Source organism: Mesorhizobium sp. B3-1-8, assembly GCF_006439495.1.
Lineage (GTDB): Bacteria > Pseudomonadota > Alphaproteobacteria > Rhizobiales > Rhizobiaceae > Mesorhizobium.
On record NZ_VFTK01000012.1, the window covers coordinates 110,950 to 168,102 of the forward strand.

Genomic DNA, 57,153 nt, shown 5'->3' on the forward strand with positions numbered 1-57,153 from the left:
AGGCGCACTCGGCCATGCGTCCCGCTTGCCTCCGCCGGGCCGCTCCTGTAAGAGAGCCGCCATGACCATGCGCGCCCGCTCCGTCGCTTCCTCTCGCACCGGCTTCGCCGGCGAGACCGCGCGCGCGCTCGCTTCGACCCTGCTTCTTCTCGGCCTTATCGGCGATCGCCGGGTTCGCTGAAGGAGCGCCCGGCGGTCGGTACCCGCCGCCTCAGGCGCATGCTCCTTGGCAAAATCATGATCAAGCGAATGAAATTCTGGTAGAGGCGACGCTCGCCACCAATCCGCCCAAGGCGAACGCGAGGCGCCCGGAGAAGAGACGATGAACGCACGAGAAGAAATCCGCGCCGGCGAGGCTGAAGCCGGGAAGCGCGCGGCCGGCCACATGCCGGATGCAGCACGCAAATACCAATCTTACCCCACGGTCGGCCTGACCGACCGCACCTGGCCGAACAAGGTGATCGACAAGGCGCCGATCTGGTGCTCGGTCGACCTGCGCGACGGCAACCAGGCGCTGATCGATCCGATGGGCCACGAACGCAAGGCGCGCATGTTCGCCATGCTGCTCGACATGGGCTTCAAGGAAATCGAGATCGGTTTCCCCTCGGCCTCGCAGACCGACTTCGACTTCGCCCGCTGGTGCATCGAGGAAGGCGGCGTGCCGCGCGATGTATCGCTCCAGGTGCTGGTGCAGTGCCGGCCCGAGCTCATCACGCGGACCTTCGAGGCGCTCAAAGGCGCGCACCGCCCGATCGTGCATTTCTACAATTCGACCAGCGAGCTGCAGCGCCGCGTCGTCTTCGAGAAGGACGTCGCCGGCATCAAGCGCATCGCCACCGACGCCGCCAAGATGATCACCGACATGGCGGCCAAGGCCGGCGGCGGCTACCGCTTCGAATATTCGCCCGAAAGCTTCACCGGCACCGAGCTCGAGGTCGCGCTGGAAATCTGCAACGCCGTCACCGAGATCGTGAAGCCGACGGCCGACAACAAGCTCATCATCAACCTGCCCTCGACGGTCGAGATGTCGACGCCCAACGTCTATGCCGACCGCATCGAGTGGATGTGCCGCAATCTCGACAACCGCGAGAACCTGATCGTCTCGCTGCACCCGCATAATGACCGCGGCACCGGCATCGCCACCACCGAGCTCGGCCTGATGGCTGGCGCCGACCGCGTCGAAGGCACGCTGTTCGGCAATGGCGAGCGCACCGGCAATGTCGACATCGTCACGCTGGCGCTCAACATGTTCACCCAGGGCGTCGACCCGGAGCTCGACTGCTCCGACATCAACCGGATGAAGGATGTCTACGAGTATTCGAACCAGCTGAAGATCCCGGAGCGCCACCCTTATGTCGGCGAACTGGTCTACACGGCTTTCTCCGGCTCGCACCAGGATGCCATCAACAAGGGCATGAAGGCGCTGAAGAAGGCCAACACGCCGATCTGGGAAGTGCCCTATCTGCCGATCGATCCGGCCGATGTCGGCCGTACCTACGAGGCGATCATCCGCATCAACTCGCAGTCGGGCAAGGGCGGCATCGCCTATGTGCTGCAGGCCGATTACGGCCTCAATTTGCCGCGCAATCTGCAAATCGAGTTCAGCCAGGCGATCCAGGCGATCACCGATGCGGAAGGCAAGGAAGTTCCGGCCAAGCGCATCCACGAACGCTTCCTCGAAACCTATGTCGACCAGCCCGGCGCGCGCCTGAAGTTCCTCGACCATCGCACCTTCCCTGACACCGAGGTGAAGGGCCGGCGTATCGTTGAGGCGGAGATCCTCGACAACGGCAAGGAAGTCACCATCACCGGCTCGGGCACCGGCCCAATCGACGGCTTTGTCGATGCGCTTTCGCGCCATGTCGGCATCGACATGTCGGTGCTCGACTATTCCGAGCATTCCTTGCAGCGCGGCTCCAACGCCTCGGCCATCTCCTATGTCGAGATGGAATATCCGGGCGGCAAGCTGTTCGGCGCCGGCATCAACACCAACATCGTCGCCGCCTCGCTGGAGGCCGTTGTTTCGGCCGCCAACCGGATCATCGGCGGCTCGAGCAGATGATGCGAAACGATCAGGCTCGGCGGCAGGCTTGACCGGGTAGATCTGTCCAAGCGTGGCGCATTCCAATTGCGCCACGCTTCAGACACAGACGCGAAAGCTGCCATTCGTTAACCTGCGGGGGAATTTCCGGTGGCTTACGCGAAAGCATAATAGAAGCATCCTTGTGCGCCGGCGCGAGCGCTATATTATCGCGCCCTAACCTGTGCCGACTTCGAAAGGTTCGACACTTGGAGCATGCCCCGCCTGCCGCCCCCGCAGTGCGCGAGACATTGGAGCGACTGCTAGCCAGCGAAACGTTCGGCCGATCCGAGCGTGCCCGCAGGCTATTACGTTATCTGGTCGAACGCGAGCAGGCCGGCGAGGCGGACAGGCTGAAAGGCGTTTCAATCGCCATGGACGTCTTCGGCAAGGACGGCGATTTCGATGCCTCCACCGATGCCGTGGTCAGGGTCCAGGCCGGCCGCCTGCGCGAGCTCCTCGAGCAGTACTTCGCCAATGAAGGTGTCGCCGAGCCCGTGCGCATCGCGATTCCGCGTGGCGGCTATGTCCCTTCCTATGAGCTGAATGCAATCCGTTTGCCTGGCGACGCCAGGTCCGCCTCCGGCGCCATCGCACGATCAGGCGCATCTGCCAACGCTGCTCCGGCCGCGGCCGAATATCTCAATGGCCCGACGCTCGGCGAGCCTGTAGCGCCCATGGCGCCCGCAGCACCTGCCCAGTCGCTCACGCGGCAGTTGCGGTTCTTCTGGGCTGCCATGGTCCTGGTCATTGTCATGCTCGGCGTGCTCATCGCGCGTCAAAGCAGTGCCTTCCTCAACGGCGGCGACACGACCGCGACAGTCGAAACGGCGCGCCTGGCTGGCACCGCCGCCCAGCCGGCATTCGACTCGCTGCCGCTGATCTACATTGCGATGAAGGCGGATGGAGCGGAAGCAGCTCGCGTCGCGTCATCGCTGCGCGCCGGGCTTGCCGGTTTCGACACCATCGATTTCATCGGGCGTGACCCGGATTCGACGCGCGATCGGTCCGCCGATCCAATCAGTTTCGTTTTCGAAATTGTCCCCGGGCCTGCTGCCGGCGACGTCACGGTGGAATTGCAGAGCGTCGCGACCGGCCGGGTTCTCCTGTCGCGCAACCTGACATCGGCCGAGAGCGCCTCCGGTGCGGTTGAAAGCAACATCGCCAGCCTTCTCACCTCGACCGTTCCCGCGTCGGGCGCGATCTACAGCTACATTGACCAGAGCGACATCCGGACCAGCCAGATCGGATGCCTGGTGCTCGACGACCGCTATTATCTCGACATGAGCGCCGCGACCCACGAGGCTGCGTATCGCTGCCTGGAGAAGCTGGTCAGCGAAGGCACCAAATCGTCGCTTGTCTACGCGGAACTGGCCTCGCTTCATACGGAAGCTGTCACCAACCACTACGCGTATCCCGCCGGCGCTTCGCTGGAAAAGGCCATGTCGCTTGCCCACCGCGCCGTTCAGATGGGGCCGATGAGCCCGCATGCGCATCTCGCCTTCGGCTACCTCAACTCGCGTCTCGGCAACACCGACGAAGCGATCCGGTGGATGCGAAAGGCCTACGAACTCAACCCGTACGATCTCGGCATGGCCGCCGGCTATGGTTACGGTCTGATCTTCGCCGGCAAATATGATGAGGGAACGCCAATCCTGGGCCACGCGGTCGAGGCCTTCAGCGGCCATCCGACCTGGTGGGACTATGGCCTGTTCATCGGAGCCTTCATGCAGGGCGATATGAGAAAGGCGGCGGTCACCAGCGAGTCTTTACGCACGACCGCATCCAAGCCGCACTACCTGGCCGCGCGCCTGATCGGCGCCAGGATTTCAGGCCGCGACAAGCTGGCGGGCGAGCTTGCCAACAAGCTCACCGCCGAATTCCCGAAATTCGCCGCCGACCCGCGCGCGACATTCGTCGACCGCAAATACCCCGCCGATCTCACCGACCGGCTGGTGCAGTCCCTGCGGGCCGCCGGGATCGGCAACCCGAGCTAATCCACTCCGCGCCTGTGTTTGGGCCACACGATCACCGGAGCGCGAAAGTATGATGCTGTGATCCAGCAAGTATTAGGACATGCTTGCGCGTCGAACGCCTGACGGCGCCGCGGTCGCGAAAATTTTACTGGCCATGGGTCTGGATCGGGAGCAATTCAGCCACAATTTGAAATTGCTGCCTGTCTTCTTCACCGCTCCATTTTCATGCTTCCATTCCCTTATGCCGCCGTGGGCGGCGCTGGTCCGAAGACGATCGTCCTTCTGCACGGCTTCGGAGCCTGTAGTGAGATCTGGCGTGACGTCGCGACCTCGCTGGCGGCGGAGGCGAGAGTGCTGGCCTATGATCTGCCGGGCCATGGACAATCACTCGAATGCGAAGGCACGGGCGGCGCCAAGCCGGCCGCGCGGGCCATCCTGGCCGATCTTGCCGCGCGCCAGTTGGGCAAGGTCAACCTCGTCGGTCACTCCATGGGCGGCGCGATCGCGACACTGATGGCGCTTGCCGACCCCGGCAGGGTTGCTTCGCTCACTCTGTTGGCGCCCGGCGGCTTCGGCCCGGAGGTCAACGCAGCCTTGCTGCGCCGCTATGCCGCCGCGGCCGGCAGGAAGCAGGTCCGCGCCAGCCTTGCGGCCATGTCGGGTCCGCGCAGCGCGCCGCCCGACCACGTGGTGGATGCGTTGTGCCGGATGCGCACCCGGCCGGGCCAGTTGCAGACCCTGATCGATATGGCGGCCGCGATGACAAGGGATGACCGGCAAGGAGTGATCCCCCGCGCACAGCTGGATACGCTTGACATGCCGGTGATGGTTGTCTGGGGAGCGGAGGATCCGCTGTTGCCGGTCGAGCAGGCGGAGGCGCTGCCGTCGCATTTCCGCCTGCACCATGTCCTTGACGCGGGTCATATGCTGGTCGAGGAAGCTCCGGACCTGATTGCCGAAATCGTGCGTCGCAACACGCGCCGGCACGGCAGACGGTTGCGTCCGCCTCTGGGCGCGGCGGCGAGCTGATCGCTGATTGTCCTGCGGGATTGGCTCTTCCGGACCGACCTCGAAAAATATCCGTAACCCGCTTCCGCCGGACCGCAGCAGTCGCACGGCTCGTCGTCGGCAGTGCATTTTGCCCGCGATTGTGTTAACTCGCTGTTAACCAACAACGAGGCAGCCGCCATGAAGGATGCAGGCGACAAAATCACCCCGATCGAGCCGTCGCGGAAGCTCGCCGATGCGGTACGCGACATCAAGAACGCCTTTGCCGACCGCGACGATGTGATTGTGGAGATGCGCGACGCGCACCGCATGCGCCTCGATCTTCTGGCAACCGAGCTCGCCCCGGTCTTTGCCGATGTTCCGGCCGACATGGACAGCTTCGACTTCGCCGTCTCGTCCGGCCTGCAGCCGCGGCTATGGATCGACGCGGTGAGCCACGTCGCCATGGGACGCGACCGCCGCACCTATCGATTCCTCAAGGATACGCGCGTCGGCCGCGTGGTGCTGGCCGAATCGACCGAGCTGAAAGCCGTTGCCGATGCGGTGACGCGCTACGTGGCGGAACGTGTCGTCGAGCGGCAGCGCATGATGGAAGGGAGCATGGAGAGCGCCGTTCCGGGCCTGCATCGCCCCATGGTCAAGGAAGCGGAGCCGCCGATCCGATCCGAAACCCGCCGCGGCAATGGTTGGACGACGTTCTTCGCCGGCCTCGGCCTGATCGCCGCCGGCGCCCTTGTCGGCCTGGCGGTTTCGCTGGCGTTGTTCTGGGATCGCATCGTGCACATGAAGATCAGCTTCTGACGAGTTCACGGTCCTTCACGACCGGCACGTCGAGATCCATCGTTTGCAGATCCGAAGGCGGCAGCGCCGGCCCCGTCAGGCCGCGCCGGATCAGGCGGAGACGCCAGTCGCCTTTTTCGCCGTCGATTTCGAACAGATTGTACTGAGCGGCCGGATGCTTGCCGCCCGGTGCCTGGCCTGCGGCGGCAACCCCAACCACGGGCACTTTGGCGCCACGTGCGCCGATGGTGAACAGCGACGGCAGATGCGAATGGCCGTGCAGGACGAGTTCCGCGCCATGCCGGCGAATGACCTTGTGAAAGCGAGCGATGCCGAACAGCCGCTTATGCTGCGGTACGGCGCCGCGCACCGGCGGGTGGTGGATCATGATGGCGCGGAAAAGCCCTTGTTTCGCCGCATCGTCGAGGATGTTGCCGAGCCGCTCGGCCTGCCCCTCCATGAAGAAGCCGTTGGCCATGAAGGGCGCGGTGGCGCGCGCCGTGGTGACGCCGATCAGCGCGACATTGGCGCGCACGCGCAGATACGGAAAGGAATTGCGGTCGACCGGACTGTTGACGCCGTCGCCTGTCATCCAGGGAGCCCACGCCCGGCAAACCTTGTCGAAGGCGCCCGGCACATAGGCGTCGTGATTGCCGGGGACCACGGAGACGTCATGCGGCGATCCGAGCGTCTCCAGCCAGTGCTTGGCCATCTCGATCTCGCCGTCGAGCGCCAGGTTGACGAGATCGCCGGTGACGGCGAGGTGATCGGGCGCGCCGGCCTTGATGTCGGCGACGATGGTGTCGATCACCGCGTCATGCATATGGCGGCGGCGATTGCGCTGCCAGTTGACATAGCCCAGCACGCGCTTGGACGCGAGGTCGCGATAGGTTACATCGGGCAGCGGTCCCAGATGAGCATCGGAAATATGCGCGAGCCTGAACATGGCCCCTTCTTAAGCGACGCCGGCAAGGCTTTCCACTCACCGTTTGCTGTTCGCCCAAGGAGGTTCCGCAAAAGTGTCCCACGGTTTTGCGGTCAGAACCTGCGAAAAACAAGGAAAGCCAAGCAGATGTTCGTGGGGCAACCCACGAACATCTGCTTGGGGATCGTTGGATGAATCGCCGAACCGATTCGGAAGAGGCATTCCGCCAGACCGGCTGGCCGGGGTTGCGGGCAAGGCTGTTCCATTTTTACTTCCTGTTGCGCCGCCCGATGACGCTTGGCGTGCGCGGGCTGGTCTATGACCGCGCCTCCAACTCCGTCTTCCTGATCCGCCACACCTATGTTCCCGGTTGGCAATTGCCGGGCGGCGGCGTCGAGGTCGGCGAGACCCTCGAGGAAGCGCTGGCGCGCGAACTGGCCGAGGAAGGCAACATCGCTCTGACCGCTCCGCCGGTGCTGAAGTCGATGCATTTCAACCGCCGCCCCAGCAAGCGCGATCATGTCGGCCTTTATCTGATCGAAGCTTTCCGCCAGACAGCGCCGAAACTGCCCGACCATGAGATCGCCGAGGCGGCTTTCTTTCCGCTCGATCGTTTGCCGGAAAATACGACGCCGGCGACACTTCGACGGATCGCTGAAATTCTTGGAGCCGAATTACCCTCCCTCTACTGGTGACTTGATCGCGGCGATTTTTCTTGCGTTTGAAATTCAAAACTCTATCATTTCTGAAACGCGGGGAAATATGATGCTGATAGACAACATGGAAACGGTGAATATTTGGCGCTACGTTGGAATTTACATTACTATTACAATCGTATTGTATCTCGCATGGATCGCCTTTGTGTATATGGTTCCATCCATGGAGTCAGCTACGGCAACACCCGTTAATCTAGCCATAGTATTCGCATCCACATCTTTCTCTTACTGGGCATTTATAAAACGACACGGAAGGCTTTTTGAGCGAAACGAGTACTGGAAAATAGTCATATTTTCGACAGTCGCATCGCTGCTGTTTTCAATGGTTTGCCTGCTGTTTTCAATGGCGGTAGGCATCGCGCCGGCGAGCTTGGAACACGTCTCCGCCTGAGCCTGGGTAATGGTTCTGGCAATACTTGCGCTGTTTGGTTTTTGCATCAACGCCATCGGCTTCAACAAACGGTTCGGCAAAAGGTTTTTGAAGGCCAACCGCGGCAGACGGGCTCAACTCGATGCGGAGCCCTTTCAATAACCTGCTCGCGGTCGATGGATTTCAAGCCGCCTTCCTGAACCTGTTACGGTCATGCGGCGCGGCATAATCAAGCTCAGGCCCTGCCGGAACGATTCCCGTCGGATTGATCGACCCGTGGCTGCCGTAATAATGCGCCTTGATGTGATGCAGGTTGACCGTGCCCGCGACGCCGGGCACCTGATGGAGATCGCGCAGATAGTTCGACAGGTTCGGATAGTCGGCGATGCGGCGCAGGTTGCATTTGAAGTGGCCGACATAGACCGGATCGAAACGAACCAGCGTCGTGAACAGCCGCCAATCGGCCTCGGTGATGCGTTCGCCGGCCAGATAGCGCTGGTTCGAAAGCCGCTCCTCGATCGTATCGAGCGCCGAGAACAATTCGCCGAACGCTTCCTCATAGGCTTTCTGCGCGGTGGCGAAACCGGCGCGATAGACGCCGTTGTTGATCGCCGGATAGACCAGCGCGTTGATCTTGTCGATCTCCGCCCGCAGCGCCGCCGGATAGAAGTCGAGACCGGCATCGCCCCATTCGTCGAAGGCGGAATTGAGCATGCGGATGATCTCGGAGGACTCGTTGTTGACGATGGTCTGCTGCCTTTTGTCCCACAGCACCGGCACCGTCACGCGGCCTGAATAGGCCGGATCGGCCTTGGCATAGATCTGGTGCAGGAAATCGAGGCCGTAGAGCGTGTCGCCGGTGGCGCCGTCCTCGGCTTTGAAGGTCCAGCCGTTCTCGCCCATGAAATGATGCACCACGGAGACCGAAATGATGCCCTCGAGCTTCTTCAAGGCACGGAAGATCAGTGTACGATGCGCCCATGGGCAGGCGAGCGAGACATACAGGTGATAGCGGCCGGGTTCCGCCTTGAAGCCGCGTGCGCGCCCTTCGGCCGGTCTGCCATCGCGCGTGATCCAGTCGCGCCATTGCGACTCCGTCCGCACGAACCGCCCACCGCTGTCGGTGTTCGGCGCGCGATCCCGCCATTTGCCTTCGATCAGCAATCCCATGCGAAAAATCTCCCTTGCGGTTGGAGATTATCTAGGTTGATGACCGGGCCGGCGAAGCCCACAGGCGCTGAACAGTTCGTCAAATGACGAACCGGTCGGAGACGGACAAGTTCGTCGCGCGAGGCAAAGAAAGCCGGAAAGCACCGATTGCAGCGGCGCAGAATTGGTGCTAGCGGAGGCGCCCATGTTCGACTTTGCCTCGATCCGGTTCGACCGACGACGAAAGGGCGCCCGCGCTTAAGTAGCGCTGACTGGCGAACGCTGCCGCTTGCAGCAAACCTTCCTCGCATACCGGAACGCAAAGACCATGAGCCTTGCCGACGTGAAATACCTGCCGGAAACCCCGGCGCATGACCCTGAAATCGAAGCCATCAACGACGAGGCCTTCGGCCCGGGTCGTTTCGTGCTTGCCGCCTACAAGATCCGCGAGGCCGGCGGACATGACCGCTCGATGTCCTTCGTCGCCGTCAAGGACGGCACGGTCATCGCTTCCGTGCGCATGACGCGCGTGGCCGCTGGCGCCGGTCGCGCCATGATGCTCGGCCCGCTTGCGGTGCGCCCCGCCTACAAGAATCTCGGCATCGGCCGCAAGCTGGTGGCGATCGCGCTGGAGGCGGCCAGGAAAGCCGGCGCGCCGGCCGTCATCCTGGTCGGCGACGAGCCATATTATGGGCCGCTGGGCTTCAAGCGCTTTCCGCGCGGGCAGATCACCATGCCGCGCCCGGTCGATCTCGACCGCCTGCTGCATCACGAAATCAAGCCCGGGGCCGTCGCTCGCTTTGCCGGCGATGTCTGTCACGCCAATACGGCGAGGGTTGCCGAACTTGCGCCGGCCTTGGCGCGGTCGGCTGCCACGGCGCAGTCGTCGATCGATCCGGCTATGGCGGTTGCGCCTCCCTTGCGCGCCTCGTAGCATAATTCGAAATCCTGGGAGGCTTGCATGAACCCGAACGGCCAGATCGCGATCGTCACCGGCGGCGGATCGGGCCTTGGCGAGGCGACGGCGCGCGCGTTGGCGGCCAAGGGCGCCCGTGTCGCCATCCTCGACGTGGGCATCGAGCGCGCGGCGAAAGTCGCGGCCGACATCGGCGGCATTGCCGTCCAATGCGATGTCGGCAGCGGCGACGGCGCTGCCGCCGCGATCGCCGAAGTGGCTGAAAAGCTTGGGCAGCCGCGCATCCTGGTCAATTGCGCCGGCATCGCCATCGGCGTGAAGACGATCGGCAAGGACGGACCGCATCCGCTCGACCAGTACCGCAAGGTGATCGAGATCAACCTGATCGGCACCTTCAACATGATCCGCCTCGTCGCCGACCGGGCGGCGAAACTCGATCCGCTCGCCGGCGGCGAGCGCGGCGTCATCGTCAACACCGCCTCCGTCGCCGCCTATGACGGCCAGATCGGCCAGGCCGCCTACGCGGCTTCCAAGGGCGGCGTCGTCGGCATGACGCTGCCTGTGGCGCGCGATCTCGCCCGCTCCGGCATTCGCGTCTGCACCATCGCGCCCGGTATCTTCAAGACGCCGATGATGGCAGGCATGCCGCAGGAAGTGCAGGATTCGCTCGGCGCTTCCGTGCCCTTCCCGCCGCGGCTCGGCGAGCCGTCGGAATATGCAGCACTTGCCCTCCACATCGTCGAGAACCAGATGCTGAACGGCGAGACCATCCGCCTCGACGGCGCCATCCGCATGGCGCCGAAATAAGCGAGGATGAATGGCTCGCCGACAGGCGCCGGTGCTGCCGCCGGAAAGACCGGCCCGCTCGCTGGCCTCAAAGTGATCGAGATGGCCGGGCTCGGTCCGGTGCCGCTTGCCGCCCTGATGCTGTCCGAGATGGGCGCCGAGGTGCTGCGCATCGAACGTGCCGACGCTGGCCAGCCGCTCCTGAGCCTACCGCAAGAATACGATCTCGACCGCCACGGCCGTTCCATCCTCAAGCTCGACCTCAAGCGCCCGGCGGGCGCGGAACTGGTGCTGCGCCTTGCGGCACAGGCCGACTTGCTCGTCGAAGGCTTCCGCCCCGGCGTGATGGAGCGGCTCGGGCTGGGACCGGATGCCGTTCTCCAGCGCAATCCGGCGCTGATCTATGGCCGCTTGACCGGCTTCGGCCAGGACGGGCCGCTGTCCGGGCGAGCCGGGCATGACATCACCTATCTCGCCTATGCGGGCCTCCTGCACGCGGTCGGCAGGCAGGACGCGCCGCCGGTGCCGCCGCTCAACCTCGTCGCGGATCAAGGCGGCGGCGCCATGATGCTGATCGCGGGCGTGCTCGCCGCTCTCTTCCAGCGCTCACGCAGCGGAAAGGGCCAGGTGGTCGATGCCTCGATGATCGAGGGAGCCTCGATGCTCGCCGCACCCATTCACGCCTATATGGCGGCGGGTCTGTGGAGCGACAGGCGCGGCGAGAACCTGCTCGATTCCGGGGCGCCTTTCTACGATACCTATGAGACGGCGGATGCAAGGCACGTTGCCGTCGGCTGTCTCGAACCGCGCTTCTTCGACGAATTCGCCAGGCTGCTGCCGCTCGACGGGCATTTTGTCGGCAGCCAGTACGACAAGTCGTCATGGCCCGCGATGCGCACCGCCATTGCCGGCCGGATCAAGGCAAAGACGCGCGACGAATGGGCCGAGCTTTTCGCCGCGACGGACGCCTGCGTGGCGCCCGTCCTGTCCCTGGTCGAAGCCAGGAGCCATCCGCACAATCGCGCCAGGCAGAGCTTCGTGAAGTCCGGCGAACTCGATCGCCCGGCGCCGGCGCCGCGTTTCTCGCAAGGCGCACAAGCGCTTGCCGCAGCTCCGGCTGTCGCCGATCGCGAGCCCTTAGGCATATTGACCCGTTTCGGCTTGAGCGAAGAGGAGATCGGAGCGCTTGCAAAGGCGGGTGTGTTCGTTCGATAACCGGAGAACGAAAATCAGCTTATCTCGGGTGCGCTTGTGACCGAACCGAAGAAGGACGTCATCCGCGAGACCGACGCAGAAGCGATCAGGCTGGCGAAAACCCTGATCCGCGCGGCACGTTTCGGCGCGCTCGCGGCGATCGAGCCTGGCACCGGCGCGCCGCTGGCAAGCAGGGTTGGCGTCGCCACCGACATCGACGGCGCGCCGCTGATCCTGATCTCGATGCTGTCCGCGCATACCGGTGCGTTGCTCGCCGATCCGCGCTGTTCGCTGCTGCTTGGCGAGCCCGGCAAGGGCGACCCGCTGGCGCATCCGCGCATCAGCCTGGCATGCCGGGCCCTGCGGCTGGAGTGGGGATCGGCCGATCAGATCCGCGCCGAACGGCGCTACCTCAACCGCAATCCGAAGGCGAGGCTTTATGCCGGGCTCGGCGACTTCTCGTTCTTCCGGCTCGAGCCCGAACGCGCCAGCCTGAACGGCGGCTTCGGCAAGGCCTTTCTTCTCGACCGCGACGATTTCATCAACGGCGCCGCCCTTGTCGAGGAGTTCGCCGGCAGCGAACAGGCGGCACTCGATCACATGAATGCCGACCATCGCGACGCGCTTGCCCTTTATGCCCGTCATTTTGGCCGCGCCGAAGGCGACGGCTGGATCGCCACCGGTTTCGATCCCGATGGCATGGATCTCGCCGCCGCCGATGCGACCTGCAGGATTTTCTTTCCCCGGTCTCTGCAAAGCGCGCGCGAATTGCGTTCGGCGCTTGTCGAGATGGCAAAGGCGGGACGCGCCGCGGAGCAAGAGCGATAGTTGATCGCGCTGCGGCGAAAGCAACGCTTGAGATTTGGACGAAATGATCTACCCTTGTAGTGACGCTGATTCAGCAGCGCCCATCGACATCTGAACATCGCGGAATCAGGCACCATTGCCCCCTGGCGCCTGGATGAGCCAAGACCCTTGGGGGATCTATGATCTCAAATAAGCTAATCGCCAATGCGGAATCGGCGGCCGCCTTTCTCACCCTCATGGGCAACGAAAAGCGCTTGCTGATCGTGGCCCATCTGATCGACGATGAAATGTCGGTCGGCGCCATCGCCGAGAAGGTGCAACTCAGCCAATCCGCGCTGTCGCAGCATCTCGCCAAGCTGAGGGCGCTCGATCTCGTCGAAACCCGGCGCGACCGCCAGATGATTTACTATTCCTGCAAATCCGAGGCGGTGCGCGAATTGCTGCGCATGCTGGAAGGCATTTTCGGCGACGGCGACCTCTCCCAGATGGCCTATCGGCTGCGCCGCGCCGGGGCTTGACCCGCGCCATCCAAAGCCTCTTACCTCGCTGGCATTTTTTGCCGGCGAGATTTGCATGAACCTCATCCCCATCGACGATCCTCAGGACCCGCGCGTCGCCGCCTACCTCGATATCCGCGAGCGCGATCTCGTCGGCCGGCATGGCCGCTTCGTCGCCGAAGGCAAGGTGGTGCTGGACCTCCTGTTGTCGACCGGGCGCTTCGCCGCCGAATCGGCCCTGATCCTCGAAAACAGGCTGGCGGGCGTGCGGGAGATCTTGCGCAAGGCGCCTCCCGAGTTTCCGGTCTATGTCGCCGCGGGTGAGGTCATGGACCGGATCGCCGGCTTCCACATGCATCGCGGCATCCTGGCGATCGGCATGCGTGGCGATCCGGCGCCCGCCGAAATTCTGGTGGAGACCTTGCCCCGGCGCGCATTGGCCGTCGTCCTGGTCGGCATATCCAATCACGACAATATGGGGGCGATCTTCCGCAATGCGGCCGCCTTCGGGGCGGGCGCGGTGCTGCTCGACCGGACGTGCTGCGATCCGCTCTACCGCAAGGCAATCCGTGTTTCGGTCGGCGCAGCACTGAAGGTTCCCTTCGCCACCTTCGGCGATACCGGAACCTTCACCGCGACGCTCGATCGGCTCGGTTTCAGCCAGTTCGCGCTCTCGCCACGCGGAAACATCGACATCCGCGCCGCGGAACGCTCGGCGCGCCTGGCGCTCTATCTCGGCACCGAAGGCGAAGGCCTGCCCCGGGATCTGCTTGCCCGGCTGCAAACGGTGAGGATCGCAATGGCGGAAGGTTTCGACAGCCTGAACGTCGCCGCCGCGTCGGCAATAGCCCTGCATCGCTTTTCGAAAGCCGGCGACGCATTGGCTGAATAACGGCGGTCGTGTCGTTCAGTTGGCCGAGCCGGCCTTCTGCAAAGCCCTCACCCGGTCGGCCAGGCTGACGCCGCGCCCATTTTGCTGCCCCTCGCCCGCCAGGGCCTTGGCGATAGGCGAGTCCGGCCCGTCCAGCTTCATCGTCAGATTGACCACCTCGGCGGCCAGCTCGTTCATTTGTTCGCGAAGGCCGGCGCCGGAGCGCGCGTCGCCCGCCGCTTCGGGCATTGCCGTCCCGGAGGCTGCAAGATCGGTTTTCAGCCGCTTGTTCTCGCGCGCCAGCGCCGTCAGCCTTGCCTCCAGCCGTTCCCGGTCGCCCTCGAGCCTGGCGATCGCCTTGTCGACATTGTCGCCTTTCGTATCCGTGCCGGCAGCCAGCTGCGCCACGCCGTTCGCGGCGCTCTCCTTCGAACGTTCGCGCATTCGAGCGAGATCCTTCTCGCGCCGGTCGAGCTTTTCCTCGCGGTCGGCAAGCGTGGCAAGCAGCCGCTCGACCTTCTTGTCGAGCTCGGCCGTTTTCTTCTTCTCCGCCTTCAACGCTTCGCGCGCGGCCTTGCTTTCCAACGCGATCTCCTGATTGCGCCGGTCCGCCTCCTTGCGCTGGCCCTTGAGCAACGCAATGTCGCTGGCGAGCTTTTCCAGCTCCGATTCGCGGGCAACCAGTTCGATCTGGCGGTTCGAGGACGAGAAGCTGGCGTCGTCATACATCTGCTCGAGCTTCTGCAACTCCAGCGCGCGTTTTTCCAGCGCCCGCTCCGTCTGTACGTGCTTTTCCGACAGCCGGTGCAGATCCTCCTCGCGCTGCCTGAGCTCCGCATTCTTTGCCTGCAGATCGGAGAGCGCCTGGTTCTTGTCTTTCCTTTCGACCGCCAGTCCCTTCAAGGCCTCGCGCCCGCGACCGATCTCCACCAGTTGTTCGGCCGCCTTCTCCTGAAGGTTCTTGACGGTTATCTCCAGCCGGCGCGTCGTCATGGCATATTCCGCACGGACCCGGTCCTTGTCCGCCTGAATTTCGGCTGGCGTCAGCGGCAGCGAAGCCTCGAGGCGCCTGCGCGTCAGGACGACGGCCCGCCGCCAGACCGCCGGCGCGACCAGCGACACCAGAAAAACGGCGCAAAGGAAACCGAGTACGAAGAACAGAACCGACTGGACCAAGGCGTGCTATCCACTTTACGGAGCGGCAATCGCTGGATTATGCCACCTTGGCATGGCGGAAATTCAACGCCGCGGCAAGAGTTTGCCGCAGCGCGATCAGCACTGTCCGAGCGATTGTAGCGAGCGCAATCCGATCAGAACGGGTTCCAGGTCGGCCTTTCGGTGAGCTTCAGATAACCGAGATTGACCCCAAGACGGGCACCTACGCCGGTACGGATCGGCACAATCAGCACCCGGTTGCTCTGCAATACGTTGAAACCGACGCCCGCAATGACATAGGCGGAGCCGGCAACGCCGCCGAAGCGGTTATAGAGGCTGCTGATGTCGTCGAGGTTGTAGACCAGCATCATCACCCGCGATCCCTCGCCGCCGAAATCCCAGCCGAGCGACGGACCTTGCCAGAACACCTTATGGTCGCCGGCGTTCTTGGTGTAGAGCGTCCCCTCGCCATAGGTCAGGCCGCCGATCAGGGCGCCGGATCCTTCCTCGCCCAGCAGGTAGCCGTTGGGCAGGCCGTAGGAGGCAAAGATCTTCTCGACGACGGTGGCCAGGCCGCCGGACGTCTCGCCGAAGAATTTATGACCGGAATCGACGATCTCCTGAGCGGTGTACTGTTGGGCCTGTGACGCAGCGGTCGAAAGGACAAGAGCCCCCAGGAGCGTGATGGTCATGGCGAGGACACGGACGAACGTCCGGTCGTAGTATCGGGAAAACATGCTTCCAATCTCCGTCAGGGAGCACTTTCGCCGACGCCTCGCACCCCTGCGGCTCTTGCCGGCCGTTCGGGGTGGCTATCACGGGCAAACTATGCCGTAATCCTTTTTCAACCATTAAGCTCCCACACGAAGATGGCGGTTCGAAGGCTGCGCTTGCGCCCCGGCGGCGGGTTTCCCCCGCGAACACACCATTTTCGCTGTCGGCAATTTTGGATTTGTTGATGCGCGCTCAGGCCCTGTGTATTCAGAAAGCCTTGGAAAAGAGCGTGATTCGTGCGGGCAGGCGCGAAAACGGTCGCTCGGCCATGAACAAATGACTTAAGCAGGGATTTCGCCGATGGCCGAGCTTTTCACTCTTTCCGCGCCAGATCTCGCTGCGCTGCTTTGCAGCCGTGTCTGCCACGACATCATTTCGCCGGTGGGCGCAATCAACAACGGCCTTGAGCTGCTCGACGAAGGCGGCGCCGACGACGACGCCATGAAGCTCATTCGCCAGAGCGCCAAGAACGCCTCGGCGCGATTGCAGTTTGCCCGCATCGCCTTCGGCGCCGCGGGTTCCGCCGGCATGATGATCGACACCGGCGATGCCGAGGCCGTGGCCATCGCTTTCCTGAAGAACGAAAAGCCGGAACTGGTGTGGAACGGCCCCCGAGCGCTCTTGCCCAAGAACAAGGTCAAGCTGCTGCTTAACCTCATTCTCGTCGCCAACGCGGCCATACCGCGCGGCGGCAAGCTGGTGGTCACGCTGGAAAGTCTCGAAACCGAGCCGCGTTTTTCGCTGGCGGCCGGTGGCCCGATGCTGCGCGTGCCGCCGAAATTCCTCGAACTGCATTCCGGCCACAAGCCGGAGGAGCCGATCGACGCCCATTCGGTCCAGCCTTACTATACGCTGCTTCTGGCGCGCGAGGCCAATATGACGATCTCGATCCACGCGACCGCCGACGAGATCGTGTTGACGGCTGCATAAGAAAAGCCGAAGTATATTCTATTGCTAATATTTGTGCTGGCAGTGCAGGTCGAGCAATGCCGGTCGCAATGCATGTAACGGTGCTGCGCGTCAAAACGGCGCGAGACGCTCGTTTGGAAAAACTTTACCTAACGGCTTTTCGGCTTCTTTACCGGATTGGCCTATGGTGCTTTCCGGTTGCCGGAAGTTGCCGGTTCGGCAGATGGCAAAGAGGACCCCGGATATGAAGCGCTGCCTGTTCGTCGATGATTCGAGCGTCATCAGGAAGGTCGCAAAACGCATTCTTGGCGGCTCGGACATGATTGTCGTCGAGGCCTCGACCGGGGTCGAGGCTGCCGAGATTTGCGCCGGCGAGATGCCCGATGTCATCGTCATCGACGGTGGTCTTGCCGACATCCAGGCGGTCGACCTCATTCGCCGTATCCGCGCCATCGAAAGCTCTGCCCGGCCGCAGATCCTGATCTCGCTGGTCGAAGTCGATGTGGCTGCGATCATGCGCGCCAAGCGCGCCGGCGCTCAGGGCTATCTGCTGAAGCCCTTCAACCGTGCGCAACTGCTCGAAAGCTTCCGCGTCCTGAAGATAGCTGCCTGATTCGCCGAGACCGTTTTCAAACAAAAACCCGGCCTGAGCCGGGTTTTCGTTCGAATCACTTGGATCGTTTACGCGCTGACGCGGATATCTTCCGGTTCGCGCAGCACATAGCCGCGGCCCCAGACCGTCTCGATGTAGTTCTGGCCGCCGGACGCCGCGTCGAGTTTCTTGCGCAGCTTGCAGATGAAGACGTCGATGATCTTCAGCTCCGGCTCGTCCATGCCGCCATAGAGATGGTTGAGGAACATTTCCTTGGTGAGCGTGGTGCCCTTGCGCAGCGAGAGCAGCTCCAGCATCTGGTATTCCTTGCCGGTCAGGTGCACGCGCTGGCCGCCGACCTCGACCGTCTTGGCGTCGAGATTGACCACCAGGTCGCCGGTGGTGATGACCGACTGGGCATGGCCCTTGGAGCGGCGCACGATCGCATGGATGCGCGCCACCAGCTCGTCCTTGTGGAAGGGCTTGGTCATATAGTCGTCGGCGCCAAAGCCCAGGCCGCGCACCTTGTCCTCGATACCGGCCATGCCGGAGAGGATCAGGATCGGTGTCTTGACCTTGGAGAGGCGCAGCGTCCGCAGGACTTCATAGCCCGACATGTCGGGGAGATTGAGATCCAGAAGGATGATGTCGTAATCGTACAGCTTGCCGAGATCGACACCTTCTTCGCCGAGATCGGTCGTATAGACGTTGAAGCTTTCCGATTTCAGCATCAGTTCGATGCTCTGTGCGGTTGCACTGTCATCTTCAATCAGCAGAACACGCATTTCATTCCCCTTTTCTGCTGCCGGACCGTGTCACGACCCGTCCGGGACCGGAGCAGTGATTGCCTGAACAGAAGGTGCCACCGACTGGTTAACAAATCCTAATTTCGTGCCATCCACGATACCAGATTTTTTAACCCCTTTCTACACCCACTTGAATCTAATAACGAATCACAGACCAAAACCGCTAACGCACCACATTAATAAGTCAGCCTAAGTGACTCCAGAGACTCGCTGGCCCGGGCTTCCCGCCGCAACCGGAATTTTTACCCGGCCTTAAGTCCTCGCCCGTATGATTAACAATGCCCGTAAACGAATGGTTACCGTCGGCAAAAATCTTTAGGGCTTTGTTTCCCATAGCCCAGGGAAAGCCGGGGGAAACGGGCGGCGCTTGGGTCGTTCCGGGCGGACTGGGCGGTATTGCAGGTGTGCGTTTGCGGAGTATCGAATCATGAAGTCACGTGAAAACCTCGTTCGACTGAAGCAGTTTCAGGTGAATGAGAAGCGGCGCCAGCTCTTGCAGCTGGACATGATGATCGCCGAGTTCGAGCGCATGGCCGTCGAGCTGGAAGCGCAGATCATCGCCGAAGAGAAAAAAGCCGGCATCACCGACATCAACCATTTCGCCTATCCGACCTTCGCCAAGGCGGCTCGCCTGCGCCGCGACAACCTCAGGAACTCACAAAGCGACCTCGCCCAGCAGCGAAGCACCGCCGAATCATTACTCGGCGAAGCTGAAGCGGAGCTGTCCAAGGCCGAGATGCTGGAATCGCGAGACACCAAGATCCGCGAAACCGAAATTGGCGGCCGCAGCGCCATGATCGGTTGATCGCCTGGCATATTTGCAATCATGCCGGAGAGACCTCCGGCATCTTCAGAACCGGCAATCGGCAGAAATCGGACTCGCCGTCTTCACGGCACAGCCCCCATCTCGCCATGATCGGCCGATGCCCGGGCCCGGGCATCCTTGATTTCCGGCGCATGCTCTTCCGCCCAGGAGCGTATCTGGCTAAGCAGCCCCGCCAGATTCTGGCCAAGTTCCGTCAGTTCATATTCCACGCGCGGCGGGATGACCGCAAACACCTCGCGCCGCACGAGGCCGTCGCGCTCCAGCACGCGCAGCGTCTGCGTCAGCATCTTGGGCGTGATGCCTTCCAGCTTGCGCGCCAACTCGCCATTGCGCAGCCGACCGCGCCGCAACGCGCAGACCGTGAGATAAACCCATTTGCTGGCCAGCATTTCCAGCACCGTATGTGACGGGCAGGTGCGCCGGAACGCGTCGTAGCCGAATGGCGATCTGTCTTCACTATCCATGAGGTACCTATATATAGAAAAGGTACATACTCGACAATCGAATATTACTATCCAAATGATAGCGGCACATTCATCGAACAGGAGGCGTTCATGCGTGCCGTTATCCAGACTTCCGTCGGCGGATCCGAGGTGCTTTTCGTGGCCGAGCAGCCCGACCCGGCGCCCCGATCCGGTGAAGTGCTCGTCCGCGTCAAGGCGGCGGGCATCAACCCGGTCGACGGCGCCGTGCGCGGCGGTTTCTATCCGTTGCTTGGCGAACCGCCTTTCATCCTGGGCTGGGACATTTCGGGGGCCGTCGCGGCGCTCGGCCCCGGCGTGACCGCCTTCAAGGTCGGCGACGACGTGTTCGGCATGCCGCATTTCCCCAAACAGGCTGGAGCCTACGCCGAGCTCGCCGCGGCGCCGGCGGACGAGATCGCCGCGAAGCCCGCCGCCATCGACCATGCGCAGGCTGCGGCCTTGCCGCTGGCCGGACTGACGGCCTGGCAAGGCCTCGTGCGCCATGGCGGCCTGCAGGCGCGGCAACGCGTGCTGGTTCACGCCGGCGCCGGCGGTGTCGGCCATCTGGCGGTCCAGATCGCCAAGGCGCACGGCGCTTATGTCATCGCTACAGCCAGCCCGAACAAGCTCGACTTCGTCCGTTCGCTCGGCGCCGATGACGTCGTCGACTACACCAAAGGCAACTTCGTCGAACAGGTCGGCAATGTCGATCTTGTGCTCGACCCCATCGGCGGCGACCATGTCGGCGAGTCGCTGAAGGTGGTGCGTGATGGTGGCGTGCTGGTGTCGCTGCTCGACGTTCACGACGCCACCAGGGCGAAGGCCAAGGCGCGCGGTGTCCGCGTCGAGCGCATGTCCGTGGTGCCCGATCGCGAGGGCCTTGTCGAACTCGCCAGGCTGGTCGACGCCAAAAAGCTGATGCCGCACGTGGCCAAAGCTTTCCCGCTCGATCAGGCGGCGGCCGCCCATGCCTTCCTTGCGACCCGACCCATCGGCAAGGTCGTGCTGACTATTTGAGTGGAAGGCCGCTTCAAAAAGCGAAAGGGCGCGGTGTTCCGCGCCCTTACGTTTAATAGCTGTCTGGCCTAGTGGCGGTATTGCTGGATCCGCGTGGTGCGCAGCCCGGCAAGGCCGTATTCGTCGATCGATGCCTGCCAGGAGAGAAATTCTTCGGTTGTGAGCTTGTAGCGCTGGCAGGCTTCCTCAAGGCTGAGCAGGCCGCCGCGTACCGCGGCGACCACTTCCGCCTTGCGCCGGATAACCCAGCGCCGAGTGTTCGTCGGCGGCAGATCTGCAATCGTAAGAGGGCTGCCGTCAGGCCCAATAACATACTTGACTCTAGGTCTAACCAGATCGGTCATCGTACTCTCTACTAAAAACTCAAAGACCCAATCCCCGCCACAGTACCGCCACAGCTTTAAAAATTGCCTAAGCGAACCCTAATCACTAGGTAAGGATCATGAACGCCTGGTTAGGATTTCGTTTAGAATTTGAAACACCGGCCCCCAGGCCTTGGTTTTGCCGGTAGGCTCGTCTTGCGCCGCAAGCTGGCGCACACGTGGGGCTTGACCTATATTCCGGCCATTGGCATTGAGCGCCGCACAGTGAAAGCACCATGAACAGCCTCGATCTTCCCCGCCGCCCCGAAGAAACCCGCGTCGTCGTCGCGATGTCGGGCGGCGTCGATTCGTCTGTCGTCGCAGGCATTCTGAAGCGCGAAGGCTATGACGTCGTCGGCGTGACGCTGCAGCTTTACGACCACGGCGCGGCCACGCACCGCGCCGGTTCGTGCTGCGCCGGCCAGGACATCGACGATGCCCGCCGCGTTTCCGAGACGCTCGGCATCCCGCATTACGTGCTCGACTATGAGGAGCGTTTCCGCAAGGCGGTCATCGATCCGTTTGCCGAGAGCTATGTCGCCGGCGAGACGCCGATCCCTTGCGTGTCCTGCAACCAGACGGTGAAGTTCGCCGATCTTCTGGCCACCGCCCAGGATCTCGGCGCCGACGCCTTGGCCACCGGCCACTATATCCGTTCGCGCGCCAACGGCGCGCATCGCGCGCTCTACCGTCCGGTCGACGCCGACCGCGACCAGAGCTATTTCCTGTTCGCCACCACGCAGGCGCAGATCGATTATCTGCGCTTCCCGCTCGGCGGCCTGTCGAAGCCGCAGGTCCGCGCCATTGCCGAGGAGATGGGCCTGACTGTCGCCGCCAAGCAGGACAGCCAGGACATCTGCTTCGTGCCGCAGGGCAAGTATTCCGACATCATCGCCAAGCTGAAGCCGGCCGCCGCCAATCCGGGCGACATCGTGCATATCGACGGCCGCGTGCTCGGCCGCCATGAAGGCATTCTGCGCTACACGATCGGACAGCGCCGCGGCATCGGCATCGCGTCCGGCGAGCCGCTTTATGTCGTCCATCTCGACGCCGACCGGGCGCGCGTCATCGTCGGCCCGCGCGAGGCGCTGGAGACGCACAAGATCTATCTGCGCAACATGAACTGGCTGGGCGATGGACCGCTGTCGGACGTTCCGGCCGGCGGGATCGAGCTTTTCGCCAAGGTCCGCTCGACCAGGCCGCCACGTCCGGCCGTGCTTCATCACCGCGACGGCGTGACCTCCGTCGAACTGGCCGACGGCGAGTCGGGCATCGCGCCGGGCCAGGCCTGCGTGCTCTATTCCGACGACGGCAACGAGGCGCGGGTGCTCGGCGGCGGCTTCATCGAGCGCTCGGAACGGGGCGCGGAAGCCGAGGCTATGTTGTCCAGGCTTGCCGCAAGGCCGGCGCAGATCCCAGCCGAATAAGTTTCTCAGTCTTATCGTCGCCGTTTCCGGACGCCTCAGGCGGACGAACCGGTGTGGATCACCGTGCCGGCGGTCAGGATGCGCAGCACTCTGATCGCTTCCTCGCCATCGGTGCGCGGCTCGGCGCGAGTCTCGATGCACTGCATGAAATGGGCAAGCTCGCGCGTCAGCGGCATGCCCTCGCCAACCGGCACGTAGGCAGGCTCATTGGCGGTGAAGGCCCACTGGCCGCTGTCCTGCCAGACCGCGTGGCGGTAGACGGCAAGTTTGCGCTCCCAGGGCTCGACGTCGTCGAACACCGCCATCGCCTTGGTGCCGACGACCGTCAGCCGCCGCTCGCGATAGGGATTGAGGCGCGAGGCGAAGAGATGGCTGCGCAGGCCGTTCGGGAAGCGCATGTGCAGATGCGCGAAGTCGCTGAGATTGTCGAGCAGCGCCGCCCCCTCGCCCCTCACTTCGATCGGCTCGGTGCCCGTGATGGCGAGGATCATCGACAAATCGTGCGGCGCAAGGTCCCACAACGCATCGTTTTCGGTATGGAACTTGCCGAGGCCGAGCCGGTGCGAGTGGATGTAGCGCACTTCGCCGAGCTCGCCATTGTCGATCAGCGCCTTCAGCGTCTCGAAAGCCGGATGAAAGCGCAGCACATGGCCGACCATGAACACGCGGCCATTGTCTTTGGCCGCCTTCACCGCGCGCTCGGCATCCACGACCGTCAAGGCGATCGGCTTTTCCACCAGCACGTCCTTGCCGCTTTCGACCGCGCGCACCGCGGTGTCGGCATGGAATTGCGGCGGTAGCGCCATGACGATGGCGTCGATATCGGTTCGCTCGAACAGCCTGTCCGGCTCGATCGCCAGGCAGTCCTGCTCGCTGGCGAAACCTTCGGCGCGGGCGCGGTTGACGTCGGAAACGGCATGGAGCGCGCCAAGCGCCTTGAGGGTGCGGATATGGTTGCTGCCCCAGTATCCGCAACCGAGGACGGCGATGCGCGGCTTCATTCGCTCAAACTCTAGAATTTCATGGCCGAGACATAGCGACGTGCCCCGCCGAACTCAACCCCGGGACATGCCTTGAGTGTCTGTCCGGCAAAGCTTTTCTGGGATGAGATTATGCCGGCCGGATTATGCCGGCATGTCGGCCGCTTCGAAGCTTGACACGCTCACCCTCCCAACCTTATATCCGCGCGACCTTGGCGAACGCCTTGAAACACCCATCCATCCAGGACGGTTTTTCGGGCCATTTGCCACCCTGGCGGGGTAGCTCAGTTGGTTAGAGCACGGGAATCATAATCCTGGGGTCGGGGGTTCAAGTCCCTCTCCCGCTACCATTTCCCTATATTTTGGCTTTCGCGCCCGCAGTCTTCCTCTGCGGTCAACCCTTGCGTTCCTGCAGGATGTTGCCGCCGTCCACGACGAGAACGGCGCCGTTGACATAACTGGCTGCGTCGGATGCCAGGAACAGCACGGCGGCCGCGACTTCCGCGGGGTTGCCGGCGCGGCCTAGCGGCGTGTTCCGGGCAGCGACAAGTTCCTCCGGCGTCGAGGCGCCCGTCGCGATCCACCCCGGCGCCACGGCGTTGACGGTGACGCCGCTGCGGCCGACCTCCAGGGCAAGCGCATGCGTCAGGCCGACCATGCCGGCCTTGGCGGCGGAATAGGCGGCCTCGCCTTCATTGGATACGTAAGGCCCCGTCACCGAGGCCATGTTGACGACGCGCCCATGTCCGCGCTGCACCATGCCGGCCAGAAATCCGCGCGTGCTCAAAAAGGCGGTTTTCAGGCTGACATCGATGCCGCGGTCCCATTCGCTTTCGCTGAGATCGAGAAACCGCCGCTGCAACGCCGGCTGGGCGACGGTGCCCATCCCGGCATTGTTGACGAGGATATCGATTTCGCCGGTTTCGGCACGTAACCGCTCGACATCGCCGGAGAGCGTCAGGTCGGCCATGAAAGCGCGGACATCGAGCCCCTCCCCCCGCAGTTCCGCCGCTCGTTGCTCGACGCGTTTGGACGAAGCGGTGATGGTGACCGAAACACCTGCCTCGCCCAACGCACGCGCGATCGCGATACCGATGCCGTCGGCGGCGCCCGCGCCGGTCACCAGCGCCTTGCGGGATTTGCGAAACACGACCATTTGCCCTCCAGGATGCAGGTGCCGACATGCCGGCGCGGCCAATCACGCCCGCGATGAGCCGTACCGGTTCAATAACCGGCGGTGACGCCGAAATCGATCGAAAGCGCTGCCCCGGTGATCGGCGCCGCGCCCGGCTGGCAAAGATAGTGGATGAAGGAAGCAATCTCCTCCACCTGGATGAACCTTGCTCTGTCCCCTTGCGGATAGTGCCCGAGAAGCCGGCGCTTGTAGCCGTCGGGGTCGTCTGCGCCATAGGTTTTGGCCTGATATTCGATCATCGGCGTTGCCGTGTCGCCGGGGCAGACGGCATTGACCCTGATGCCTTGCGGGGCGAGCTCCAGCGCGAGAGCCTTGGTCAAAAGCACCAGCCCGCCCTTCGAGGCGCAATAGACGGCCGCCCCATTGTTGCCGACAATGCCGGCGTCGGAGGCAATGTTGACGATCACGCCTTGCGCGGCCGACAGATGCGGAATGGCGGCCGAGATCAGGAAGAACGCGCCCTTGAGATTGACGTCCAGCACCAGGTCCCACTGCTCCTCCTCGACCTCGCTTGCCGGCCCCTCCAGCCAGACGCCGGCGGCGTTGACGAGGATGTCGATGGCGCCGCCCCATTCCTTGGCCTTGCCCACCACCTCGCGGCAGGCGTCGACGGAGCGGATGTCGAGCGGCAAACCGATCACGTCCGCCCCGGTCGCGGCAATCTTCGCCACGGCGGCGTCGAGCTTGGGGCCGGCAAGATCGGCGAGCGCGATCCGCTCGCCGTCAGCGGCGAAGCGCAGTCCGGTCGCCAGACCCATTCCCCCGGCGCCGCCGGCGATGAGGATCGTCCTGCCAGCCATTCGATAACCTCCACGCAACGCAGCCCGGCAAAGGCAACCACGTCATTGGGCCATGTCGCATGGACCAGCCAGGCAAAACAATGATCTCAGCGCGATCATCCCAGTTCGAGCGTCGTGACGCCGAAAACCGTCGAGGGGGCGTTGCCGGGCTTGCCGCCTTTGTACATGCGTGTCGTCGTAAAGCCCGGAACCAAGCCGGCGGCTTGAAGCATGGTGGTGAATTGAACCTGGCCGGCCGGCACGTCGATATGCAATTCCTCGCCGGCCGTTGCGTCCGAGAGGTCCGCCACCATCGCCAGGGCCACGTCCGTCGCGTCGGCGAACAGCGGCCCGACCTTGAAACCCTCCCGGCATCGGCGCGCCACGCCGTAACCGGCGATAGCGTCGGATCCGGCTGAGAGCAGCGCAATCCGCGGCTGCCGTAGCCACTCGCCAATGAAGGCCTCGCGCGGCGCCGGGAAGCACTGGCGATCATAGGCGAACAGCCCGGCCATGTCGGCAACCGTCACCGGCCGCATGTCGCCACCGCCGGGCAAGCCGGCGGGGCGGCCGCTGTGGCGGACGGTCTCATAGGCTGGCACGAAGCCCATGCGCTGGTAGTTGGCCCGCTGCTCGGCTACCCCGTCGAGACCGATGATGCGGTTGCCGAGGCGCGCCATGCCCGCGTCCCAGACCGCTTTGCCATGGCCTTCTCCACGCCGGTCGGGCCGGCAGATGTAGAGGCCGATGAAGCCGAAGCCCGAGCCGTATGCGACAGCCGAAATGCCGGCCACCATCTCGCCCCCGGCAAAGGCGCCGATGAATCCATCCGGATCGGCCGCCCGAAACGCCGTGGCATCGTCTATGCCCGGATTCCAGCCCTCCCTCGCCGCCCAGTCGACAAGCGTTTCCACTTCGCTGGCGGTCAGGGTCCGGATTGTTCTCGGCATCGTTTCACTCTGTGGCATTGGCTGCGCCATGGCCGGCCATCAACCGTCACGATAGGCCGCCGGCCGCGGGCTGCAAAGGCCGCGCGGATTATCGGCCGACGCCAGCCGCCCCCCGCGGCCCCGATGGCGCGGAACCTGTGCCTGCTTGGCGCGACTCGTCGATTCAACGCAGGGCTGCGGCCCGACTATTGTCGGGGCGGCTTTCCCGAACCGGTGCAAAGAGTTAGCAAGGAATGCACCACTTATTCGATCGTTGTTCCAATAGGCAACTGGACACAATCGGCGAAGACTGGAAATCTTCATTTGTCGTTGCTTGGAATCGCATGGAGTGCCGCAGGAAATGCCGCTGAGTGCCGCAGAGATCGCCCGTCATCCAGCAGCGCTTCGCGGTGTCCAGGAACAGGCCAAGGCGCTCATCCATATTTACGAAACGAGCCCGCGGCTGGCCGCCGTGTTTGCCACCCAGCAGCGCTGGCTGCTCGGCCATGTCGGCCTGGCGCTGCATTTCCGGCGCGATCCCGACGACCGCCGCACCGAAATGACGATGGCACGTTTCATCGAGGTCGTACGCCGCAATTCGGTGGCCAGCCGCAACACCGCCGAGGCGTTCGTCAAGGAGATGCTGCACTACGACATCGCCGAATATATTTCGGCCAGCGGCGACGGCCGCGCCCACCCCATGCGGGTCACGGCGGGCACCATCGAGACCTTCACCGGCTGGATTTACGCGCATCTGACGACGCTCGATCGCATAGACGGCGGAACCCGGCTGGCGGCCTTCCTCGAGCGGCCCGAAATGCTGCCTGTCTTGCAGCCGCTGATCGCCGACGGATTGCTCGCCAGCGACGGCGTGCGGGAGCCCGGACAGACTTTTTCGTTATTTATCTGGCTAAACAACGGCGGTATCGTCATGGACTGGCTGATGTGCGGCATCGATCCGGAGGACGTACATCTCGACAAGATACCGACCGGCGTCATCTCGGTCAGCGAATTCGCGCACTGGCTGAAGCTCTCACGCACGCATCTGGCGCGCAAACTCCATGATGCCGAGGCGCTCGGCAGCATCGGCTGGGTCGGCCAGCGCGGTCATTCCGTGATGTGGGTTTCGAGGGCTTTCTTCGACGAGTACATGGCCGTCCAGGCAGCCAAGCTCGCCGTCGTCGACGAGGCCTTCGAAGCCTGTATCTCAGCTCCGCAACGCCGCTGACAGCCGGAGATCGGTGCAACTCGCGCAAAACCGGCCCGCACGCTGGCAGGCGCCAGCCAAAACTGCTATCCGCAACTTGCGAGCATGACAGCATCTTTGGGTGGAAGCTGGGAGGGTGCGTTGACCTATGAAGACATTGTCGGTCACCCGGCATTGCCCGCTTGCGTGCGCGCGCAAGCCATGGCGATGCAGCAGGCCTATCAAGGAAACCCGCGAGCCTCCTCGGTCTTTGCCACCCAGCAACGCTGGCTGATGGCGCATATCGGTCTTGCCCTGCATTTCCGCAGGGATCCCAGCGACTATCGAAAGGAACTGACCGCGGCGCGTTTTGCCGACGTCACCGTTCAGCATGCGGTGGCAAGCCGAAACACGGCTCATGCCTTCATCAAGGAAATGCAGCACTATAATTTCCTCGAGACCGGGCCGACGGCCGATGACGGCCGCATTCGCCCCCTGCAACTGCCCGCCATGACCCTGGAGCCGTTGATCGGCTGGATTCATATGCATCTGAACACGCTTGATGCCCTTGACGACGGGAACCGGCTGGAAACGTTCCAGGCAAGGCCGCAGATGCTTGCCAAGCTGCAGCCGCTGATCGCGGACGGTCTGATTTCCTCTGTGCCGGTGCGCGAGCCGCAACAGACTTTCTCGCTGTTCACCTGGCTCAACAATGGCGGCGTCGTCATGGACTGGCTGATCTCCGGCGTCGACCCGCGGAATGCCGGCCAGGTGCGCATCCCGACCGGCGTGCTGTCGATCGGCGACTTCGCCAAATGGCTGAAGCTGTCGCGCACCCACCTTGCGCGCAAGTTGCGCGACGCCGAGGCGCTCGGCAGCGTCGGCTGGCTCGGGCAGCGCGGCCATTCCGTCATGTGGATCTCGAACGAATTCTACGGCGAATACCTCACCGCGCAGGCGGTCAAGCTCGCCATCATCGACGCGGCTTTCGCCGCCACCGCGACGCAAAGGATGGGCTGACCGCTTCTATCCGGCCTTCAGGATGGCGGAAAAACGCGGATCGAAGGCCCGGCTGATCGGCTCTGCCGCTGCGCCCACCGCGATCGCCCAGGGATCGGTGGTGCCGAGTTGCAGTCGAGGCAGGCGGCGGACGGAACGATCCGCGATCGACGGCAGCAGCGGATGCATGGCCTGAAGCAGGAGCCGGGCCAGCGCCTCGGGCGCGCTGCTGGTGAGGATGACGGTTTGCGGATCGAAGATCGTTTCGATCAGATGCACGCTCCAGCGCAGGTCGGACGCGGCTTTCTCGACCCAGCCCATGATCCGCGGATCCCGCGCAAGCGCCAGCGCGCCGAGCGTCTCGTAGAGACCCCTCTCGGTGGGGTCGAGGCCGAGATGCTGGTAGAGCGAGGCCAGCGATGCACGGTGTTCGAGCGGCGTGGAACCGGGGCCGGCCGGCGCAAGCAACGCCATGCCGATCTCGCCCGCATTGCCGTTGCCGCCGCTATAGAGTTCGCCGTTGAGAATCAGCCCGGCGGCTATGCCGTAACCGACATAAAGGCAGACGGCGTGATCGACGCCATGCGCCGCGCCGACGATCCGCTCCGCAGTCGCGCAGGCCGCCGCGTCGTTCTGCAGGCCGACATTGAGCCCAGTGCCGGCCGCAAGCGCCTGCACCAGGGGAAATTGCTGCCAGGCCGGCATCATCCATTTGTTGTCGGGGTTCTTCAGCCCGAACGGTCCCGGCATGGCGACGCCCAACCCGACCAGCCGCCGCTCGGACTGGGCAAACAAGGAAGCCAGCTCGCGCCTGACGCGGTCGACGAGGCCGAGGATGATCTTGACGCCCGCCGAAGGCTCGTCGAGCGGCAGCCCCGCCTCGGCGCGCGCGATCACCTTGCCGACGAGGTCGACCACCACGACGCGCGTCAAATGCCGGTCGATCTGCAGCCCGATGGCGAAGGCTCCCTCGGGAACCAGCCGGTAGGGCGTGAAGGGCTGCCCCCTGCCCTTGCGCACCGCATCCAGCGCGACAACCAGCCCGTCGCGCTCGAGATCCTCAATGATGTTGGAAACCGCCTGCTTGGTAAGCTGCGTCGCCCGAGCCAGGTCGGCGCGCGAAAGCGCGCCGTTGAGCCGCAGCGCCTCGATCATGACGCGGCGGTTATGCGCGCTGGTACCCTCCTGGTTGGTGCCGCTTTTGGCACGGATCGGGCTGATGTCGTGCACCGTCGTTTCCCCTCTTGACTCCATTAAAGGATTGATCGACTAATTAAGTCAAGCGAATTGACTTAATAGGTGAGACCCCTGCGGCTCTACAAAAAGACGGCAAAAGCTTTTGGGCTCCGCCGCAGGCCGTTGGGGACGGATCCGGTCAGACGCGATGCGAATTTGGGGAAGCGGCGCAGTCCTGGCCGCCCACTCGCAGTTGTCGAAAATGGGAGAAAGACAAATGCTGAAATCGATCGGTAAGACACTTCTGGGCGCGGTGTTCGTCGGCGGACTGCTCGTCCCGCACGCCTTTGCTGAAACCACCTTGAACGCGCTCTTCATGGCCCAGGCCGCCTATAGCGAGGCCGACGTGCGCTCGATGACGGAGGCCTTCACCAAGGCCAATCCGGACATCAAGGTCAATCTCGAATTCGTCCCCTATGAAGGCCTGCACGACAAGACCGTGCTCGCCCAAGGATCCGGCGGCGGCTACGACGTGGTGCTGTTCGACGTCATCTGGCCGGCCGAATATGCGACCAACAAGGTGCTGGTCGACGTGTCGTCGAAGATCACCGACGACATGAAGAAGGGCGTGCTGCCCGGCGCCTGGACCACCGTCCAGTATGACGGCAAGTACTATGGCATGCCGTGGATCCTCGACACCAAGTATTTGTTCTACAATAAGGAAATCCTCGAAAAGGCCGGCATCAAGGCGCCGCCGAAGACCTGGGAAGAACTCGGCCAGCAGGCCAAGATCATCCAGGACAAAGGCCTGCTGAAGACGCCGATCGCCTGGAGTTGGTCGCAGGCCGAAGCCGCCGTTTGTGACTACACCACGCTGGTCAGCGCCTATGGCGGCGACTTCCTCAAGGACGGCAAGCCCGACTTCCAGAACGGCGGCGGCCTATCGGCGCTGAAATACATGGTCGACAGCTACAAGTCGGGCCTGACCAATCCGAATTCGAAGGAATTCCTGGAAGAAGACGTCCGCAAGGTGTTCGAGAACGGCGATGCCGCTTTCGCGCTGAACTGGACCTACATGTACAACATGGCCAACGATCCGAAGGACTCCAAGGTCGCGGGCAAGGTCGGCGTGGTGCCGGCGCCGGGCGTTGCCGGCACCAGCGAGGTCTCGGCCGTCAACGGCTCGATGGGCCTTGGCATCACCGCGGTGTCGAAGCACCAGGACGAAGCCTGGAAATACATCGAGTTCATGACCTCGCAGGCGACGCAGAACCAGTATGCCAAGCTCTCGCTGCCGATCTGGGCCTCGTCCTATGACGATCCGGCCGTCACCAAGGGCCAGGAAGAACTGATCGCCGCCGCCAAGCTCGGTCTCGCCGCGATGTATCCGCGCCCGACCACGCCGAAATATCAGCAGCTGTCGACGGCACTGCAGCAGGCGATCCAGGAATCGCTGCTCGGCCAGACGGCGCCGGAAGACGCGCTCAAGACCGCTGCCGAAAACAGCGGCCTCTGATCTGGCGTTCCCTGACGGGCGGGCGGCCTCATACATGAGCGCCGCCCGTGCTATTTCTGACCGGATGAAGGAAGAGAGGCGCCTCTCATGTCAGGCACCTGGATGACGACTCGCGCGTGGCTGTTGATGCTGCCGCTTCTGGTGATCATGGTCGCCGTCATCGGCTGGCCGTTGGTCGATACGGTCAGGCTCTCCTTCACCGACGCCCAGCTGGTCGGCACGGCTGGCAATTACGTCGGCTTCGACAACTACACCAAGATGCTGACGAGCTCGAACTTCAGCCGCACGCTGGTCACAACCACCTGGTTTGCGGTCATCTCGGTCGCCGCCGAGATGGTGATCGGCGTGCTTGCCGCTCTTCTGCTCAATCAGGAATTCCGTGGCCGCGCGGTCTTGCGCGGGCTGATGATCCTGCCATGGGCGCTGCCCACCGTCGTCAACGCGACGCTCTGGCGGCTGATCTACAATCCCGAATATGGCGCGCTGAATGCGGCGCTGACGCAACTCCATCTCCTCGATGACTATCGCTCGTGGCTGGGTGAGCCCGGCACGGCGCTCGCGGCGCTGATTGTCGCCGACTGCTGGAAGAATTTTCCTCTTGTCGCGCTGATCGCGCTCGCCGCCCTGCAAGCGGTGCCGCGCGACATCACCGCAGCGGCGCTTGTCGATGGCGCCGGCCCGTTCAACCGCTTTCGTTTCGTCATCCTGCCCTATCTCGCCGGTCCGCTGATGGTGGCGCTGGTGCTGCGCACCATCGAGGCCTTCAAGGTCTTCGACATCATCTGGGTCATGACCCGCGGCGGCCCGGCCAACAGCACCCGCTCGCTGTCGATCCTCGTCTATCAGGAGGCCTTCTCCTTCCAGCGCGCCGGCTCCGGCGCATCGCTGGCGCTGATCGTCACCTTGCTCGTCACCGTGCTCGCCGTCGCCTATGCGACGCTGGTCAGGAAGACCGCGGGGAGCGCCGCCTGATGGAACGCAAGAGCCCGGTCTTCACCGCTTTCATCTATGTCTGCGCGATCCTGCTCGCCGCCGTGATCCTGGCGCCGCTTGCCTGGCTCTTCGTCATGAGCATATCGCCGGCGGCCGATCTTGCCGCCAAGCCGCTGCGCTGGTGGCCGCAGGCGGCCGACTTCTCCCGTTACGCGCAGCTTCTGTCGACGGCCGAAAACAGCGCCGGCGCCGCCTTCACCGCCTCGTTGCGCAACAGCCTGGAAGTCGCCGGCATGGCGACGCTTGCCGCTATCGTTCTTGCCGTGCCGGCCGGCTGGGCCGTTTCGCGCACGCCTTCGGTGGGCTGGTCGCTGTCCATGGTGATCGCCACCTATATGCTGCCGCCGGTAGCGCTCTCCGTGCCGCTTTACATGGGCCTGTCTTATCTCGGCCTGCTCAACAACGTCTTTGGCCTTGCGCTGATCTATCTGACGATCCTCGCGCCCTTCACCACTTGGCTGATGAAATCGGGCTTCGATTCCATTCCGCGCGAGATCGAGGCCGCGGCAATGATCGACGGGGCCGGGCTGCTCCAGACGTGGCGCATCATCACCTTGCCGCTGGCGGCGCCCGTCGTGGCGACATCGGCGCTGTTTGCCGTGCTGCTTGCCTGGGACGAGTTCTTCTATGCCCTGCTCTTCACCTCGGACCAGCGGGCAAAGACCCTGACGGTCGCCATCGCCGATCTCGCCGGCGGCCGCGTTTCCGACTACGGACTGATCGCCACCGCCGGCGTGCTCGCGGCCTTGCCGCCGGTGCTGATCGGCCTCGTCATGCAACGCGCGCTGATCTCGGGCCTCACCAGCGGCGGAGTGAAAGGATAATCATGACTGCAGAGAAGAACCGCCCGGCAGGGCTTGTCGCGATCGACCGCGAGATGGCGCGCCAGCATGAGGATGCGCTTGCCTCGTTCGAGAGCAATCGAGAGGCCGCCGCCGAGGTCGCCGCCTCGATCAGGAAGAACGGCAGGCTCGTCCTGCTCGGCATGGGCGCCTCGCATGCCGTCGCGCGCGCCGTCGAGCCGCTCTATCGCGCGCATGGCATCGATGCCATCGCCATGCCGCTCTCGGAGCAACTCGGCCAGCCGCTGCCGCTTACAGGCCGGACCGTGCTCGTCACCTCGCAATCCGGTGAAAGCGCCGAAGTCCTGCGCTGGTTCTCCGAAACGGATCCGCAGGCCGACACCTTCGGCCTGACGCTGGAGGCCGGTTCCTTCCTCGGCCGTACGGTGCCTTGCCTCGTCGGCACCGGCGGCACCGAGCTTGCCTTTGCCGCGACCCGCAGCCTGACCGTGACCTTCGCCCTGCACCTCGCCATTCTCGCCGCGCTGGGCGAGGACCCCGCCGCCGCGCTCGCGGTGCTCAAGGCGACGGAGACGGTCGAGATCAATGCCGCGCTCGAGGCGCTGAGCACGGTCGCGACCGTCGTGACCTCCGGCCGCAGGCTGCAGGGCCTCGCCGAGGCGCTGGGGCTCGGCCTGACCGAATTGTCGCGCCTGCCGTGCTTTTCGCTCGAAGGCGGCCAGCTTCGCCACGGGCCGATGGAGATGCTCGGGCCCAAGATCGGCGTCGTCCTCTTCCGCGGCGACGACCCGACCGCGGAGCTGGTCACCGCCATGGCCGTTTCGGTGGTCGAGACCGGCGCGCCGCTGATCATGTTCGACGCTTCTGGCAAGCCGCCGGTCGCGGGCGCGGTCACGTTCGCCTTCAAGCCCGCCACGGGCTTGGCGGCGATCTTTGCCATGCTGCCGGTTGCGCAACGCCTGATGGTCGCCTTCGCCGATTCCCGCGTCGAGAATGCCGGAACGCCGGTGCGCACCACCAAGATCACCAGGAGCGAGTGATGCTGCCGCTCGCGGTGATCGGCAACGTCAATGTCGACCTGATCGTCGGGCCCGTCGCGCCCTGGCCGAAGGCCGGCACGGAGACCGTCGTCGATCATGACGACCTGCGCGTCGGCGGCCAGGCCGGCAACACCGCGCTTGCCTGGCAGGCGCTGGGCATCGACTTCGAGATCGCCGCCAATATTGGCGACGACCAGTTCGGGCGCTGGCTGCGCGAGGCCTTCGGACGCCGCGCGCAGAATTGGCCGGTTCGTCCCGAAGGCACGACATTGTCGGTCGGCATGACCCATCCCGATGGCGAGCGCACCTTCTTCACCACGCGCGGCCACCTGCCCCGCTTCAGCCTGGCTGACGTGCTCTCCGTGCTGAACGGCAATCGGCTTGCTGGCGGTTACGCGCTGCTCTGCGGCTCTTTCCTCACCGACGACCTGACGCGCGATTACGACGCCTTCTTCGACTGGGCCGAAGCGCATGGCATCGCCGTTGCGCTTGACACAGGCTGGCCGATCGACGGCTGGACGCAAGCGAACTGCACCGCCGCGCGCGGCTGGCTGTCGCGCTGCGCACTGGCCCTCTTCAACGAGGTCGAGACGACTACGCTGGCCGGCCTGGCAAGTCCATCGGAAGCCGCGCGCAAGATCCGCGACGGCATGCGGGACGAAGCGACGGTCGTCGTCAAGCGCGGGCCGGACGGCGCGATCGCCATCGGCGCCGACGGCGAGCTCATTCAAGTGCCGGCACCTCGAGTCGCCGTCATCGACACGATCGGCGCCGGCGATGTCTTCAACGCCGCCTTCCTGGCGGCACTGGCACAGGGGCAATCGTTGGTGAAGTGCCTGTCCGCCGCCATCCTTGTGGCCTCGCGCGCCATTTCAACCTTGCCCCGCGATTATGGCGGGCCGATCCAGTTCGAGGATGCTGTTCATGAGCGCGCTTGAAATTCGCGATGTCCGCAAGAATTACGGCAGCGTCGAAACCCTGAAAGGCATCGACATCGCGCTCGAAAATGGCGAGTTCCTGGTGCTGCTCGGTTCGTCGGGCTGTGGCAAGTCCACTTTGCTCAACATCATCGCCGGTCTCGCCGAGGCAACCAGCGGCGATGTGCTGATCGGCGGCAGGTCGGTGCTTGGCGTGCATCCGAAAAACCGCGACATCGCCATGGTCTTCCAGTCCTACGCGCTCTATCCGAACCTCACCGTCAGCCGCAACATCGGCTTCGGCCTTGAAATGCGCAAAGTCCCCGCCGCCGAGCGCGACAAGGCGGTGCGCGAGGCGGCAAGATTGCTGCAGATCGAGAACCTGCTCGACCGCAAGCCCGGCCAGCTCTCCGGCGGCCAGCGCCAGCGCGTCGCCATCGGCCGCGCTTTGGTGCGCAAGCCGCAGGTCTTCCTGTTCGACGAGCCGCTCTCGAATCTTGACGCCAAGCTGCGGCTGGAAATGCGCACCGAACTGAAGCGCCTGCATGAAATGCTGCGCACCACGGTCGTCTACGTCACCCATGACCAGATCGAGGCGATGACGCTGGCGACCCGCATCGCCGTCATGCGCGACGGCCGCATCGAACAGCTGGGCACGCCGGAAGAGATCTACAACCATCCGGCGACGCTCTATGTCGCGGGCTTCGTCGGCGCGCCGTCGATGAACATGCTGGAAGCGACCGTCGAGGACGGCAAGCTGGCGATTGCAGGCACCGATGCGCGGCTGGCGATTCCGGCTCGCTACGCCGACGCGGCCCGCAACAGTGCATCAGTTGTGGTCGGCATCAGGCCGGAAGCGCTCCGCCTTGGACCGGGCAGCGGCGCTGAACTGTCGCTGCCGGTGGAGATCGACGTCGTCGAACTGACCGGCCCCGAACAGGTCACCACCGCCCGGGTCGGCGCGCAGAACTTGACGGCGACATTGCCGCCGCGCGCCCGTGTCGCCAAGGGTCAGCCATGCGCGTTCGTCTTGGATGCGGACGCGCTCCGCCTCTTCGATCCGGCCACCGGCAAGGCTTTCTGACCAATCGCCCGCCTTCCGCCCTGCATGGCCTGATCGATAGGCGGGCCGGGTCAGCTCGCGGGTGAGGGCTGACCCGTCGCTCGTCCTCAATCGATGTCGAACGACACGCCTTGCGCGAGCGGCAGCGCCTTGGAATAGTTCACCGTGTTGGTGGCGCGGCGCATATAGGCCTTCCAGGCGTCCGAGCCGCTCTCGCGGCCGCCGCCCGTCTCCTTCTCGCCACCGAACGCCCCGCCGATCTCGGCGCCCGACGTGCCGATGTTGACGTTGGCGATGCCGCAGTCAGAGCCGTCGACGCCCAGGAACCGCTCCGATTCCTGCAAGTCGCGCGTGAAGATCGACGACGACAGGCCGGCGCCGACCGCATTGTGCTGCTCCAGCGCCTCGTCGAAATCGGAATATTTCATCACATAGAGGATCGGCGCGAAGGTCTCTTCCGTCACCGGCGAAACCTGCTTCGGCATCTCGACCAGTGCCGGATGCACGTAATAGGCGTCCGGATGGCCGTTCTCGACGCGCGTGCCGCCGGTCACCTTGCCGCCATGCACCTCAGCTTCCTCCAACGCCTTCTGCATGTTGTCGAAGGCGGCCTTGTCGATCAGCGGGCCGACCAGCGCCTTGCCTTCCAGCGGATTGCCGACCGAGACGGACTGATAGGCCTTCTTCAGCCGCGGCAAGAGCGCGTCATAGACGCTGTCATGCACGAACAGGCGTCTGAGCGTCGTGCAGCGCTGGCCGGCCGTGCCCATGGCGCCGAAGGCGATGGCGCGCAGCGCCATGTCGAGATCGGCGGTGGGCGTCACGATGCCGGCATTGTTGCCGCCGAGCTCCAGCACGGCACGGGCAAAACGCTTGGCGAGCCTAGGACCGACCTCCCGGCCCATGCGCGTCGAGCCGGTAGCCGAGACCAGCGGCACCTTGGGATGGTCGACCAGCACCTCGCCGGCGACGCGGTCGCCGACCAGCACCTGCAGCAGCCCTGCCGGCGCATCCTTGCCGAAACGCTTGACGGCGCGCTTGAAGATCGCCTCGCAGGCAAGTGCGGTCAGCGGCGTCTTTTCCGACGGCTTCCACACCACCGCATCGCCGCAGACGAAGGCAAGGGCTGCATTCCACGACCACACCGCGACCGGGAAGTTGAAGGCAGAGATCACGCCGACGACGCCGAGCGGATGCCAGGTCTCCATCATGCGGTGTCCGGGACGCTCGGTGGCGATCGTCAGGCCATAGAGCTGGCGCGAAAGGCCTACGGCGAAGTCGCAGATGTCGATCATTTCCTGCACTTCGCCGAGACCCTCGGACGGGATCTTGCCGACCTCGATCGACACCAGGCGGCCGAGCTCGTCCTTATGCGCGCGCAACTCCTCGCCGAGCAGACGCACCAGTTCGCCCCGCTTCGGCCCCGGCACCAGCCGCCAGTCCTGGAAGGCCTTGTGCGCGGCATCGATGGCCTTGCCGGCATCGGCGGCCGAAATCGACTTCAGCGCCGCGATCTGTTCGCCCGTCACCGGGCTGCGCACGACAAGGTCGCCGCCCGAAAGCGCATCCTTGGCAACGCCGAGTTTCTCAAGAAGTGCGGCCGTTTCCTTCGCTAACGTCATTTCTGTCCCTTTCAGGTTCCGCCTCTCATGGGCAGGAATGGAGCCATGCGCCATCTCTTGGACGTGCGGTCGGGCACAGTCCGGGCGCTTTGATGGCGTGGCATTACTCGTTTCAGGGAAAAACCGCCACCCCGGCATGGTCCAAGGCTGGAGCGCGGAATTGGGCCAGACAGCAAACCACGGCCAAGGTGTGTTGTGGATTCAGGTCAGGCCGAGTCGGAATCGAAGACAGGCGCGAAGCGACCAAGTGGTGGCTTCCGAGAACCGTAGCCTTAATTTAGCTGCCGCGCCACTCACGAGTGCTTCGGCCGGCGAAGGCCGGAAGTGCAGGAACGCCGCATTTGCAGATCGGCATCACCTCAAACTCAATACGCCTCAGTGCGCCTTCTGGGCCGAAGGCTTCTGACTGCTTTCCTTGATCAGCCGGTCGATATGCATGCGGATATGCGCCGCCTCAGCGGCGGTATTGGCCAAAGCGATGGCGCGGTCGAAGGCAACGCGCGCCTCCTCGTTGCGGCCAAGCTGCATCAGCAGCCCGCCCCTCAGGCCGAAGAAATGGAAATAGCCCGAGAGCCGCTCTTCCAGCGGCTCGATCATGGCAAGCGCAGCGCCCGGACCCTTCACTTTGCTGACCGCGACCGCCCGGTTCAGCGTCACAACGGGCGAAGGCTGCATCTGCTCCAGCAGACCGTAGAGCAGGTCGATCTCGGTCCAGTCTGTATCTTCCGCCGTCGCCGCCCGCGCATGCAGCGCCGCGATCGCCGCCTGAACCTGGTAGGGGCCGGGCTTGCGGTGGCGCAGCGCCTTGTCGACCAGCGCCAGGCCCTCGTCGATCATCTTGCGGCTCCATAGCGAGCGGTCCTGGTCCTCGAGCAGGACGATCTCGCCATTCTCGTCGAAACGCGCCGGCGCCCGCGCGTGCTGCAGCAGAAGCAGCGCGGTCAGCCCCATGATCTCCGGCTCGGCCTGGAAGAGCCTGAGCAGCAGACGGGCAAGCCGGATCGCCTCCTCGCACAGCGGCGCGCGGGCCGGCGCCTCGCCGCCATTGGTCGAATAGCCTTCGTTGAAGATCAGATAGACCATCGCGGCGACAGCGGCGAGCCGCTCCGAGCGCTCGACTGCGCCCGGCGTTTCGAACGGCACGCCGGCATCGGCGATGCGCGCCTTGGCGCGGGTGATGCGCTGTTCCATGGCGCTCTCGCCGACGAGGAAGGCGCGCGCGATCTGCTTGACGGTAAGGCCGGAGACGATGCGCAGCGCCACCGCGATCTGCTGCGTCGCCGGCAGATCCGGATGGCAGCAGATGAACAGAAGCCGCAGGATATCGTCGCGGTAATGCGCGCCGTCGAGCCGCTCGGCGATGTCGCTCTCGGCGTCCTCCAGATCGGAGACCTGGTCTTCTTCCGGCATCGGCGCCTGCTTGGCGCGCTTGCGCACGGCGTCGATGCCGCTGTTGCGGCCGACAAAGATCAGCCAGGCGACGGGATCGCGCGGCGGCCCGTTCTTCGGCCAGTTCTTGAGTGCCCTCAGGCAAGCGTCCTGGAAAGCCTCCTCCGCGGCGTCGAGGTCGCGGAAGTAGCGCAGCAGCGCGCCCATCGCCTGCGGACGGGCGTTGCCGATCGCCGTGCTTATCCAGGCAAGCTCCGTCATACTGCTACCTTTGTCGGATTGAAGACCGAAACGGGCCGGATCTCGTAGGAGCCGCCGCTCGGATTGACCTCGGAAAGCTCGCGCGCGAATTCGACGGCTTCGTCGAGATCGTCGCATTCGAGCGTGTAGAAGCCGAGGAACTGTTCCTTGGTTTCGGCGAACGGGCCGTCCAGCACGACCGCCTCGCCCCTGACCTTTCTCAGTGTGGTCGCCGCGGTCGTCGGCAAAAGGCGCGCCACGGGGCCGAGCCGGCCCGCCTTGGCGTATTTGTCCTGCACGTTGAGGAGCTTTGCCATGACCTCGTCGTCCTGTTCCTTGCTCCAGGAGCAGACGACGTCTTCGGAAGCGTAGCAGAGGATGGCGTAGAGCATGGTGCGTCCTTTCCGTATCAAAGGACGCGACACTAGGACCCTTCCCGACACAAGGTCGATAAAAAAATTTATCGAGGGATCCCGGACTGCCTTCGCGCCTGCCTGTCAGGCGCCGCGCGCCTGCAGCCATCTGAGCACCAGCGTTTCTTCCTCGTCGAGGCCGGATATCCGGCGTTTGCGCTTGTTGGCCCCGGCCATTTCGTCAAGCAGGCGCCCTTTGCTCCATGCCTCGAACACCAGCGGATGGATGTAGCATTTGCGGCAGACGGCACGGGTATTGCCCAACCGTTCGGCGACCTTGTCGACGACACTGTTGATCATCCGTTTTTGCTGCGTCTTGCTTTCCGGCAGCTCGGTCCCGGCAAACAGCGACGCCGCATGGATCGTGCCGCCCCAGGTGCGGAAATGCTTTGAGCTGAAATCGGCGCCGGATGCCTCGCGAATGTAGCGGTTGACGTCCTCCGAGCGCACCGGCCACCGGTCGCCATGCTCATCGAGGTATTGGAACAGCTTCTGCCCGGGCAGGTCTTGGGCGCCGCGCACGATCTTGGCGATGCGGCGATCGACCAGCTTCAGCTTCCATTCCTTGCCCGACTTGCCCTTGAAGGCGAAGCGCAGGCTGGAGCCCGTGATCTCGACATGACGGTCGCGCAGCGTGGTCAGCCCGAAACTCTTGTTGTCCCGCGCATAGGCGGCGTTGCCGATGCGGATAAGGGTATTATCGAGCAACCAGACCACCGAGGCGACGACGCGCTCCATCGGCAGACCGTGGCGGCGCAGGTCCGCATCGATCTGCAGCCGCAGCGCGGGCAGGTTTTCGGCGAAATCGACGAGGCTGGAATATTTGACGCCGTCGCGCTCCTCGGTCCATTGCGGGTGATAACGGTACTGTTTGCGGCCGCGCTGATCCCGGCCTGTCGCCTGGATATGGCCGTCCGGATCGGGCGAGATCCACACATCCGTCCAGGCCGGCGGAATGACGATCGCCTTGATGCGGGCAAGGGTCTGCGCGCTGACCGCGCGTCCGTTCGGACCGGCATAGGAAAATCCCTTGCCTTTTCTCAATCGTCGGACGCCGGGATCGGCATCGCTCACATAGCTGAGCGACGCGCGCTCGGCCGAATCTTGCGCACCGTTCCTTCGAGTTTCCTCGTTCCGCGTTGAACGGTCCGAGGACAATTGTGAATGCTGCAACATGCCGGCTCCGCGAATTATCCGTAGATAAAGCCGCTCGCCGATGACTGGTTCCGGATGCAAACGGCGGCGCGCATCATCGACGCCGTCGCGTCAGGCTGCCACCGGGATGACGTCGACCGCCTGCTCGCCGACTTGACCACCGGTCGTTTTCAAGACGCCGACGATCGGCGCCACGTCGGAATAGTCGCGGCCGTAGCCGACGGTGATATGGTCGTTGCTCGCCCGCATGCCGTTGGTCGGGTCGAACTCCTGCCAGCCGGCGTCGCGTCCGCACCAGGCCTTGACCCAGGCATGCATGGCGTCCGCGCCTTCAAGCCGCGGCTTGCCCTTCGGCGGGATAGTGCGCAGGAAGCCGCTGACATAGCCGGCCGGGATGCCAAGCCCGCGCAGGCCGGCGATCATGATATGCGAGAAATCCTGGCAGACGCCGCGTTTCAGCGCAAAGGCGTCGCTGGCCCGGGTCTGCACGGTCGTCGCCTTGCCGTCATAGGTGAAGTCGCGATGAATGCGGTTGCAGAGATCGGCCGCCGTGGCAACGGTTGACCCCGACAAACTGTCCCGCGCATAGGCCGTGATCGCCGCGTCGATGCCTACATGATCGCTGGCGGCGAGGAAATGATGCGGCGCGGACGGCGAGAGTGAGCGCACCAGATCGAGCTCCGACCTCAGCCCGTTTATATCGGGCGAGACATCGAGACCCGGCTCGGGCCGCGACACCGAAACGCGCGCGCTCATTCGGATGTCGAGCGTCTCATGCGCGTCGCGAAAGGCGATCGATGTGACGTTGTTGCCGAAGAAATCGGAAAAATCGGCACGTTCGGCCGGCGACGGCTGGAAGGACAGCGAGGCCGCGATCACGCGCTGCACGCCGGCGATCGTCTGCGGCATGACGCGCACCTGGTGCCGTCCGCCGCCGGCGGCGGCGGCATAGTCGTAATGCAGATGGAGTTTGATGTCGTAGTGCATTAAAGCAATTCCAGCAAAAGTGCGCAGTGGTTTTGCGTCCGGAATTGCGCAAAAACAAAGAGATAGAGCATTGGAGGCGATCCTTTTCGCTGGAAATGCTCTAACCGAAATAGCCTCTGGCGAGGCTGTTGTAGAGAGCGCCGATCTGGCCGGCCAAGTCGTCGAGCACCTTGGCGCTCATATCCGACGGCTCCATGACGGCGATTGCCGTGTTGAGCTGCAGGATTTCCTTGGCGGCGGGCGACATATGCCCCTCGCCGCCGATCGAAGGCAGCATGGCGATCTCGGCCTTCAGCCGCTCGAGCTGGAACAGGATCGAGCGTGGGTTGAGCGGGTCGAGCGCGAGCAGGTCGATCACCGTGCGCCGCCCGGCCTGCACCGGATACTGCCGGCGATGGGTCATGACGCTGTCGCCGATCTCCAGCATCATGTCGAGCGCGCCTTCCGGCGCCCCATTCCTTGTCAGCCGGCTGAGCGTGCCGGCGATCTGGATGCCGCGCTCCAGCCTGCGGCCGATCTCCAGGAAGCGCCACCCGGTGAAGCGGTACATATTCTCGTGCAGCAGACCGGAAAAGCCGGCGAGCTTGCGCAGCATCACCGTCATCGCCCGCGTCGCGTCGTCTCCGGGCGCGACCGTCTCCGCGAATTTGTGGATGGTCTTCGACAGATCCTTCAGCGCCAGCCAGCCGTCGGGAGAGAAGCGGTCGCGAATCTGGCCGGCGCTGTAGACCGCGCTGTCCAAAGTGCCGATCAACCCTGGCGGTATCGCCGTTTCGGCCTCGATGCCGAACGGCTCGAGATAGTCCCTGATATCGGCGAGCAGCGGCATGTCCGGATCGGACGTCTCGGCAAGCCGGACGTGATAGGCGCGCAGCACGCGCACCGTGTCTTCGGAGCGCTCGATATAGCGCCCGAGCCAGGTCAGGTTCTCCGCCGCGCGGCTGGGCAGGCTGCCGGGCATGGTGCGGGTGAAGCCGTCATGCTCTTGCGGCAACAATGTCTCGCGCTCGACCGGCCTGTCGCTGACCACCCAGACATCGGCCGCCTGGCCGCCGCGCTGCATGGCGATCGCCGTCGGGTCGAGCGAGAAGCCGACCCGGGCGAAGCCGCCGGGCATCACCGTCCAGCCTTCCGGCGTGCGCGCCAGATAGACGCGCAGACTGGCGGGGCGCGGCTCAAGCACACCGCCGACGAACACCGGCGTGGTCGAGAGTGTCACCGCTTCCTGGCCGACAAAGCCGGCGCCGTCGGCTTCGATCCGCGCGACAAGCTCCGCCCGTTCCCCCGCCGAAAGCGCCGAACCGAGGCTGGTCGCGCCATCATCCTCGAAGGCGAGCCGCGTCGACAGCGCCGGGCCGACCACCATATGGTCGATGTTGGCAAGCACGTGGTCGCGTTCGTTCTGCTGCCCGCACCACCAAGTGGCAACGTTCGGCAACGACAGATCTTCACCTTGCAGTTCCCGCGCGATCCTGGGCAGGAAGGAAAGCAAGGCCCGCGTTTCCACCAGGCCGGAACCCAGCGCATTGACGGCCGAAACAGAGCCGCGCCGGATCGCCTCGACCAGCCCGGGCGTGCCGATCTGCGAGTCCGGCCTGAGCTCCAGCGGATCGGCGAAGGCTGCGTCGAGACGCCGCCACAGGACGCCGATCGGCAGCAGGCCTGAAACCGTCCGCACCATCAGCCTGCCGCCGGATACGGTCAGGTCCTCGCCCTCGAGCAGCATGATGCCGAGATAGCGGGCGATATAGGCATGCTCGTAATAGGTTTCGTTGAGTGGTCCCGGCGTCAGGATGGCGACACGGCCGCCCGATTCCCTCGCCATGCCGTTCAGCGCATCGCGGAAACGGCGGAAGAAGCCGGCCAGCCGATGCACATGCATCTCGCCATAGATATCCGACAGCGCGCGCGTGGTGGCGACGCGGTTCTCCAGCGCGAAGCCGGCGCCGGACGGCGCCTGGGCGCGATCGCCCAGCACCCACCAGCGCCCGTCCGGGCCACGGCCGAGCTCGAAGGCGACCATATGCAGGAAATGCCCGCTCGCCGGCCGAACGCCTGCGACGGGGCGCAGATATTCGGAGCTCGCCGCGATCAGCCCGGCAGGCAGGATCCCCTTCTCGATCAGCCGGTTCGGCCCATAGATGTCGGCCAGGATGGCCTCGAACAGGTCGGCGCGCTGGACGAGGCCGGCACTGATCTCGGCCCATTCCTTCTCGTCGATCAGCAGCGGAACATGCGCGAGCGGCCATTCCCGCTCATTGGCCCCGGCCTGCTCATAGACGCGGTAATAGACGCCGGCGTCGCGCAGATACTGGTCGGCGCGGGCAAACCGCTGCCCAAGCCGTTCCGCGCCCAGATCGTCGAGCGCGTCGATGAAGAAGCGCCAGGCCGGACGCGGGCTGCCCGACGCGTCGACCATCTCGTCGACGACGCCTTCGATCGGCCGGTAGCGCTCCAGCAGGCCCTGCGCCCGCGGCCTGCCGCCTGCCCGTCTCTGATTCCCCTTGGCCATTGTCGATCAGAGTCTCGCCGGCCGCCTGAGGTCAAGGGTCATGGGAAACTCTTCAGAAGCTTCTTCGTTACGCAGCACATAACCGCCCGGCGTATGACCGCGCGGTTCGAACCGGGCAAGCCGCCGCGCTTCGGCCTCGTTGCCGTTGACCGGGAAGGTGTCATAGCTGCGCCCGCCCGGATGCGCGACATGGTAGACACAGCCGCCGACCGGGCGGCCTGACCAGCGATCATAGATGTCGAAGACCAGCGGCGTGTTGACCGGCAGGGCCGGATGCAGGCCGGAGGCCGGCTGCCAGGCCTTGAAGCGCACGCCAGCCACCGCGGCCTCGCGGTTGTCGGTGACTTTCATCGGCACGATGCGGCCGTTGCAGACGATGGCGTGGCGCTCCGGATTGAGGCCTTCGGTCCGCACCTGCAGTCGCTCGACCGAGGAGTCGACAAACCGGACAGTGCCGCCGATGGCGCCCTGCTCGCCCATCACGTGCCAGGGCTCCAGCGCCTGCCGCAATTCCAGCTTGACGCCGGCTTGGCTTACCTCGCCGCAGAACGGGAAGCGGAATTCGAGCTGGGCCGCGAACCATTCGGGACGGAAGTCGAAACCGTTCAGCTTCAAATCCTCCAGCACGTCGAGGAAATCCGCCCAGACATAATGCGGCAGCATGAAGCGGTCGTGCAGCGAGGTGCCCCAGCGCGCGAAACGGCCGTCGAGCGGGTTTTTCCAGGCGCGGGCGATGATGGCGCGGACCAGCAATTGCTGGGCGAGCGACATGCGCGCATTCGGCGGCATCTCGAAACCGCGGAACTCGACCAGCCCCAGCCGCCCGGTAGGCCCATCCGGCGAGAACAATTTGTCGATGCAGATTTCCGAACGATGCGTGTTGCCGGTGACATCGGTCAAAAGGTTGCGGAACAGCCGGTCGACCAGCCACGGCAAAGGCGCCGCGCCCTTGTCGGGATACGGCACCTGCGCCAACGCGATTTCCAGCTCATAAAGTGAATCGTGCCGCGCCTCGTCGATGCGCGGCGCCTGGCTGGTCGGGCCGATGAACAGGCCGGAAAACAGGTAGGACAGGGACGGGTGCCGCTGCCATTGCAGCACCAGGCTCTTCAACAGGTCCGGCCGGCGCAGGAACGGGCTGTCGTTCGGCGTCGCGCCGCCGACCACGACATGGTTGCCGCCGCCGGTGCCGGTGTGGCGTCCGTCGATCATGAACTTGTCGGTGCCGAGCCGCGACTGCCGCGCCTCCTCATAGATTGCCGTGGTCGTCGCCACGCAATCCCGCCAGTTGGCGGCTGGGTGGATGTTGATCTCGATGACGCCCGGGTCGGGCGCGACGCGGATGACGTTGAGGCGCGGATCCTGCGGCGGGGCGTAACCCTCGATATGCACCGGCAGGCCGATGGCCTTGGCCGCGTTCTCGGCCGCCGCCACCAGTTCGAGATAGTCTTCCAGCGCCTCGACCGGCGGCATGAACACGCACAGCCGCCCGTCGCGCGGCTCGACCGAAAGCGCGGTGCGCACCGCGCCCCCGATCTCGGTGATCTCCTGCTCGACGCGATCCTGCTGGCCGGTCGCGGCGGTGAAGGACACGGCCTGCTGGCGGCGCGCCATTTCGTCGGCGCCTTCAGGCTCCGCCGTGGCGGCGCCCGGCAAGATAGCCTCGCGCGCCGGCAGCGGCCCACGCGGCAGCGACGGATCGACCGGCACGATATAGGGGAACTGCGCCGGCGGCACGTAAGGCAGCGTGCCGAGCGGCAGGCGATAGCCGACCGGGGAATCGCCCGGCACCAGGAACAGCCGGCCGCGCCGCGTCTTCCATTTCTCCGAGCGCCAGCGCTGTCCGGCGGCCTGGCTGTTCCAGCGCTGCACCGGCAGCACATAGCCCGACGGCTTGGTCAGCCCGCGCTCGAAGACGCGCGCCATGCGGCTGCGCTCTTCCGGGTCTTCCAGCTTGGAATTGGACGGATCGACATTGTCCGGCAGCTTGCCTTCCTTGAGCAGCCATTCGCCTGGATCCTCATAGGCCTCGCTGACCATCGCCCTGTCGATGCCGAGCTCGCCGGCGATAGCCGTCAGCAGGCTCTCGGCCTGCTGCGGCCCGACCTTCGCGTCACTCTTTTCGCGTGCGATCAGCGACGGGTCGCTCCATACCGGCTCGCCGTCGGCGCGCCAGTAGAGCGAGAAGGTCCAGCGCGGCAGGCTCTCGCCCGGATACCATTTGCCCTGGCCGTAATGCAGGAAGCCGCCCGGCGCGAAGCGCTCGCGCAGCCGGCGGATGAGCTGGTCCGCCTTGTCGCGTTTGGATGGACCGACGGCCGCCGTGTTCCATTCTGCGGATTCGAAATCGTCGATCGACACGAAGGTCGGCTCGCCGCCCATGGTGAGCCGCACGTCGCCGTCTTTCAGCACCGCGTCAACCTTTTCGCCCAATCGATCGAGCGCCTGCCAGCTTTCGTCCGAGAATGGCTTGGTGATGCGCGGATGCTCGGCGATGCGGTCGACGCGCATGTCGAAGCCGAATTCGACATTGGCGAAGCTCGCCATGCCGGAAATCGGCGCGGCGTTGCGAAAATGCGGCGTCGCCGCCAGCGGCACGTGGCTTTCGCCGGTGAGCAGGCCGGAAGTCGGGTCGAAACCGATCCAGCCGGCACCCGGAATATAAACCTCGCACCAGGCATGCAGGTCGGTGAAGTCGACAGCGGTTCCCGGCGGTCCGTCGAGCGAGACGAGATCGGGCTTGAGCTGGATCAGATAGCCGGAGACGAAGCGCGCGGCGACGCCCAGATTGCGCAGGATCTGCACCAGGAGCCAGCTCGAATCCCGGCAGGAGCCCTTGGCCGCGGCCAGCGTTTCTTCCGGTGAGAACACGCCGGTCTCCATGCGCACGATATAGGCGATCTCGCGCTGCAGCCTTGCATTGAGGTCGACGAGGAAATTGACGGTGTTTGCCGGGCTGCGGTCGATGCTCTCCAGAAATTTCGACAAAAGCGGCCCGGTCGGCTCCGGTTTCCGGTAGATGGCGAGGTCTTCCCTGATCTCTTCCGGATAATCGAACGGAAAGGTCTCGGCGCTCTCCTCGACGAAGAAGTCGAACGGATTGTAGACCGTCATGTCGGCGACGAGGTCGACCTCGATCTTCAGTTCCGTCACCGGCTCCGGAAAGACGAAGCGGGCGAGGAAGTTGCCGTAGGGATCCTGCTGCAGGTTGACGAAGTGGTTTGCCGGCTCGACCTTCAGCGAATGGCTGAACACCTTGGTGCGCGAATGCGGCGCCGGCTGCAGCCTGATCACCTGGGGACCGAGCACCACCGGCCGGTCATATTTGTAATGGGTCAGGTGATGGACGGCTGCCAGAATTGCCATGGTGCCCCGGAGCTCGGCGTTTCAGTCGCCGAACCCTGGCATAAATGCTGGCCATTCTCCAAGCAGAGATGTTGCGCTGCACCTAATTTAAGCAGCGTTGCCAGCTTAGAAAAACGCCTGGATACCCGTCTGCGCCCTTCCGAGGATTAGCGCATGCACGTCATGCGTGCCCTCATAGGTATTGACCGTCTCCAGGTTCTGCGCGTGGCGCATCACATGGTAGCCGATCTGGATGCCGTTGCCGCCATGCATGTCGCGCGCCTGACGGGCGATATGGAGCGCCTTGCCGCAATTGTTGCGCTTGACGATCGAGATCATCTCCGGCGCCATCTTGCCTTCGTCCATCAGCCGGCCGACGCGCAACGAGCCCTGCAGGCCGAGCGCGATCTCGGTCTGCATATCGGCGAGTTTCTTCTGGAACAGCTGCGTGCCGGCAAGCGGCTTGCCGAACTGTTTTCTGTCGAGGCCATACTGCCGCGCCCGGTGCCAGCAATCCTCAGCGGCGCCCATCGCGCCCCAGGAGATGCCGTAGCGTGCCCGGTTGAGGCAGCCGAACGGACCGCCGAGGCCCTTGGCGTTGGGCAGCAGCGCTTCCTCGCCGACCTCGACGCCTTCCATCACCACTTCGCCGGTGATCGAGGCGCGGAGGCTGAGCTTGCCGCCGATCTTCGGCGCGGAAAGCCCTTTCAGGCCCTTTTCCAACACGAAGCCGCGGATCTCGTCCTTGCCGCTATCGCCCTTCAGCTTCGCCCAGACGACGAACACGTCGGCGATCGGCGCGTTGGATATCCACATCTTGGAGCCGGAGAGCCTGTAGCCATTCGCGGTCTTCTCGGCGCGCGTCTTCATGCCGCCCGGATCGGAGCCGGCATCCGGCTCGGTGAGGCCGAAGCAGCCGATCCATTCGCCCGACGCCAGCTTCGGCAGGTATTTCTTGCGCTGCGCTTCCGAGCCATAGGCATGGATCGGATACATGACCAGCGAGGACTGCACGCTCATCATCGAACGATAACCCGAGTCGACACGTTCAACTTCCCGCGCGACCAATCCGTAGGTCACGTATCCGGCGCCGAGCCCGCCATACTCTTCCGGAATGGTGATGCCGAGCAGGCCCGCCTCGCCCATCTCGCGGAAGATCGACGGCTCGGTCTTCTCCTCGGCATAGGCTTCCTCGATGCGCGGCGCCAGCTTGTCGGCGGCGAAGGCGGCAGCGCCGTCGCGCACCATGCGCTCGTCCTCGGAAAGCTGGTCCTCGATGAGGAAAGGATCGTTCCACACGAAGGCATTCTTCTCGGCGGCCATGACTCGCTCCCGGTATTTTTTGGTGTGCCCGGCTTATCCGCCCGTGCCAGCGAAAAATCAAACAAAATTGCATCACGGATCAATGAGCGTTAGTAATGGATCATGAACGCGCAACGTCGCCTTTTGCCGAACACCGCGGCCCTCGCCGCCTTCGAAGCAGTGGCGCGCCTCGGCTCCTTCACGGCAGCCGCCCGCGAACTCGATCTGACGCAAGGTGCCATCAGCCGCCAGATCAATCTACTTGAAGGGCAGTTCGGTCGGCGGCTATTCGAGCGTGACAGCCGCAATGTCCGGCTATCGGCCGCGGGCGAGATCTATGCCGAGGCGGTGCGTTCCGCACTTGGCCAGCTGCGCGACGCAGCACTTGGATTGATGAGCAATCGGCATAGCGGTGTTCTCAATGTCGCGATCCTGCCAACCTTCGGCACACGCTGGCTGATGCCGCTGATTCCGGATTTCGTCGCCCGCCACCCGGACATCACCATCAACTTCGCCACCCGCATCGGACGGTTCGATTTCGCCCGCGAACGCTTGGACGCCGCCATTCATCACGGCATGCCGGACTGGCCGGAGGCCGACTGCACGCTTTTGGTGCGCGAAACCGTGATGCCTGTGGTTTCGCCCGAATTCCTGGCCACCCGCGCCATCGCCAAGCCGGCCGATATCGGCCGCATGCCGCTGCTGCATATGGCAACGCGCCCCGGCGCCTGGAGCGAATGGTTCGAGCATGAGGGGCTCGAGGCGCCGACCGGTCCCGGCATGCAGTTCGAGCAGTTCGGCACCGTCGCCCAAGCCTGCATGGCCGGGCTCGGCGTCGCGCTGTTGCCGGAAATCCTGATCGCCGGCGAACTGCAGCGCGGCCAGCTGGTGCCGGCGCCAGGCCGGCCGATGCAAAGCCGCAGCGCCTATTATCTCGTCGTGCCGCACGACAAGCGCGGTTATCCGCCGGTCGCCAGTTTTCGCGACTGGTTGTTGGGTCAGATCGGCAAGGAGCCGTCTGTCCTCGCCTGGTAGCTACTTGCGCTTCATCGCCTCGGCCAATGCCGCGCCGAACGCGCCCTGCGACGGCCGCTCCGGCTGGCGCTGCGACACCGGCGAACGCGGTGGCGATTTGCCGCCGCCATTGTCGCGTGTGCCTCTCGGCGCTCCGCCCTCGCCGCCATCCTTGCGCATCGATAGCGCGATGCGCTTGCGCTTGATGTCGACATCGACGACGCGCACTTTCACCACGTCGCCAGCCTTCACCACCTCATGCGCGTCCTTGATGAAACGGTCGGCCAATTGCGAGACGTGCACCAGACCGTCCTGGTGCACGCCGATGTCGACGAAGGCGCCGAAGGCCGCGACATTGGTGACGGTGCCTTCCAGCAGCATGCCGGGCTTCAAATCCTTGATGTCGTCGACGCCTTCCGCGAAGGTCGCGGTCTTGAAGCCTGGGCGCGGGTCGCGTCCGGGCTTTTCCAGCTCGGCGATGATATCGCGCACCGTCGGCAGGCCGAAACGCTCGTCGACGAAGACGCGCGGGTCGAGCGCCTTGAGCGCTGCGCTGTCGCCCATCAGGGCGCGCACGTCGCGGCCGCAGGCGGCAACGATCTTCTTGGCCACGCCATAGGCTTCCGGGTGAACCGACGAGGCGTCGAGCGGCTCGCTGCCATTGGCGATACGCAGGAAGCCGGCGGATTGCTCGAACGCGCGAGGTCCGAGCCGCGCCACCTTGAGCAGGTCCTTGCGGCTGGCGAACGGCCCGGTCGCGTCGCGATGCGCGACGATCGCTTCGGCAAGCGATGGGCCAAGGCCTGAAACGCGTGCCAGCAGCGGCGCCGACGCCGTATTGAGGTCGACGCCGACGGCGTTCACCGCGTCCTCGACCACCGCTTCCAGGGAACGGCCGAGCCGGTATTGGTCGACATCGTGCTGATATTGGCCGACGCCGATCGACTTCGGCTCGATCTTGACCAACTCGGCCAACGGATCCTGCAGGCGCCTGGCGATGGACACCGCGCCGCGCAGCGAGACATCCAGGCCCGGGAATTCCGCCGCTGCCGTGGCCGAAGCGGAATAGACCGAGGCGCCGGCCTCGCTGACGATGACCTTGAGCGGCTTCGGTCCGGCACCGGCCGGCAGGTCCGCCAGCATGTCGGCAACCAGCTTTTCGGTCTCGCGGCTGCCGGTGCCGTTGCCGATCGAGATCAGCTCCACCTTGTGCTGGCGGATGAGGGCGGCAAGTTCGGCCTGCGTGCCGCGCACGTCGTTCTTCGGCGGGAACGGATAGACAGTCGTTGTCGCCACCAGCTTGCCGGTGCCGTCGACAACCGCCACCTTGACCCCGGTGCGGATGCCTGGGTCGAGCCCCATGGTCGGCCGCGAGCCGGCGGGCGCGGCCAGCAGCAGGTCCTTCAGGTTGCGGGCAAAGACATGGATCGCCTCTTCCTCGGCCCGCTCGCGCAGGTCGCGCATCAGATCGAGCGTCAGATGCAGCGACAGTTTTATCCGCCATGTCCAGCCGGCCACGTCCATCAGCCATTTGTCGCCGGGCCGGCTGCCGCCGATCGCATAGGCATTGGCGATCATGCGCTCGACCGGCTTGACCGGCGATTGATCGTCGGCATCGACCTCGATGTCGAGCGACAGCACTTCCTCGTTGCGACCGCGCAGCATCGCCAGGGCGCGGTGGCTTGGCACATTCGCCCAGCGCTCGACATGGTCGAAATAGTCGGAGAATTTAGCGCCCGCTTCCTGCTTGCCGTCGACGACTTTTGCGCGCAGGAAGGCGCGTTCCTTCATATAGGCGCGCAGCTTGCCGACCAGATCGGCATTTTCGGCGAACTGCTCCGACAGGATGTCGCGCGCGCCTTCGAGCGCCGCCTTGGCGTCGGCCACCTCGTCCGTGACATAGGCGAGCGCAAGCTCGGCCGGCACCGCCGAACGGTCGGCCAGGATCGCCTCGGCGAGCGGCCCAAGCCCACGCTCCTTGGCGATTTCAGCCTTGGTGCGCCGCTTCGGCTTATAGGGCAGATAGATGTCCTCGAGCTCCGCCTTTGTGGCGGCCGCGGCGATCTTGGCTTCCAGCTCCTCGGTCAGCTTGCCCTGCTCTCGGATCGAGCTGACGATCGTCTCGCGCCGTGCGTCGAGCTCGCGCAGATAGCCGAGCCGCTCGGAAAGGTCGCGCAATTGGGTGTCGTCGAGCCCGCCGGTGACCTCCTTGCGGTAACGCGCGACGAAGGGGACTGTCGCGCCTTCGTCGAGCAGCCCGATTGCCGCCGCCGCCTGCTCCGGCCGCGCGCCGATCTCGGCCGCGATGATTGCTGCGATGCGTTTGATGTCCGATGCCATGCTGGTCCCTGCAGAAAAGAGCGGCGACCATAGGCCGGGATGCCGGCCGCGCCAACCGCGCCGGCTTCATCCAGCAAGGAAGGTCCACAGGAAAGACGCTGAGCGCGGCCGCTAGGCCGGATCAGGCTATCCCGCTCAACGCCTCGAGGAACGCCACGATGTCCTCATCGAGCTTGTCGTCCACCGGCTCCGGCTGCGACGACATCTTGGCGATGACCACTTCCGCCTTCGGATTGACGTAGAGCCACTGGCCGTGGATGCCGATGCCGCAGAAGGCGCCGCTGTCATTGCCGGTCTGGTACCATTTGTTGCGGTAGCGCCCCTTCGGGAGCAGGAACGCCATCGTGCCGCGCTGCCAGGCTTCATGGCTGCCGCCGGTGGCGACCGTGTCGCGCACCCAGGCTTCCGGGACGATGCGGCGGCCATTGGCCGTGCCGCCCTGCCGCACCATCTCGCCGATACGGGCAAGGTCGCGCGGCGTCATCGACATGCCACCGGCGGTGCGCGCCGTGCCTTCCATGTCGACCGTCACCGACATTTCGCTTCCAGCACCGAGCGGCTGCCACAGTTTCTCGCTGAGCAATTGGCTGACGCGCTTGCCGGAAGCGCGCTCGACCAGGATGCCGAGCACATCGGAATTGGGCGAGCGGTAGCGATAGGTCTGCCCGTGCGGCTCGGCAAGGCGCTGGATCGTCATGAGGAACGCCGCGAGGCTCTCCGACCCGCCGCCGGGGTTCCACAACGTCGAGCGGCGGTAGCGGGCGAAAGCGCTCTCCGGATCGAGATAGGCTTCCTCGAAATCGAGGCTGACCGTCATGTCGAGCACGTTGCGCGCGCTCGCATCGCCATAGGCCGAGCCCCTGGCTTCGGGAATGTATTCTGTAACCGGCGCGCTGGGGTCGAACAATCCTTCGCTTTCCAATATGCCTGCGAGGATCGCCGTCACCGACTTGCTGATCGAAAAGATGATGTGGCGGGCTCCGAACGGCATATGCGGCGCCGACCAGTCGCCGATCAGCTTGCCCGCCTTGAGGATCGTCAGCCCGTCCGTGTCGGAACGCTTCAGGAAGCTCTCGACGGTTTCGCTGCCGCCGGCGAGCGGTATCTTTTCCTCAAGCAATGCGCCGAGCGATTTCGCCTCCTCCTCGCCGCCGGGCGCCGCCGCGACATGCGCGCTTGGCACCAGTTCGCCGACATTCTGGAAGGACCATCGGTTGAACGGTGCCAGCCGCCAGGTTTCGAGCCGCACATCCTTGCGGGCAAAGCCGTACTGGGCCTCGAACGCGGTCTTGCCGGTCATGACACTCTCCCGGATTTTACTTGCGGTTTCAGGCCAGCGCGGCGGCGATGGCGTGCACCGCCTTCTGCGTCGCCACCGTATAGGCGGAGTTGACGAAATCCGGATAGGTCGAAAGCTTCACCACGACCATCCTGTGTTCCCAGCTCATATGGATCAATTGGCCGAACACGCCGCGGCACATCAGCGAGCGCGAGCGCGAATCCTCGATCCAGAACTGGTTGCGGTAGCTGCCGTCCGGCAGGCTCGGGCTGAAATTCGGCCCATGCTTGCCGATGCGCGTCGTCTCGATCCACTCGGCCGGGATCACGCCGCCGCCATTGTCGAGGATCAGTTGTCCGAAGCGGCCATAGTCGCGCAGCGTCGCGTTGAAGCCGCCATCGGCCAGCGCGTAGCCGGCGCTGTCGACGGTGAAGCAGGCGCTCTCGTCGGCGCCGAGCTTCTGCCAGAGTTCTTCCGAGACGAGCTGCGCCAGGCGCTTGCCGCTCATCCGTTCCATGATGAAGGCGAGCACGTCGGTCTCGATCGAACGGTATTCGAAGGCCTCGCCATGCGGGCGCACTCTGTCCTTCAGCCGCAGGATCAGCTCGAACAGGTGCGACGGCCAGGCGAAGTCCGGATCGCTGCCCGGCGGGATCGGCTTCCAGCCGGTCGCGACATCGACCTGGCCGATCTCGGAATAGCGGTCGGTGTATTCCTCGGAAAAGCGCACGCCCGTCGTCATGTCGAGCGCGTGCTGCACGGTGGCGCCGCCCCAGCCGGTCTCGCCGAGTTCCGGCAGATAATCGGTGACCAGCTTGCCGGGATCGATCAGGCCGCGCCCGACCAGGATGCCGCACACCGCGCCGGTGACCGACTTCGCCATCGACTGCGACAGATGCAGCTTGCGCTCGTCCATGCCGTTGAAATAGCGCTCATAGGCGATCTTGCCGTCCTTCAGCACCAGGAAACCGTCGGCATAGGTTTCGTCGAGCAAGCCGGCGAGCGTCGTCGGCGCTCCGTTGCTGTCCACGACAGCCAACCCATCGAGGTCGACTTCGTTGCGCTCCAGGCGATGGCGATGGCCGCTGCCGCGCCAGACCTCGACCGTCGGCAGGAATTCGCGGATGTGCTGGAAGGCCCAGCGGTTCCACGGCGGCCGGTCCCAATCGAGCTTCGGCGGCACCAGCTTCGGCGGCGAGCCTTGCATGATCGGCGGCCGCGGCTCGGAGTTGCGATAAGATGTCATAGTGTCCTCCCGGCAGACACAAGAAAGGGAGGCCGGAGCCTCCCCTCCTTCATGCGTTCCGGCAAAATTATTTGCGCAGGTTGGTCCAGATCTTGTTGTAGATCTCCACCACGTCCGGCGAGCATGGCGGCACGAATTCCGGCGTCGGCGAGCCGGCCGGAGGGCTGATTTCCGGCGAGTTGGCGAATTCCGTAGGCAGGAATTTGTGGCTGCCGGCGATGCCATTGTCGTAGCCGGCGAACTCCGAGATCAACGCCGCGTTCTCGGGCGCCATGACGAAGTCCTGGAACAGCTTGGCGTTGTCGAGGTTCTTGGCGCCCTTCAGCACCGCGACATTGTCCATCCAGCCTTCGATGCCTTCCTTCGGATAGGCGTACTTGATCGCCGGTATCTTCTGGCGCGAGCGGTAGCTGGCGCCGTTCCACTGCTCCGACACGATGACGTCGCCGGAGGTGATCTTGGTGATGGTATCGTAGCTGAAGGTCTTCCACGACGGCTTGGCGGCCATCAGTATGTCGTTGACCTTCTTCAGGTTGGCCTTGTCGGCGCCGCAGCGCGGCACGCCGGCATAGCGCTCGGCCGCGTGCATGACGGTGTTGACGTCGTCGAGCACATTGATCTGGCCCTTGAGCTCGTCCGGCGGGTTGAACAGGATCGCCAGCGTGTTGATGTCGCCCTTGAACTTGTCCATGTTGACCGAGAACGCCGTCGTGCCGAACTGCCACGGTGCGGTGTAGTGCCGGCCGGAGTCCCAATAGACGTCGACGAAGCGCGGATCGATGTTCTTGCCGTTCGGCATCGCGTTGGGCTCGGTCTTTTCGAGCAGGCCCTCTTCGACCATGATCTTCACGGTATAGTCCGACGGCACGACGATGTCGTAACCGGAATTGCCGGCACGCACCTTGGACAGCATGGTTTCGTTGGAATCGTAGTCGTCCAGCGTCACCTTGACATTGTACTGCTTCTCGAACTTTTCGATCAGCTTCGGGTTGGTGTAGTCGCCCCAGTTGTAGATATGCAGTTCGCCGTCGGCGAGCGCTGGCACTGCCGATAGCAGAACGGCCGCGGAAACGGCCGCCATCAGTTTTGCAGACATTTTATGTTCTCCTTGCCTTCCCATTGTTGTGTTGGAGCCCGTGGTCATTTTGCGCGCCGTCGCGCGATCAGGAACGAGACCGAGACGAACAGGATCGACACCAGGAGCAGGATGGTGGAGATGGCGTTGATCTCGGGCGTCATCGGTCGTCGGATCTGGTTCCAGATATAGAGGGGCAGCGTCGTCTGGCCCGGGCCGGCGACGAGCTGCGTGATGGTGAAATCGTCGAAGGAAACGATGAAGGCAAGTGCCGCGCCCGACATGATGCCGGGGACCAGCAGCGGTAGCGTGATGCGCCTGAACGCATTCCACGGCGTCGCATAGAGGTCCGCCGCCGCATATTCCAGCGTCAGGTCCATGTCCTCCAGCCGCGCCCTGATCGGCATATAGGCGAAGGGGATGCAGAACACGGTGTGGGCGAGGATCAGATTGCCGATGCCGAAATTGAGCCCGAGCGTGCCGGCGATCAACGCGAAGAAGGAAAGCGTCGCCACCGCCGTGATGATCTCCGGCACCATCAGCGGCAGGTTGATGACCATGAAAGCGGCCGCCAAGCCGCGCCACGGTTTCACCCGCGTCATGCCGATGGCTGCAAGCGTCGCGCAGATCGTCGAAACGATCGTCGCGGTCACCGAGATGATCAGCGTGTTGCGCGCCGCGCTGTGGAACTCCTCGTTGCGCAGCGCGCTGCCGTACCAGTTGAGCGTGACGCCTTCCCAATGCGTGACCAGCGAGCCGCTGTTGAACGAGAAGATCATCAGGATCAGCACCGGCACGTAGAGCACCAGCAGGCAGATGATGGCGATCGAGCGGAAGCCCGGCTGGTCCTTGATGTCCATGACGCGGGGCTCAGCCATGCTGCACTTTCCCCGACGTGTTGCGGACATAGAAGAACAGCGCGACCAGCACCGCCGCCATCAGGATCAGCGCCTGCGCGCAGCCGAGCGGCCAGTTGCGCCCCGAGCCGAATTGCTGCGCGATGAGATCGCCGATCATCAGGTGCACGCCGCCGCCCAGGATCAGCGGCGTCACATAGGCGCCGAGCGCCGGGATGAAGACGAGCAGGCAGCCGGCGATGATGCCGGGCTTCGACATCGGGATGATCACCCGCCACAGCACCTGCCGGCGCGTCGCGTAAAGATCATACGCGGCTTCGATCAGCCGGAAGTCGAGTTTCTCCAGGCTCGAATAGAGCGGCAGCACCATGAACGGCAGGAAGGCGTAGAGCAG

General features: G+C 64.3%; 52 protein-coding genes and 1 tRNA gene (1 of these 53 only partly in view). 26 read left to right on the top strand and 27 right to left on the bottom strand.

The features are described 5' to 3' along the window. Positions 1-322: 322 nt before the first annotated feature. From leuA to FJ424_RS13665, 4 genes are all read left to right on the top strand, one after another. Complete coding sequence (leuA, locus tag FJ424_RS13650) at positions 323-2,062, top strand: 2-isopropylmalate synthase (RefSeq protein WP_140645690.1); 1,740 nt, start codon at positions 323-325, stop codon at positions 2,060-2,062. Positions 2,063-2,289: 227 nt separating this feature from the next. Beyond that, positions 2,290-4,077: a hypothetical protein gene (locus tag FJ424_RS13655; RefSeq protein ID WP_140653256.1), complete on the top strand. Its 1,788-nt coding sequence runs from the start codon at positions 2,290-2,292 to the stop codon at positions 4,075-4,077. 204 nt (positions 4,078-4,281) lie between these two features. Next, a complete protein-coding gene (locus FJ424_RS13660; RefSeq protein WP_140653254.1) occupies positions 4,282-5,085 on the top strand; it encodes an alpha/beta fold hydrolase in 804 nt (267 codons plus the stop codon). Positions 5,086-5,244: 159 nt separating this feature from the next. Continuing rightward, positions 5,245-5,865: a hypothetical protein gene (locus FJ424_RS13665; protein ID WP_140653252.1), complete on the top strand. Its 621-nt coding sequence runs from the start codon at positions 5,245-5,247 to the stop codon at positions 5,863-5,865. On the opposite strand, the gene FJ424_RS13670 is transcribed toward FJ424_RS13665, so the two are convergent. Further along, a complete protein-coding gene (locus FJ424_RS13670) occupies positions 5,855-6,790 on the bottom strand; it encodes a metallophosphoesterase (RefSeq protein WP_140653251.1) in 936 nt (311 codons plus the stop codon). The genes FJ424_RS13665 and FJ424_RS13670 overlap by 11 nt on opposite strands. A 170-nt stretch (positions 6,791-6,960) precedes the next feature. On the opposite strand from FJ424_RS13670, the gene FJ424_RS13675 reads away from it, so the two are divergent. Then, positions 6,961-7,464 carry an NUDIX domain-containing protein gene (locus tag FJ424_RS13675; RefSeq protein WP_140653249.1) on the top strand — a complete coding sequence of 168 codons (504 nt, stop codon included), beginning with the start codon at positions 6,961-6,963 and terminating at the stop codon, positions 7,462-7,464. 246 nt (positions 7,465-7,710) lie between these two features. Here the strand turns inward: FJ424_RS13675 and FJ424_RS34010 are convergent, their stop codons facing one another. Then, on the bottom strand, positions 7,711-7,941 hold the full coding sequence (locus tag FJ424_RS34010; RefSeq protein WP_140786360.1) for a hypothetical protein: 231 nt from the start codon (positions 7,939-7,941) through the stop codon (positions 7,711-7,713). A 97-nt stretch (positions 7,942-8,038) separates the two neighbouring features. Next, a complete protein-coding gene (locus tag FJ424_RS13685) occupies positions 8,039-9,025 on the bottom strand; it encodes a glutathione S-transferase family protein (RefSeq protein WP_140653245.1) in 987 nt (328 codons plus the stop codon). A gap of 307 nt (positions 9,026-9,332) precedes the next feature. Between FJ424_RS13685 and FJ424_RS13690 the strand changes: the two genes are divergently transcribed. The 6 genes from FJ424_RS13690 to FJ424_RS13715 all read left to right on the top strand — a co-directional run bounded on the left by FJ424_RS13690 (position 9,333) and on the right by FJ424_RS13715 (position 14,096). Continuing rightward, positions 9,333-9,938, top strand: coding sequence for an N-acetyltransferase (locus FJ424_RS13690; protein ID WP_140645683.1), 606 nt, complete (start codon positions 9,333-9,335; stop codon positions 9,936-9,938). Positions 9,939-9,965: 27 nt separating this feature from the next. Then, on the top strand, positions 9,966-10,727 hold the full coding sequence (locus FJ424_RS13695; protein WP_140653244.1) for a 3-hydroxyacyl-CoA dehydrogenase: 762 nt from the start codon (positions 9,966-9,968) through the stop codon (positions 10,725-10,727). Between the two features lie 6 nt (positions 10,728-10,733). Next, positions 10,734-11,921 carry a CaiB/BaiF CoA-transferase family protein gene (locus FJ424_RS13700; protein ID WP_140653242.1) on the top strand — a complete coding sequence of 396 codons (1,188 nt, stop codon included), beginning with the start codon at positions 10,734-10,736 and terminating at the stop codon, positions 11,919-11,921. 36 nt (positions 11,922-11,957) lie between these two features. Continuing rightward, complete coding sequence (locus tag FJ424_RS13705; protein ID WP_140653241.1) at positions 11,958-12,728, top strand: HugZ family protein; 771 nt, start codon at positions 11,958-11,960, stop codon at positions 12,726-12,728. Positions 12,729-12,886: 158 nt separating this feature from the next. Next, positions 12,887-13,225, top strand: coding sequence for a metalloregulator ArsR/SmtB family transcription factor (locus FJ424_RS13710; protein WP_140645679.1), 339 nt, complete (start codon positions 12,887-12,889; stop codon positions 13,223-13,225). A 55-nt stretch (positions 13,226-13,280) separates the two neighbouring features. Next, complete coding sequence (locus FJ424_RS13715) at positions 13,281-14,096, top strand: RNA methyltransferase (RefSeq protein ID WP_140653239.1); 816 nt, start codon at positions 13,281-13,283, stop codon at positions 14,094-14,096. A 15-nt stretch (positions 14,097-14,111) separates the two neighbouring features. Here FJ424_RS13715 and FJ424_RS13720 read toward each other — a convergent pair whose 3' ends face one another. Both FJ424_RS13720 and FJ424_RS13725 read right to left on the bottom strand, forming a co-directional pair. Next, complete coding sequence (locus tag FJ424_RS13720; RefSeq protein ID WP_140653238.1) at positions 14,112-15,251, bottom strand: hypothetical protein; 1,140 nt, start codon at positions 15,249-15,251, stop codon at positions 14,112-14,114. Positions 15,252-15,385: 134 nt separating this feature from the next. Then, positions 15,386-15,922, bottom strand: a complete 537-nt coding sequence (locus tag FJ424_RS13725; protein ID WP_246677237.1) for an EipA family protein — start codon at positions 15,920-15,922, stop codon at positions 15,386-15,388. A 382-nt stretch (positions 15,923-16,304) separates the two neighbouring features. Between FJ424_RS13725 and FJ424_RS13730 the strand changes: the two genes are divergently transcribed. Continuing rightward, positions 16,305-16,934, top strand: a complete 630-nt coding sequence (locus tag FJ424_RS13730) for a histidine phosphotransferase family protein (RefSeq protein WP_140653234.1) — start codon at positions 16,305-16,307, stop codon at positions 16,932-16,934. Between the two features lie 223 nt (positions 16,935-17,157). Beyond that, the gene (locus FJ424_RS13735; RefSeq protein ID WP_140645773.1) at positions 17,158-17,526 is read left to right on the top strand and encodes a response regulator; all 369 of its coding nucleotides are present in this window, start codon (positions 17,158-17,160) and stop codon (positions 17,524-17,526) included. A 68-nt stretch (positions 17,527-17,594) separates the two neighbouring features. On the opposite strand, the gene ctrA is transcribed toward FJ424_RS13735, so the two are convergent. Further along, complete coding sequence (gene ctrA / locus FJ424_RS13740) at positions 17,595-18,290, bottom strand: cell cycle two-component system response regulator CtrA (RefSeq protein ID WP_006203583.1); 696 nt, start codon at positions 18,288-18,290, stop codon at positions 17,595-17,597. Positions 18,291-18,738: 448 nt separating this feature from the next. On the opposite strand from ctrA, the gene FJ424_RS13745 reads away from it, so the two are divergent. Then, a complete protein-coding gene (locus FJ424_RS13745) occupies positions 18,739-19,116 on the top strand; it encodes a flagellar export protein FliJ (protein ID WP_140645772.1) in 378 nt (125 codons plus the stop codon). Positions 19,117-19,199: 83 nt separating this feature from the next. Here the strand turns inward: FJ424_RS13745 and FJ424_RS13750 are convergent, their stop codons facing one another. Next, on the bottom strand, positions 19,200-19,601 hold the full coding sequence (locus FJ424_RS13750) for a helix-turn-helix domain-containing protein (RefSeq protein ID WP_140653233.1): 402 nt from the start codon (positions 19,599-19,601) through the stop codon (positions 19,200-19,202). Between the two features lie 90 nt (positions 19,602-19,691). On the opposite strand from FJ424_RS13750, the gene FJ424_RS13755 reads away from it, so the two are divergent. After that, a complete protein-coding gene (locus tag FJ424_RS13755) occupies positions 19,692-20,618 on the top strand; it encodes an NADP-dependent oxidoreductase (RefSeq protein ID WP_140653231.1) in 927 nt (308 codons plus the stop codon). A 68-nt stretch (positions 20,619-20,686) separates the two neighbouring features. On the opposite strand, the gene FJ424_RS13760 is transcribed toward FJ424_RS13755, so the two are convergent. Beyond that, positions 20,687-20,962 (bottom strand): DUF1153 domain-containing protein, encoded by a 276-nt coding sequence (locus tag FJ424_RS13760; RefSeq protein WP_006203587.1) that lies wholly within the window; start codon positions 20,960-20,962, stop codon positions 20,687-20,689. A 254-nt stretch (positions 20,963-21,216) separates the two neighbouring features. Between FJ424_RS13760 and mnmA the strand changes: the two genes are divergently transcribed. Beyond that, positions 21,217-22,407 (top strand): tRNA 2-thiouridine(34) synthase MnmA, encoded by a 1,191-nt coding sequence (gene mnmA / locus FJ424_RS13765; RefSeq protein ID WP_140653229.1) that lies wholly within the window; start codon positions 21,217-21,219, stop codon positions 22,405-22,407. 35 nt (positions 22,408-22,442) lie between these two features. Here the strand turns inward: mnmA and FJ424_RS13770 are convergent, their stop codons facing one another. Further along, the gene (locus FJ424_RS13770; RefSeq protein WP_140653227.1) at positions 22,443-23,408 is read right to left on the bottom strand and encodes a Gfo/Idh/MocA family oxidoreductase; all 966 of its coding nucleotides are present in this window, start codon (positions 23,406-23,408) and stop codon (positions 22,443-22,445) included. A 252-nt stretch (positions 23,409-23,660) separates the two neighbouring features. On the opposite strand from FJ424_RS13770, the gene FJ424_RS13775 reads away from it, so the two are divergent. Then, positions 23,661-23,737, top strand: a tRNA-Met gene (locus tag FJ424_RS13775). A gap of 44 nt (positions 23,738-23,781) precedes the next feature. Here the strand turns inward: FJ424_RS13775 and FJ424_RS13780 are convergent. The 3 genes from FJ424_RS13780 to FJ424_RS13790 form a co-directional block, all read right to left on the bottom strand. Next, entirely contained in the window at positions 23,782-24,537 is a 756-nt protein-coding gene (locus tag FJ424_RS13780) for an SDR family oxidoreductase (protein ID WP_246677236.1), read from the bottom strand. A gap of 74 nt (positions 24,538-24,611) precedes the next feature. Beyond that, positions 24,612-25,382: an SDR family oxidoreductase gene (locus FJ424_RS13785; protein ID WP_140653223.1), complete on the bottom strand. Its 771-nt coding sequence runs from the start codon at positions 25,380-25,382 to the stop codon at positions 24,612-24,614. Between the two features lie 95 nt (positions 25,383-25,477). Continuing rightward, positions 25,478-26,311 (bottom strand): GNAT family N-acetyltransferase, encoded by an 834-nt coding sequence (locus FJ424_RS13790; protein ID WP_140653221.1) that lies wholly within the window; start codon positions 26,309-26,311, stop codon positions 25,478-25,480. A 340-nt stretch (positions 26,312-26,651) separates the two neighbouring features. On the opposite strand from FJ424_RS13790, the gene FJ424_RS13795 reads away from it, so the two are divergent. Next, a complete protein-coding gene (locus tag FJ424_RS13795; RefSeq protein WP_140653219.1) occupies positions 26,652-27,518 on the top strand; it encodes a hypothetical protein in 867 nt (288 codons plus the stop codon). Between the two features lie 84 nt (positions 27,519-27,602). Beyond that, entirely contained in the window at positions 27,603-28,496 is an 894-nt protein-coding gene (locus tag FJ424_RS13800) for a hypothetical protein (RefSeq protein WP_140653217.1), read from the top strand. Positions 28,497-28,502: 6 nt separating this feature from the next. On the opposite strand, the gene FJ424_RS13805 is transcribed toward FJ424_RS13800, so the two are convergent. Further along, positions 28,503-29,705: an ROK family transcriptional regulator gene (locus FJ424_RS13805; protein WP_140653215.1), complete on the bottom strand. Its 1,203-nt coding sequence runs from the start codon at positions 29,703-29,705 to the stop codon at positions 28,503-28,505. A 223-nt stretch (positions 29,706-29,928) separates the two neighbouring features. On the opposite strand from FJ424_RS13805, the gene FJ424_RS13810 reads away from it, so the two are divergent. The 6 genes from FJ424_RS13810 to ugpC all read left to right on the top strand — a co-directional run bounded on the left by FJ424_RS13810 (position 29,929) and on the right by ugpC (position 36,004). Beyond that, entirely contained in the window at positions 29,929-31,167 is a 1,239-nt protein-coding gene (locus tag FJ424_RS13810) for an extracellular solute-binding protein (protein ID WP_140653213.1), read from the top strand. Between the two features lie 87 nt (positions 31,168-31,254). Continuing rightward, on the top strand, positions 31,255-32,139 hold the full coding sequence (locus FJ424_RS13815) for a sugar ABC transporter permease (RefSeq protein WP_140645640.1): 885 nt from the start codon (positions 31,255-31,257) through the stop codon (positions 32,137-32,139). Continuing rightward, complete coding sequence (locus FJ424_RS13820) at positions 32,139-32,984, top strand: carbohydrate ABC transporter permease (RefSeq protein ID WP_140645641.1); 846 nt, start codon at positions 32,139-32,141, stop codon at positions 32,982-32,984. The genes FJ424_RS13815 and FJ424_RS13820 overlap by 1 nt, the downstream gene beginning before the upstream one ends. Positions 32,985-32,986: 2 nt before the next feature. Beyond that, positions 32,987-34,003 (top strand): SIS domain-containing protein, encoded by a 1,017-nt coding sequence (locus FJ424_RS13825; RefSeq protein WP_140653211.1) that lies wholly within the window; start codon positions 32,987-32,989, stop codon positions 34,001-34,003. Further along, the gene (locus tag FJ424_RS13830) at positions 34,003-34,941 is read left to right on the top strand and encodes a PfkB family carbohydrate kinase (protein WP_140653209.1); all 939 of its coding nucleotides are present in this window, start codon (positions 34,003-34,005) and stop codon (positions 34,939-34,941) included. Before FJ424_RS13825 ends, FJ424_RS13830 begins: the two co-directional genes overlap by 1 nt. After that, entirely contained in the window at positions 34,928-36,004 is a 1,077-nt protein-coding gene (gene ugpC, locus FJ424_RS13835) for a sn-glycerol-3-phosphate ABC transporter ATP-binding protein UgpC (protein ID WP_140653208.1), read from the top strand. Before FJ424_RS13830 ends, ugpC begins: the two co-directional genes overlap by 14 nt. Positions 36,005-36,090: 86 nt before the next feature. Here the strand turns inward: ugpC and FJ424_RS13840 are convergent, their stop codons facing one another. The 8 genes from FJ424_RS13840 to FJ424_RS13875 form a co-directional block, all read right to left on the bottom strand. Beyond that, positions 36,091-37,605: an aldehyde dehydrogenase family protein gene (locus tag FJ424_RS13840; protein ID WP_140653206.1), complete on the bottom strand. Its 1,515-nt coding sequence runs from the start codon at positions 37,603-37,605 to the stop codon at positions 36,091-36,093. Positions 37,606-37,980: 375 nt separating this feature from the next. Continuing rightward, entirely contained in the window at positions 37,981-39,255 is a 1,275-nt protein-coding gene (locus FJ424_RS13845) for an RNA polymerase sigma factor (RefSeq protein ID WP_140653204.1), read from the bottom strand. Continuing rightward, positions 39,252-39,626 carry a YciI family protein gene (locus FJ424_RS13850; protein ID WP_140653202.1) on the bottom strand — a complete coding sequence of 125 codons (375 nt, stop codon included), beginning with the start codon at positions 39,624-39,626 and terminating at the stop codon, positions 39,252-39,254. Before FJ424_RS13850 ends, FJ424_RS13845 begins: the two co-directional genes overlap by 4 nt. Before the next feature lie 105 nt (positions 39,627-39,731). Continuing rightward, positions 39,732-40,823, bottom strand: coding sequence for a DNA topoisomerase IB (locus FJ424_RS13855; protein ID WP_140653200.1), 1,092 nt, complete (start codon positions 40,821-40,823; stop codon positions 39,732-39,734). 90 nt (positions 40,824-40,913) lie between these two features. Further along, complete coding sequence (locus FJ424_RS13860; protein WP_140645649.1) at positions 40,914-41,789, bottom strand: transglutaminase family protein; 876 nt, start codon at positions 41,787-41,789, stop codon at positions 40,914-40,916. A gap of 100 nt (positions 41,790-41,889) precedes the next feature. Further along, the gene (locus FJ424_RS13865; RefSeq protein ID WP_140653198.1) at positions 41,890-44,301 is read right to left on the bottom strand and encodes a circularly permuted type 2 ATP-grasp protein; all 2,412 of its coding nucleotides are present in this window, start codon (positions 44,299-44,301) and stop codon (positions 41,890-41,892) included. A gap of 6 nt (positions 44,302-44,307) precedes the next feature. Beyond that, positions 44,308-47,667 carry a transglutaminase family protein gene (locus tag FJ424_RS13870; RefSeq protein WP_140653196.1) on the bottom strand — a complete coding sequence of 1,120 codons (3,360 nt, stop codon included), beginning with the start codon at positions 47,665-47,667 and terminating at the stop codon, positions 44,308-44,310. A 105-nt stretch (positions 47,668-47,772) separates the two neighbouring features. Continuing rightward, positions 47,773-48,969, bottom strand: a complete 1,197-nt coding sequence (locus FJ424_RS13875) for an acyl-CoA dehydrogenase (protein ID WP_140653194.1) — start codon at positions 48,967-48,969, stop codon at positions 47,773-47,775. A 102-nt stretch (positions 48,970-49,071) separates the two neighbouring features. Here FJ424_RS13875 and FJ424_RS13880 point away from each other — a divergent pair, with 102 nt between their 5' ends. Continuing rightward, positions 49,072-49,983: a LysR family transcriptional regulator gene (locus FJ424_RS13880; RefSeq protein WP_140653192.1), complete on the top strand. Its 912-nt coding sequence runs from the start codon at positions 49,072-49,074 to the stop codon at positions 49,981-49,983. On the opposite strand, the gene FJ424_RS13885 is transcribed toward FJ424_RS13880, so the two are convergent. The 6 genes from FJ424_RS13885 to FJ424_RS13910 form a co-directional block, all read right to left on the bottom strand. After that, positions 49,984-52,302 carry a Tex family protein gene (locus FJ424_RS13885; RefSeq protein ID WP_140653190.1) on the bottom strand — a complete coding sequence of 773 codons (2,319 nt, stop codon included), beginning with the start codon at positions 52,300-52,302 and terminating at the stop codon, positions 49,984-49,986. A gap of 121 nt (positions 52,303-52,423) precedes the next feature. Continuing rightward, positions 52,424-53,602 carry a serine hydrolase gene (locus FJ424_RS13890; RefSeq protein ID WP_140653188.1) on the bottom strand — a complete coding sequence of 393 codons (1,179 nt, stop codon included), beginning with the start codon at positions 53,600-53,602 and terminating at the stop codon, positions 52,424-52,426. 28 nt (positions 53,603-53,630) lie between these two features. Beyond that, entirely contained in the window at positions 53,631-54,827 is a 1,197-nt protein-coding gene (locus tag FJ424_RS13895; RefSeq protein ID WP_140653186.1) for a serine hydrolase, read from the bottom strand. Between the two features lie 67 nt (positions 54,828-54,894). After that, entirely contained in the window at positions 54,895-55,923 is a 1,029-nt protein-coding gene (locus FJ424_RS13900) for an extracellular solute-binding protein (protein ID WP_181167048.1), read from the bottom strand. A gap of 44 nt (positions 55,924-55,967) precedes the next feature. Next, the gene (locus FJ424_RS13905; RefSeq protein ID WP_140653184.1) at positions 55,968-56,780 is read right to left on the bottom strand and encodes an ABC transporter permease; all 813 of its coding nucleotides are present in this window, start codon (positions 56,778-56,780) and stop codon (positions 55,968-55,970) included. Further along, positions 56,773-57,153, bottom strand: the final stretch of a protein-coding gene (locus tag FJ424_RS13910; protein ID WP_140653182.1) for an ABC transporter permease. The gene runs 567 nt beyond the window's last position; only the last 381 of its 948 coding nucleotides appear in the window; its start codon lies beyond the right edge, outside the window — the gene reads right to left on this strand; it ends in the stop codon at positions 56,773-56,775. Before FJ424_RS13910 ends, FJ424_RS13905 begins: the two co-directional genes overlap by 8 nt.

Coding starts and splice junctions, on each gene's coding strand:
- FJ424_RS13735 (WP_140645773.1), top strand. CDS start 17,158: ATGAAGCGCTGCCTGTTCGTCGATGATTCGAGCGTCATCAGGAAGGTC.
- FJ424_RS13745 (WP_140645772.1), top strand. CDS start 18,739: ATGAAGTCACGTGAAAACCTCGTTCGACTGAAGCAGTTTCAGGTGAAT.
- FJ424_RS13760 (WP_006203587.1), bottom strand. CDS start 20,962: ATGACCGATCTGGTTAGACCTAGAGTCAAGTATGTTATTGGGCCTGAC.
- FJ424_RS13870 (WP_140653196.1), bottom strand. CDS start 47,667: ATGGCAATTCTGGCAGCCGTCCATCACCTGACCCATTACAAATATGAC.
- FJ424_RS13880 (WP_140653192.1), top strand. CDS start 49,072: ATGAACGCGCAACGTCGCCTTTTGCCGAACACCGCGGCCCTCGCCGCC.
- FJ424_RS13685 (WP_140653245.1), bottom strand. CDS start 9,025: ATGGGATTGCTGATCGAAGGCAAATGGCGGGATCGCGCGCCGAACACC.
- FJ424_RS13700 (WP_140653242.1), top strand. CDS start 10,734: ATGAATGGCTCGCCGACAGGCGCCGGTGCTGCCGCCGGAAAGACCGGC.
- FJ424_RS13770 (WP_140653227.1), bottom strand. CDS start 23,408: ATGAAGCCGCGCATCGCCGTCCTCGGTTGCGGATACTGGGGCAGCAAC.
- FJ424_RS13875 (WP_140653194.1), bottom strand. CDS start 48,969: ATGGCCGCCGAGAAGAATGCCTTCGTGTGGAACGATCCTTTCCTCATC.
- FJ424_RS13865 (WP_140653198.1), bottom strand. CDS start 44,301: ATGGCCAAGGGGAATCAGAGACGGGCAGGCGGCAGGCCGCGGGCGCAG.
- FJ424_RS13885 (WP_140653190.1), bottom strand. CDS start 52,302: ATGGCATCGGACATCAAACGCATCGCAGCAATCATCGCGGCCGAGATC.
- FJ424_RS13755 (WP_140653231.1), top strand. CDS start 19,692: ATGCGTGCCGTTATCCAGACTTCCGTCGGCGGATCCGAGGTGCTTTTC.
- FJ424_RS13665 (WP_140653252.1), top strand. CDS start 5,245: ATGAAGGATGCAGGCGACAAAATCACCCCGATCGAGCCGTCGCGGAAG.
- FJ424_RS13845 (WP_140653204.1), bottom strand. CDS start 39,255: ATGACGGAGCTTGCCTGGATAAGCACGGCGATCGGCAACGCCCGTCCG.
- FJ424_RS13840 (WP_140653206.1), bottom strand. CDS start 37,605: ATGACGTTAGCGAAGGAAACGGCCGCACTTCTTGAGAAACTCGGCGTT.
- FJ424_RS13730 (WP_140653234.1), top strand. CDS start 16,305: ATGGCCGAGCTTTTCACTCTTTCCGCGCCAGATCTCGCTGCGCTGCTT.
- FJ424_RS13785 (WP_140653223.1), bottom strand. CDS start 25,382: ATGGCTGGCAGGACGATCCTCATCGCCGGCGGCGCCGGGGGAATGGGT.
- ctrA (WP_006203583.1), bottom strand. CDS start 18,290: ATGCGTGTTCTGCTGATTGAAGATGACAGTGCAACCGCACAGAGCATC.
- FJ424_RS13895 (WP_140653186.1), bottom strand. CDS start 54,827: ATGACATCTTATCGCAACTCCGAGCCGCGGCCGCCGATCATGCAAGGC.
- leuA (WP_140645690.1), top strand. CDS start 323: ATGAACGCACGAGAAGAAATCCGCGCCGGCGAGGCTGAAGCCGGGAAG.
- FJ424_RS13725 (WP_246677237.1), bottom strand. CDS start 15,922: ATGACCATCACGCTCCTGGGGGCTCTTGTCCTTTCGACCGCTGCGTCA.
- FJ424_RS13675 (WP_140653249.1), top strand. CDS start 6,961: ATGAATCGCCGAACCGATTCGGAAGAGGCATTCCGCCAGACCGGCTGG.
- FJ424_RS13890 (WP_140653188.1), bottom strand. CDS start 53,602: ATGACCGGCAAGACCGCGTTCGAGGCCCAGTACGGCTTTGCCCGCAAG.
- FJ424_RS13900 (WP_181167048.1), bottom strand. CDS start 55,923: ATGTCTGCAAAACTGATGGCGGCCGTTTCCGCGGCCGTTCTGCTATCG.
- FJ424_RS13690 (WP_140645683.1), top strand. CDS start 9,333: ATGAGCCTTGCCGACGTGAAATACCTGCCGGAAACCCCGGCGCATGAC.
- FJ424_RS13670 (WP_140653251.1), bottom strand. CDS start 6,790: ATGTTCAGGCTCGCGCATATTTCCGATGCTCATCTGGGACCGCTGCCC.
- ugpC (WP_140653208.1), top strand. CDS start 34,928: ATGAGCGCGCTTGAAATTCGCGATGTCCGCAAGAATTACGGCAGCGTC.
- FJ424_RS13800 (WP_140653217.1), top strand. CDS start 27,603: ATGACAGCATCTTTGGGTGGAAGCTGGGAGGGTGCGTTGACCTATGAA.
- mnmA (WP_140653229.1), top strand. CDS start 21,217: ATGAACAGCCTCGATCTTCCCCGCCGCCCCGAAGAAACCCGCGTCGTC.
- FJ424_RS13905 (WP_140653184.1), bottom strand. CDS start 56,780: ATGGCTGAGCCCCGCGTCATGGACATCAAGGACCAGCCGGGCTTCCGC.
- FJ424_RS13710 (WP_140645679.1), top strand. CDS start 12,887: ATGATCTCAAATAAGCTAATCGCCAATGCGGAATCGGCGGCCGCCTTT.
- FJ424_RS13790 (WP_140653221.1), bottom strand. CDS start 26,311: ATGCCGAGAACAATCCGGACCCTGACCGCCAGCGAAGTGGAAACGCTT.
- FJ424_RS13850 (WP_140653202.1), bottom strand. CDS start 39,626: ATGCTCTACGCCATCCTCTGCTACGCTTCCGAAGACGTCGTCTGCTCC.
- FJ424_RS13660 (WP_140653254.1), top strand. CDS start 4,282: ATGCTTCCATTCCCTTATGCCGCCGTGGGCGGCGCTGGTCCGAAGACG.
- FJ424_RS13830 (WP_140653209.1), top strand. CDS start 34,003: ATGCTGCCGCTCGCGGTGATCGGCAACGTCAATGTCGACCTGATCGTC.
- FJ424_RS13855 (WP_140653200.1), bottom strand. CDS start 40,823: ATGTTGCAGCATTCACAATTGTCCTCGGACCGTTCAACGCGGAACGAG.
- FJ424_RS13860 (WP_140645649.1), bottom strand. CDS start 41,789: ATGCACTACGACATCAAACTCCATCTGCATTACGACTATGCCGCCGCC.
- FJ424_RS13750 (WP_140653233.1), bottom strand. CDS start 19,601: ATGGATAGTGAAGACAGATCGCCATTCGGCTACGACGCGTTCCGGCGC.
- FJ424_RS13695 (WP_140653244.1), top strand. CDS start 9,966: ATGAACCCGAACGGCCAGATCGCGATCGTCACCGGCGGCGGATCGGGC.
- FJ424_RS13795 (WP_140653219.1), top strand. CDS start 26,652: ATGCCGCTGAGTGCCGCAGAGATCGCCCGTCATCCAGCAGCGCTTCGC.
- FJ424_RS13815 (WP_140645640.1), top strand. CDS start 31,255: ATGTCAGGCACCTGGATGACGACTCGCGCGTGGCTGTTGATGCTGCCG.
- FJ424_RS13715 (WP_140653239.1), top strand. CDS start 13,281: ATGAACCTCATCCCCATCGACGATCCTCAGGACCCGCGCGTCGCCGCC.
- FJ424_RS13825 (WP_140653211.1), top strand. CDS start 32,987: ATGACTGCAGAGAAGAACCGCCCGGCAGGGCTTGTCGCGATCGACCGC.
- FJ424_RS13820 (WP_140645641.1), top strand. CDS start 32,139: ATGGAACGCAAGAGCCCGGTCTTCACCGCTTTCATCTATGTCTGCGCG.
- FJ424_RS13810 (WP_140653213.1), top strand. CDS start 29,929: ATGCTGAAATCGATCGGTAAGACACTTCTGGGCGCGGTGTTCGTCGGC.